This window comes from Nocardioides sp. NPDC101246 (assembly GCF_044767415.1).
In the GTDB taxonomy this organism is placed as follows: Bacteria; Actinomycetota; Actinomycetes; order Propionibacteriales; family Nocardioidaceae; genus Nocardioides.
This window is the reverse complement of the sequence record NZ_JBIWNX010000004.1, coordinates 1-56,693: the sequence shown is the minus strand read 5'-3', so window position 1 is coordinate 56,693 and position 56,693 is coordinate 1. Positions and strand designations below refer to the sequence as shown.

General features: G+C 70.9%; 49 protein-coding genes. 26 read left to right on the top strand and 23 right to left on the bottom strand.

What is annotated here, in order from left to right; genetic code table 11:
* Positions 1–16 precede the first annotated feature (16 nt).
* The 10 genes from ACIRON_RS08060 to ACIRON_RS08015 all read left to right on the top strand — a co-directional run bounded on the left by ACIRON_RS08060 (position 17) and on the right by ACIRON_RS08015 (position 11,438).
* Positions 17–1,192: a 4-hydroxybenzoate 3-monooxygenase gene (locus ACIRON_RS08060; protein ID WP_402991326.1), complete on the top strand. Its 1,176-nt coding sequence runs from the start codon at positions 17–19 to the stop codon at positions 1,190–1,192.
* Positions 1,193–2,371: an MFS transporter gene (locus ACIRON_RS08055; RefSeq protein WP_402991323.1), complete on the top strand. Its 1,179-nt coding sequence runs from the start codon at positions 1,193–1,195 to the stop codon at positions 2,369–2,371. It begins immediately after the preceding gene.
* 96 nt (positions 2,372–2,467) lie between these two features.
* The gene (locus ACIRON_RS08050) at positions 2,468–3,133 is read left to right on the top strand and encodes a DUF2470 domain-containing protein (RefSeq protein WP_402991321.1); all 666 of its coding nucleotides are present in this window, start codon (positions 2,468–2,470) and stop codon (positions 3,131–3,133) included.
* 85 nt (positions 3,134–3,218) lie between these two features.
* The gene (locus ACIRON_RS08045; RefSeq protein ID WP_402991318.1) at positions 3,219–4,259 is read left to right on the top strand and encodes a diiron oxygenase; all 1,041 of its coding nucleotides are present in this window, start codon (positions 3,219–3,221) and stop codon (positions 4,257–4,259) included.
* A gap of 52 nt (positions 4,260–4,311) precedes the next feature.
* Positions 4,312–5,769 carry an NADP-dependent phosphogluconate dehydrogenase gene (gndA, locus tag ACIRON_RS08040; protein ID WP_402991316.1) on the top strand — a complete coding sequence of 486 codons (1,458 nt, stop codon included), beginning with the start codon at positions 4,312–4,314 and terminating at the stop codon, positions 5,767–5,769.
* Positions 5,770–5,835: 66 nt separating this feature from the next.
* Positions 5,836–6,591, top strand: coding sequence for a class I SAM-dependent methyltransferase (locus ACIRON_RS08035; protein ID WP_402991313.1), 756 nt, complete (start codon positions 5,836–5,838; stop codon positions 6,589–6,591).
* Positions 6,592–6,672: 81 nt separating this feature from the next.
* Positions 6,673–7,116 carry a MarR family winged helix-turn-helix transcriptional regulator gene (locus ACIRON_RS08030; protein WP_091051413.1) on the top strand — a complete coding sequence of 148 codons (444 nt, stop codon included), beginning with the start codon at positions 6,673–6,675 and terminating at the stop codon, positions 7,114–7,116.
* Positions 7,117–7,216: 100 nt separating this feature from the next.
* Entirely contained in the window at positions 7,217–9,586 is a 2,370-nt protein-coding gene (locus ACIRON_RS08025; protein WP_402991310.1) for an MFS transporter, read from the top strand.
* A 6-nt stretch (positions 9,587–9,592) separates the two neighbouring features.
* On the top strand, positions 9,593–10,411 hold the full coding sequence (locus ACIRON_RS08020; RefSeq protein WP_402991308.1) for a YceI family protein: 819 nt from the start codon (positions 9,593–9,595) through the stop codon (positions 10,409–10,411).
* 139 nt (positions 10,412–10,550) lie between these two features.
* Entirely contained in the window at positions 10,551–11,438 is an 888-nt protein-coding gene (locus ACIRON_RS08015; RefSeq protein WP_402991306.1) for a LysR substrate-binding domain-containing protein, read from the top strand.
* A 136-nt stretch (positions 11,439–11,574) separates the two neighbouring features.
* On the opposite strand, the gene ACIRON_RS08010 is transcribed toward ACIRON_RS08015, so the two are convergent.
* On the bottom strand, positions 11,575–12,519 hold the full coding sequence (locus ACIRON_RS08010) for an AraC family transcriptional regulator (protein ID WP_402991303.1): 945 nt from the start codon (positions 12,517–12,519) through the stop codon (positions 11,575–11,577).
* A gap of 201 nt (positions 12,520–12,720) precedes the next feature.
* Between ACIRON_RS08010 and ACIRON_RS08005 the strand changes: the two genes are divergently transcribed.
* Positions 12,721–13,296, top strand: coding sequence for a flavin reductase family protein (locus ACIRON_RS08005; protein WP_091050980.1), 576 nt, complete (start codon positions 12,721–12,723; stop codon positions 13,294–13,296).
* A gap of 34 nt (positions 13,297–13,330) precedes the next feature.
* Positions 13,331–14,929 (top strand): 4-hydroxyphenylacetate 3-hydroxylase family protein, encoded by a 1,599-nt coding sequence (locus ACIRON_RS08000; protein ID WP_402991299.1) that lies wholly within the window; start codon positions 13,331–13,333, stop codon positions 14,927–14,929.
* A gap of 51 nt (positions 14,930–14,980) precedes the next feature.
* Here ACIRON_RS08000 and ACIRON_RS07995 read toward each other — a convergent pair whose 3' ends face one another.
* Positions 14,981–15,316, bottom strand: coding sequence for a hypothetical protein (locus ACIRON_RS07995; protein WP_091050985.1), 336 nt, complete (start codon positions 15,314–15,316; stop codon positions 14,981–14,983).
* A 57-nt stretch (positions 15,317–15,373) separates the two neighbouring features.
* On the opposite strand from ACIRON_RS07995, the gene ACIRON_RS07990 reads away from it, so the two are divergent.
* Positions 15,374–15,832, top strand: coding sequence for a MarR family winged helix-turn-helix transcriptional regulator (locus tag ACIRON_RS07990; protein ID WP_402991296.1), 459 nt, complete (start codon positions 15,374–15,376; stop codon positions 15,830–15,832).
* Positions 15,833–15,880: 48 nt separating this feature from the next.
* Here ACIRON_RS07990 and ACIRON_RS07985 read toward each other — a convergent pair whose 3' ends face one another.
* Both ACIRON_RS07985 and ACIRON_RS07980 read right to left on the bottom strand, forming a co-directional pair.
* A complete protein-coding gene (locus ACIRON_RS07985) occupies positions 15,881–16,990 on the bottom strand; it encodes an NAD(P)-dependent alcohol dehydrogenase (RefSeq protein ID WP_402991293.1) in 1,110 nt (369 codons plus the stop codon).
* A 16-nt stretch (positions 16,991–17,006) separates the two neighbouring features.
* Positions 17,007–18,452 carry an aldehyde dehydrogenase gene (locus ACIRON_RS07980; RefSeq protein ID WP_402991290.1) on the bottom strand — a complete coding sequence of 482 codons (1,446 nt, stop codon included), beginning with the start codon at positions 18,450–18,452 and terminating at the stop codon, positions 17,007–17,009.
* Positions 18,453–18,594: 142 nt separating this feature from the next.
* Here ACIRON_RS07980 and ACIRON_RS07975 point away from each other — a divergent pair, with 142 nt between their 5' ends.
* Both ACIRON_RS07975 and ACIRON_RS07970 read left to right on the top strand, forming a co-directional pair.
* Positions 18,595–19,488, top strand: coding sequence for a helix-turn-helix domain-containing protein (locus ACIRON_RS07975; RefSeq protein ID WP_402991288.1), 894 nt, complete (start codon positions 18,595–18,597; stop codon positions 19,486–19,488).
* A gap of 125 nt (positions 19,489–19,613) precedes the next feature.
* Positions 19,614–20,372 (top strand): SDR family NAD(P)-dependent oxidoreductase, encoded by a 759-nt coding sequence (locus ACIRON_RS07970; RefSeq protein WP_402991285.1) that lies wholly within the window; start codon positions 19,614–19,616, stop codon positions 20,370–20,372.
* Here ACIRON_RS07970 and ACIRON_RS07965 read toward each other — a convergent pair.
* Positions 20,357–20,716 (bottom strand): ArsR/SmtB family transcription factor, encoded by a 360-nt coding sequence (locus ACIRON_RS07965; protein ID WP_402991282.1) that lies wholly within the window; start codon positions 20,714–20,716, stop codon positions 20,357–20,359. The genes ACIRON_RS07970 and ACIRON_RS07965 overlap by 16 nt on opposite strands.
* Positions 20,717–20,805: 89 nt before the next feature.
* On the opposite strand from ACIRON_RS07965, the gene ACIRON_RS07960 reads away from it, so the two are divergent.
* Complete coding sequence (locus tag ACIRON_RS07960; RefSeq protein WP_402991280.1) at positions 20,806–22,152, top strand: NAD(P)-binding domain-containing protein; 1,347 nt, start codon at positions 20,806–20,808, stop codon at positions 22,150–22,152.
* On the opposite strand, the gene ACIRON_RS07955 is transcribed toward ACIRON_RS07960, so the two are convergent.
* On the bottom strand, positions 22,139–22,555 hold the full coding sequence (locus ACIRON_RS07955) for an arsenate reductase ArsC (RefSeq protein ID WP_402991277.1): 417 nt from the start codon (positions 22,553–22,555) through the stop codon (positions 22,139–22,141). The two genes, ACIRON_RS07960 and ACIRON_RS07955, sit on opposite strands and share 14 nt — an antisense overlap.
* A 32-nt stretch (positions 22,556–22,587) precedes the next feature.
* On the bottom strand, positions 22,588–23,259 hold the full coding sequence (locus ACIRON_RS07950) for an ArsR family transcriptional regulator (RefSeq protein ID WP_402991275.1): 672 nt from the start codon (positions 23,257–23,259) through the stop codon (positions 22,588–22,590).
* A 46-nt stretch (positions 23,260–23,305) separates the two neighbouring features.
* Between ACIRON_RS07950 and ACIRON_RS07945 the strand changes: the two genes are divergently transcribed.
* Complete coding sequence (locus tag ACIRON_RS07945; protein ID WP_402991272.1) at positions 23,306–23,998, top strand: MIP/aquaporin family protein; 693 nt, start codon at positions 23,306–23,308, stop codon at positions 23,996–23,998.
* Here ACIRON_RS07945 and ACIRON_RS07940 read toward each other — a convergent pair.
* The 7 genes from ACIRON_RS07940 to benA form a co-directional block, all read right to left on the bottom strand.
* Positions 23,985–24,713 carry an alpha/beta hydrolase family protein gene (locus ACIRON_RS07940; RefSeq protein WP_402991269.1) on the bottom strand — a complete coding sequence of 243 codons (729 nt, stop codon included), beginning with the start codon at positions 24,711–24,713 and terminating at the stop codon, positions 23,985–23,987. The two genes, ACIRON_RS07945 and ACIRON_RS07940, sit on opposite strands and share 14 nt — an antisense overlap.
* Positions 24,710–25,933 carry a benzoate/H(+) symporter BenE family transporter gene (locus tag ACIRON_RS07935; protein ID WP_402991266.1) on the bottom strand — a complete coding sequence of 408 codons (1,224 nt, stop codon included), beginning with the start codon at positions 25,931–25,933 and terminating at the stop codon, positions 24,710–24,712. Before ACIRON_RS07935 ends, ACIRON_RS07940 begins: the two co-directional genes overlap by 4 nt.
* Positions 25,930–28,593: a LuxR C-terminal-related transcriptional regulator gene (locus tag ACIRON_RS07930; RefSeq protein ID WP_402991263.1), complete on the bottom strand. Its 2,664-nt coding sequence runs from the start codon at positions 28,591–28,593 to the stop codon at positions 25,930–25,932. Before ACIRON_RS07930 ends, ACIRON_RS07935 begins: the two co-directional genes overlap by 4 nt.
* A 20-nt stretch (positions 28,594–28,613) precedes the next feature.
* Entirely contained in the window at positions 28,614–29,900 is a 1,287-nt protein-coding gene (locus tag ACIRON_RS07925) for an MFS transporter (protein ID WP_402991261.1), read from the bottom strand.
* Positions 29,901–29,969: 69 nt separating this feature from the next.
* Positions 29,970–32,702, bottom strand: coding sequence for a benzoate 1,2-dioxygenase electron transfer component BenC (benC, locus tag ACIRON_RS07920; protein WP_402991258.1), 2,733 nt, complete (start codon positions 32,700–32,702; stop codon positions 29,970–29,972).
* Between the two features lie 9 nt (positions 32,703–32,711).
* Entirely contained in the window at positions 32,712–33,254 is a 543-nt protein-coding gene (gene benB / locus ACIRON_RS07915; protein WP_402991255.1) for a benzoate 1,2-dioxygenase small subunit, read from the bottom strand.
* Between the two features lie 2 nt (positions 33,255–33,256).
* Complete coding sequence (benA, locus tag ACIRON_RS07910) at positions 33,257–34,624, bottom strand: benzoate 1,2-dioxygenase large subunit (protein WP_091051021.1); 1,368 nt, start codon at positions 34,622–34,624, stop codon at positions 33,257–33,259.
* 196 nt (positions 34,625–34,820) lie between these two features.
* Between benA and ACIRON_RS07905 the strand changes: the two genes are divergently transcribed.
* The 4 genes from ACIRON_RS07905 to catC are packed head-to-tail and all read left to right on the top strand — an operon-like array spanning position 34,821 to position 38,022.
* Positions 34,821–35,732 carry a LysR substrate-binding domain-containing protein gene (locus ACIRON_RS07905; RefSeq protein WP_402991250.1) on the top strand — a complete coding sequence of 304 codons (912 nt, stop codon included), beginning with the start codon at positions 34,821–34,823 and terminating at the stop codon, positions 35,730–35,732.
* A complete protein-coding gene (locus ACIRON_RS07900) occupies positions 35,729–36,832 on the top strand; it encodes a mandelate racemase/muconate lactonizing enzyme family protein (protein ID WP_091051026.1) in 1,104 nt (367 codons plus the stop codon). The genes ACIRON_RS07905 and ACIRON_RS07900 overlap by 4 nt, the downstream gene beginning before the upstream one ends.
* A gap of 36 nt (positions 36,833–36,868) precedes the next feature.
* Complete coding sequence (gene catA / locus ACIRON_RS07895) at positions 36,869–37,744, top strand: catechol 1,2-dioxygenase (protein WP_402991246.1); 876 nt, start codon at positions 36,869–36,871, stop codon at positions 37,742–37,744.
* Positions 37,744–38,022, top strand: coding sequence for a muconolactone Delta-isomerase (gene catC, locus ACIRON_RS07890; protein WP_008361945.1), 279 nt, complete (start codon positions 37,744–37,746; stop codon positions 38,020–38,022). Before catA ends, catC begins: the two co-directional genes overlap by 1 nt.
* On the opposite strand, the gene ACIRON_RS07885 is transcribed toward catC, so the two are convergent.
* Positions 38,019–41,237, bottom strand: a complete 3,219-nt coding sequence (locus ACIRON_RS07885; RefSeq protein WP_402991243.1) for a BTAD domain-containing putative transcriptional regulator — start codon at positions 41,235–41,237, stop codon at positions 38,019–38,021. The two genes, catC and ACIRON_RS07885, sit on opposite strands and share 4 nt — an antisense overlap.
* A gap of 308 nt (positions 41,238–41,545) precedes the next feature.
* Here ACIRON_RS07885 and ACIRON_RS07880 point away from each other — a divergent pair, with 308 nt between their 5' ends.
* The gene (locus tag ACIRON_RS07880) at positions 41,546–42,601 is read left to right on the top strand and encodes an isopenicillin N synthase family dioxygenase (RefSeq protein ID WP_402991240.1); all 1,056 of its coding nucleotides are present in this window, start codon (positions 41,546–41,548) and stop codon (positions 42,599–42,601) included.
* Here the strand turns inward: ACIRON_RS07880 and ACIRON_RS07875 are convergent.
* Genes ACIRON_RS07875 through ACIRON_RS07845 form a run of 7 tightly spaced genes read right to left on the bottom strand, consistent with a single transcriptional unit; the run spans position 42,585 to position 51,697 of the window.
* Positions 42,585–44,657: an MMPL family transporter gene (locus ACIRON_RS07875; RefSeq protein WP_402991237.1), complete on the bottom strand. Its 2,073-nt coding sequence runs from the start codon at positions 44,655–44,657 to the stop codon at positions 42,585–42,587. The two genes, ACIRON_RS07880 and ACIRON_RS07875, sit on opposite strands and share 17 nt — an antisense overlap.
* Positions 44,658–44,715: 58 nt before the next feature.
* Positions 44,716–45,714: an SDR family NAD(P)-dependent oxidoreductase gene (locus tag ACIRON_RS07870; protein ID WP_402991234.1), complete on the bottom strand. Its 999-nt coding sequence runs from the start codon at positions 45,712–45,714 to the stop codon at positions 44,716–44,718.
* Positions 45,711–47,057: a TIGR01777 family oxidoreductase gene (locus tag ACIRON_RS07865; RefSeq protein WP_402991231.1), complete on the bottom strand. Its 1,347-nt coding sequence runs from the start codon at positions 47,055–47,057 to the stop codon at positions 45,711–45,713. The genes ACIRON_RS07870 and ACIRON_RS07865 overlap by 4 nt, the downstream gene beginning before the upstream one ends.
* Positions 47,054–48,412: a cryptochrome/photolyase family protein gene (locus ACIRON_RS07860; protein ID WP_402991228.1), complete on the bottom strand. Its 1,359-nt coding sequence runs from the start codon at positions 48,410–48,412 to the stop codon at positions 47,054–47,056. The genes ACIRON_RS07865 and ACIRON_RS07860 overlap by 4 nt, the downstream gene beginning before the upstream one ends.
* Positions 48,409–49,677: a class I SAM-dependent methyltransferase gene (locus ACIRON_RS07855; RefSeq protein ID WP_402991225.1), complete on the bottom strand. Its 1,269-nt coding sequence runs from the start codon at positions 49,675–49,677 to the stop codon at positions 48,409–48,411. The genes ACIRON_RS07860 and ACIRON_RS07855 overlap by 4 nt, the downstream gene beginning before the upstream one ends.
* On the bottom strand, positions 49,674–50,429 hold the full coding sequence (locus tag ACIRON_RS07850) for a DUF1365 domain-containing protein (RefSeq protein WP_402991223.1): 756 nt from the start codon (positions 50,427–50,429) through the stop codon (positions 49,674–49,676). Before ACIRON_RS07850 ends, ACIRON_RS07855 begins: the two co-directional genes overlap by 4 nt.
* On the bottom strand, positions 50,426–51,697 hold the full coding sequence (locus ACIRON_RS07845; protein ID WP_402991220.1) for an NAD(P)/FAD-dependent oxidoreductase: 1,272 nt from the start codon (positions 51,695–51,697) through the stop codon (positions 50,426–50,428). Before ACIRON_RS07845 ends, ACIRON_RS07850 begins: the two co-directional genes overlap by 4 nt.
* A gap of 95 nt (positions 51,698–51,792) precedes the next feature.
* On the opposite strand from ACIRON_RS07845, the gene ACIRON_RS07840 reads away from it, so the two are divergent.
* Positions 51,793–52,230 carry an SRPBCC family protein gene (locus ACIRON_RS07840; RefSeq protein WP_402991217.1) on the top strand — a complete coding sequence of 146 codons (438 nt, stop codon included), beginning with the start codon at positions 51,793–51,795 and terminating at the stop codon, positions 52,228–52,230.
* 8 nt (positions 52,231–52,238) lie between these two features.
* A complete protein-coding gene (locus tag ACIRON_RS07835) occupies positions 52,239–53,144 on the top strand; it encodes a MerR family transcriptional regulator (RefSeq protein ID WP_402991214.1) in 906 nt (301 codons plus the stop codon).
* Here ACIRON_RS07835 and ACIRON_RS07830 read toward each other — a convergent pair.
* Positions 53,141–54,319, bottom strand: a complete 1,179-nt coding sequence (locus ACIRON_RS07830; protein WP_402991211.1) for a dipeptidase — start codon at positions 54,317–54,319, stop codon at positions 53,141–53,143. The genes ACIRON_RS07835 and ACIRON_RS07830 overlap by 4 nt on opposite strands.
* Before the next feature lie 135 nt (positions 54,320–54,454).
* Here ACIRON_RS07830 and ACIRON_RS07825 point away from each other — a divergent pair, with 135 nt between their 5' ends.
* The gene (locus ACIRON_RS07825; protein WP_402991208.1) at positions 54,455–55,513 is read left to right on the top strand and encodes an Lrp/AsnC family transcriptional regulator; all 1,059 of its coding nucleotides are present in this window, start codon (positions 54,455–54,457) and stop codon (positions 55,511–55,513) included.
* Between the two features lie 22 nt (positions 55,514–55,535).
* Positions 55,536–55,919 (top strand): DoxX family protein, encoded by a 384-nt coding sequence (locus ACIRON_RS07820; protein WP_402991206.1) that lies wholly within the window; start codon positions 55,536–55,538, stop codon positions 55,917–55,919.
* Positions 55,920–56,693: the final 774 nt, after the last annotated feature.

The following is a 56,693-nucleotide window of genomic DNA, read 5'->3' as shown; positions in this document are numbered from 1 at the left end:
GAGTTGACTCACCCCCATGGCAGAAGAACGTACGCAGGTTGTGATCGTCGGCGCCGGCCCCGCGGGGATGCTGCTGAGCCATCTCCTCGCCGCCGACGGGGTCGACTCGGTCGTGGTCGAGACCCGATCGGAGGAGTACGTCGCGGCTCGCATCCGCGCCGGGATCCTGGAGCAGTCGAGCGTCGATCTGCTCACCGAGGTCGGCCTCGGTGACCGGCTGGCCCGCGACGCCGACAAGCACCGCGGGATCTACCTGCAGTGGCCGCAGGAGCGCCATCACCTCGACTTCGTCGACCTGGTCGGCCGGGCGGTCTACGTCTACGGCCAGACCGAGGTGCAGAAGGACCTGATCGACGCCCGCAAGGCCGCCGGGCAGGTCGTCCACTACGAGATCAGCGACACCGCACTGCACGACCTCGAGTCCGACCGGCCCTCGGTCACCTTCACCGACGCCGCCGGAGTCCCGCAGCGGATCCGGGCGGACGTCGTCGTCGGCTGCGACGGCTCCTTCGGCCCCAGCCGCGCCGCGATCCCGGCACGGGAGAGCTGGGACCGCACCTATCCCTACAGCTGGTTCGGCATCCTCGCCGACGTCGCGCCCTCCACCGACGAGCTGATCTACGCCTGGCACCCTGACGGCTTCGCACTGCACTCGATGCGCTCGGAGAGCGTCTCGCGGTTCTACCTCCAGGTGCCCAACGGCACCGACCCTGCGACCTGGTCCGACGACCAGATCTGGGACGCGCTCGCCGCCCGGCTCGGCCACGGCCAGAACGGCTGGACGCTCCAGCCGGGAACGATCACCGACCGCAGCGTCCTCCCGATGCGCTCGCACGTCTCGACGCCGATGCGCCACGGCCGGCTCTTCCTGGCCGGCGACGCCGCCCACATCGTCCCGCCGACCGGCGCCAAGGGGCTCAACCTCGCGGTCGCGGACGTCGCGCTGCTGGCGCCCGCGCTCACCGCGCTGCTCAAGGGTGACTCGCGACTGGCCGACGGCTACTCCGAGACCGCGCTGCGCCGCGTCTGGCGCTGCACCCACTTCTCCTGGTGGATGACCACGATGCTGCACACCGCCGAGGACCCGTTCGACACCCAGCTCCAGCTCTCCCAGCTGCGCTGGGTGACCTCCAGCGAGCACGCCGCCGCCGGGCTCGCGGAGAACTACGCCGGTCTGCCGATCGGATTCTGAGTGGCCCGCGCCACCGGGTTCGGCTACGGCCTGCTCGCGGCGATCCTGCTCGTAGGTCTCAACCTGCGCGGCTCGATCGCCGCGGTCTCGCCGGTGCTCCCCGACATCCGCGCCGACCTGCACATGTCGTCGGCGACGGCCGGGCTGCTGACCAGCCTCCCGGTCCTCTGCTTCGCCCTCGGCGCGCCCGGCGCCGCGTGGCTGGGCCGCCGGCTGGGGATCTACCGGGCGCTGCTCGTGGGCTGCCTGGTCATCGCCCTGGCCACCGCCGTCCGCCCGTACGCCGGGGTCTGGCTGCTCCTGGCCGCGACCGTGGTCCTCGGGCTGGCGATGACGGTCGGCAACGTCTTGATGCCCGTCGCGGTCAAGCGTGACTTCGGGTCGGCCGCGGGCCGGATCACCGGGGTCTCGACCGCCTCGCTCTCGACCGGCGCGGCGCTCGCGGCGGCGCTGACCGCGCCGCTGGCGGGGTGGCTGGGCTGGCAGGACGCGCTGGCGGTGTGGGCGGTCATGGCCGTGGTCGCGGCAGCCGCGCTGGCCGGGCCCGCCGCCCGGGAGCACCGCTCACCGGTGTCCGTGGCGCCGCGCCGGCACGGAGAGGGCGCGAGGCTGCGTACGAGTCCGGTGGCGTGGGCGATCACCGCGTTCCTCGGTCTCCAGTCGGTGACCTACTACGCGGTGACCGCGTGGATGCCGACGCTGCTGCGCGACATCGCCGATCTGAGCCTGGCCGACGCCGGGGTGGCGATGTCGCTCTTCCAGGTGCTGGGCATCCCCGGCACGCTGCTGGTGCCGGCGCTGATCCACCGGGGCCGCGACCAGCGGGCACTGGGCGTGGTGATCGGCGCGGGCTGGCTGGTCGTGGTCCTCGGCCTCGCCCTGGCCCCCGGCCTCTGGCTGGTCTGGTGCATGGTCGGCGGGATCGTGCAGGGCATGGGCATCTCCTACGCCTTCACCATCCTGGTGCTGCGCAGCGCCGACGACCACGTCGCGGCCCGCCTCTCGGCGATGATGCAGCTGCTCGGCTACAGCGTCGGCGCCTCGGGGCCGTTCCTGGTCGGCCTGATCCAGGGCGCCACCGGCTCGTGGACCCTGGCGATGGTCCCGCTCTGGATTGCCGCGGCCGGACTGGTGGTCGCGGCGATGGTGGCGGGACGGGACCGCCTGGTCGGGGTGTGACCGGACAGCCCCGAGCGGCACCACGATGTGAGGCACGGCTCTTGCTCGATCGATCGGATTCGTGTTTAGGTAAGCCTTACCTAAACAGGAGGTGCCATGGATTCGACCGCCAGCATTGCCCGCAGCATCCTGTCATGCCCCCGTGGCGGCAGCGTGGTGATCGACGGGATCCCCTACTCGATGGAGGAGCTGGAGATGCAGGGCTTCGCCGACGACGGCGGCCGCCCGACCTTCCTGTGCCCACCCGAGCAGCGGATGGCGTACGCCGGGCGCCGAGGCAGCCATGTCGTGCTGGTCCTCCAGGGCGTGCTCGGCGACGGCGAGGCGGTCCGCCTGACCGGGGCCTTGCGGTGGCTGCGTACCGATGCCTGCACGTGCTGCGAGACGGAGTGGGAGGAGGTCGTCATGGACGTCTCCAACGTCATGCTGGTCCGCCGCAGCGGCGAGGCCGTCCCGATCCCTCTCGACGCCTTCACCGACGGCGACCTCGATCTGAACGAGGGCGTGCTCCACCGCAACCAGGACCACCTCAACAACCACCACGGCAACGAGCTGCGCGAGGCGGTCGCGACCCGCTCCTACATCCCGGTCGACACCATCCTCGCCGCCCAGATCACCGGGCTCTGCGCCGACGGCTTCGAGTTCCAGTGGGTCGACGAGGGCGGGGCGCACAGTGCGCGGACCACGTTCGACCAGCCGGCCCGGACGCCGGAGGACCTCGTCGCCGGTGTCCGGAAGGCCCTCGCCGCCGAGATCTGCTGAACGGGACACGCGCGCCGAACCTGTTTCCTGGTACACAAATCCCATGTACCTTGATGACGTATCAACGTCGTGCAAGGAGGCTCGGATGGTTGTGCAGACACTTCGCTCGATCGGTGGCTACGTGGGTGCGGTCGCCGGCACCCCCGTCCGGATGATCACGCCGACCAGGCCCCTGCCGCGCCGGGAGTACGACCAGACGCTGCGTACGTTGTCCGAGGCGTCGGTCGAGATGTACTTCAACGCCTTCAAGGACGTCGACTGGGACGCGCCCGAGATGGCCGTGCCCGAGGACGACGAGCGCTGGATCCTGCCTGCGCTCGACCTGCTCGGTGCCCACCCGTGGTACCAGTCGCTGCCCAAGGCACGGCAGATCGAGGTCGGGCGGCACCGCCTCACCGCGATGGTGAAGACCGGCTCCCAGTTCGAGCAGCTGCTCCTCCTCGGCGGCACCCAGTTCCTGATGGGCGTCGACAACGGCGACCCCGAGTTCCGCTACTTCATGCACGAGCTCACCGAGGAGACCCACCACATCCAGATGTTCCAGGAGTTCACCAACCGGGTCTGCCCCGACGTCGCGGGCGCACCGGGTTGGCTGATGCGCGCCATCCCGCTCGTGGGACACCTCGGCGGCCTCTACCCGGCCCTCTTCTTCGCCATCATCCTGGCCGGCGAGGAGCCGATCGACCACGTGCAGAAGGAGGCCATGCGCGCCGGCGGTACCCACCCGCTCCTGGACCAGATCATGGCCATCCACATCGCCGAGGAGGCCCGCCACATCGGCTTCGCGCACGCGTGGCTCGAGGAGCACGCTCCTTCGCTCAACCCGGTCTCGCGCCTGGCCCTCGGCATCCTCACCCCGCTCGCGATGCGCCTGGGCTCCGACGCGATCATCATCCCCTCGCGCGCCGACCGCGAGCTCATGGGGCTGCCCGACTCGGTCGTCCGCGAGGTCTGGGGCACCGGCGCCGAGGCCGCCGCGTTCCGCCGCCACCTCTTCGCCGACGTCCGGATGCTCTTCGACAACCTCGGGCTGCGTACGCCGCTGACGCGGTGGTCCTGGAAGGTGCTCGGCGTCGACGGACGACCCGCGCGCTTCCGCGCCGAGCCGCCCACCGCCGCTGCCTGAGCCGCTTGACGGACAGAGTTGAATGGCATCACCGACTCACACGAGGAGCACGATGCCGAACAACGACAATGGCCGCGCGAACATCGGCGTGGTGGGCCTGGCCGTGATGGGGTCCAACCTGGCCCGCAACCTCGCCTCCCGCGAGGGCAACGCGGTGGCGGTCTACAACCGCACCTACGCCCGCACCGATGAGCTCATCACGGAGCATCCCGAGGCCGGGTTCATCGCCTCCGAGACGATCGACGACTTCGTGGCGACGCTGGCCAAGCCGCGCACGGCGATCATCATGGTCCAGGCAGGCAAGGGCACCGATGCGGTGATCGAGCAGCTGGCCGAGCGGTTCGAGCCGGGCGACATCATCGTCGACGGCGGCAACGCCAACTTCAACGACACCATCCGCCGCGAGCGCGAGCTGCGTGAGCGCGGCCTGAACTTCGTCGGCACCGGCATCTCCGGCGGCGAGGAGGGCGCGCTCAACGGCCCCTCGATCATGCCCGGCGGCTCGGCCGAGGCCTGGAAGACGCTCGGCCCGATCCTGAAGAGCATCGCCGCGGTGGCCGAGGGCGAGCCGTGCGTGACCCATGTCGGCACCGACGGCGCCGGCCACTTCGTGAAGATGGTCCACAACGGCATCGAGTACGCCGACATGCAGCTGATCGCGGAGGCCTACGACCTCCTCCGGCGCGTGGGCGGGCTCTCGGTGGAGCAGCTCGTCGACGTCTTCAAGGACTGGAACACCGGCGACCTCGAGTCCTACCTGATCGAGATCTCCGCGGAGGTGCTCGCCCAGAAGGACGCCGAGACCGGCCAGCCGCTCGTGGACGTCATCCTCGACGAGGCCGGCTCGAAGGGCACCGGCGTGTGGACGGTGCAGAACGCGCTCGGCCTCGGCATCCCGGTCTCCGGCATCGGCGAGGCGGTCTTCGCCCGGGCGGTCTCCTCCAAGCCGACCCAGCGCGCCGCGATGCGGGCCTCGGTGACCGACCGCCCGAAGGCGTCCACGGTCCCCGACACGTTCGTGGATGACGTACGCGCGGCTCTGTACGCCTCGAAGGTGGTCGCCTACGCGCAGGGCTTCGACCTGATCGTGGCCGGGGCGAAGGAGTACGGCTGGGACATCGACCTCGGCGCACTCGCCAAGATCTGGCGAGCCGGCTGCATCATCCGGGCCCGCTTCCTCAACCGGATCGTCGACGCCTACGCCACCGCGCCCGACCTGGAGACGCTGCTGGTCGACCCCTACTTCGCCGACGCGGTCGCCTCCGGCGAGGAGGCGTGGCGACGCGTCGTCGGGATCGCGGTGGCCTCCGGCGTACCGGCACCGGGGTTCTCCTCGGCGCTGGCCTACTTCGACTCGCTCGCCGCCGACCGGCTCCCGGCCGCGCTCATCCAGGGCCAGCGGGACTTCTTCGGCGCGCACACCTACAGGCGCGTCGACAAGGACGGCACCTTCCACACGCTGTGGTCCGACGACCGCTCGGAGATCCCGACGACGCCCTCGACCCACTAGCCCGACCCAGGGGAGATACCGAACTTGGGGCTGTCGGCGTAGCGAACGGCGTACCTAACCTGAAGCATGGGATTCGACGTCGCAGCGGAGAGGTATGCCCGTTTCATGGGGCGCTACGCCGAACCCCTCGCACCGCACTTCGCCGACTTCGCCCGGGTCAGCATGGGCCAGCGGGTGCTCGACGTCGGCTGCGGACCGGGCACGCTCACCCGTCACCTCGTGACCCTCACCGAGGCCCACCTGGTGGCCGCGATCGACCCCTCGCCACCGTTCATGGAGTCGGTCGCGCGGCAGCTGGCCAGGGTCGATGTGCACACCGGGGTGGCCGAGGCCCTGCCCTTCGCCGACAACTGGTTCGACGTCTCGCTGGCCCAGCTGGTCGTGCACTTCATGACCGACCCGGAGGCGGGGATCAGGGAGATGGTCAGGGTGACCCGGCCGGGCGGCACCGTCGCTGCGTGCGTCTGGGACGCCGACACCGGCGCCGTCGCGCCGTTCTGGGCCTGCGTGCACGAGATCGACCCGGAGGCCGAGGACGAGGCCTTCCTGGCCGGCACCCACATGGGTGACCTCGAGCAGATGTTCAAGAAGGTCGGACTCCGCAACGTCGAGCCCAGCGGCCTGGTCATCCGCGTCACCCACCCGACCTTCGAGGAGTGGTGGAACCCCTACACCTTCGGGGTCGGGCCCGCCGGCGACTACGTGAGCTCGCTCGACGACGCCGGTCGTACCGCGCTCGAGGAGGTCGCCCGGCGCCGGCTCGGGAACGGCCCGATCACCGTGACCGCGACCGCATGGGCGGCCCGCGGAACCGTCGCCTAGCAACACGCCTGCGTCCGACGAGATTTGCATCGGACCCCTATCCTCCATATGGTTGTAAAAGTCAACCAACTTGGAGGGATGATGATCGGGCACGCGACGTACCAGGAGCTGATCCATCAGCTCAGCGAGGTCGGAGCCGTACGGAAGGGCCTCGTCCGCAGGCTTCCGCCCGAGCTGACAGCCGGCTCCGCGGGGGTCCTGACGATGCTGCGCCAGCACGGCGACATGACCATGAGCGAGCTCACCGAGTTGCTCGCCGTCGACATCTCGGTGACCAGCCGGCATGTGGCGTGCGTCGCCGACCAGGGCTGGATCGAGCGCTCCCCCAACCCGACCGACGGGCGCTCCCGCATCCTCTGCCTCACCGACGCCGGGCGCGACCTGCTCGACAGCGCCTCCCAACAGCTCGCCGACCTCATCGCAGACCGGCTCAGCGGCTGGGACGAGCGGGACGTGCATGAGCTCGTCCGGCTCGTCACCAAGCTCCGCGACAGCCTCGGCCACTGCAGCACCTCAAGCAACTAGACCACCAGAAAGGAAGTCCATGGCAACGACGACAGCCGAACGGACTCACGCCGGTCCACCGGGAAGCCCGTCCGAGGGCTCACCCACCTCGCACGGTGAGATGTCTCACCGCGAGATCATGGAGGCGCTCTCGGGACTGCTGCTCGGCATGTTCGTGGCGATGATCTCCTCCACCATCGTCTCCAACGCCCTGCCCGAGATCATCGCCGACATCGGCGGCGGGCAGTCGGCCTACACCTGGGTGGTCACCGCCTCCCTGCTCACCATGACGGCCACCACCCCGCTGTGGGGCAAGATGGCCGACCTGTTCAGCAAGAAGCTGCTCATGCAGGTCGCGCTGGTTCTCTTCGTGGTGGCCTCGGCCGTCGCCGGTCAGGCCCAGAACCCGGGCGAGCTCATCGCCGCGCGGGCCATCCAGGGCATCGGCATGGGCGGTCTGACCGCGCTCGCCCAGATCATCATGGCGGCGATGATCTCGCCGCGTGAGCGTGGCCGCTACTCGGGCTACCTCGGTGCCGTCTTCGCGGTCGCCACCGTCGGCGGCCCGCTGATCGGCGGCGTCATCACCGACGCCGACTCGCTCGGCTGGCGCTGGTGCTTCTACGTCGGCATCCCGTTCGCGGTCCTCGCCTTCATCGTGCTGCAGAAGACCCTGCACCTTCCTGTCGTCCGCCGGGACAACGTGAAGGTCGACTGGGCCGGTGCGTTCTTCATGGCGGCCGGCGTCTGCCTGCTGCTCGTCTGGGTCACCTTCGCCGGTGACAAGTACGACTGGGCGTCCTGGGAGACCGCGGCCATGGTCGGCGGCTCCGTGCTGCTCCTGCTGATCTTCGTCCTCGTCGAGTCGAAGGCCGCCGAGCCGATCATCCCGCTGCGGCTCTTCGCCAACCGCACGATCACGCTCTCCTCGCTCGCCTCGCTCTTCGTCGGTGTGGCGATGTTCGCCGGCACGATCTTCTTCAGCCAGTACTTCCAGCTGGCCCGCGGCGAGTCGCCGACGATGGCCGGTGTGATGACGATCCCGATGATCGCCGGACTGTTCCTCTCCTCGACCATCTCCGGCCAGATCATCACCCGCACCGGAAGGTGGAAGGCCTGGCTCGTCGTCGGCGCCGTCCTCATCGTCGGCGGGCTCGGGCTGCTCGGCACGATCCGCTACGACACCGAGTACTGGCACGTCGCCATCTTCATGGCGATCCTCGGCCTCGGCGTCGGCATGACCATGCAGAACCTGGTCCTCTCCACGCAGAACCAGGTCGCGCCCGCCGATCTCGGCGCGGCCAGCTCGATGGTCACCTTCTTCCGCAGCCTCGGTGGCGCGATGGGCGTCTCCGCGCTCGGCGCGCTGATGGCCCACCGGGTCGCCGACTACGTCCAGGACGGCCTGGCCGACCTCGGACCGCGCTACGCCGCGCTGGCCCAGGGCACCTCGGGCGAGATCCCGGACATCGACAAGATCCCCGAGCCGCTGCGGTCGGTGCTGGAGAGTGCGTACGGGCACGGCATCGCCGACATCTTCCTGATCGCCGCGGGGGCAGCCGTCATCGCGCTGGTGTTCGTGGTGTTCATCAAGGAGGTCCCGCTGAAGACCAAGGGCGGGCTCGCTCAGGCTGCCGCGGAGGCTGCCTCGGTCGATGGGCCGGCTGCGGTCGCCGAGGGCGTCGCCGGGGTGCCCGAGCAGCACGCCGACGCCCCCGCGCCCGTCACCAACGGGATCGCGCTGCACGGCTTCGTACGCGGCTCCGGGAACATCCCGATCCCGCACGCCGCGGTCACGCTGATCTCGCTCTCCGGGCGTCAGCTCGGCCGCTCGGTCGCCCACGCCGACGGCTCCTACGCGGTCGACGCGCCGGGGACGGGGACGTACGTCCTGATCGCCTCGGCCGACGGCTTCCAGCCGCAGGCCTCCACGGTGGTCGTGGGCGGTGAGCCGGTGGCGTACGACCTCCTGCTCAGCGGCACCACGGGCCTCAAGGGCATCGTGCGTGGCGGCGAGGACGGCGCGCCGATCAAGGACGCGATGGTAATCGTGACCGACGTACGCGGCGACCTGCTCTCCACCGGCACGACCCTCGCGGACGGCACCTTCTTCATCGACGAGCTGGTCCCGGGAACGGCGACGGTGGCGGTCAACGCCGAGGGCTACCGCCCACGCGCGGTGCCGATCGAGATCGGCGCCACCGGCCTGACCCGGATCGAGGTGGAGATGGTCACCGGCGCTCGCCTGACCGGTGTCGTCAAGGCGGCCTTCGGGCCCCTCGCCGACGCTCGGGTGACGCTGGTCGACGCGGCCGGCAACGTGGCCGGGACCGCGACGACGGGTGCTGACGGCGCCTACGCCTTCGCCGATCTGGACAGCGGTGACTACACGGTCCTGGCGACCAGCTACCCGCCGGCAGCCGGCGCCGTGAGCCTCACCGGCCACGGCGTGGACGGCCACGAGATCGTCCTCACCCACCCCGAGGACTGATCCGCGATGGCACTGACCGCACAGATCCGCACCCGCGACGGCTGGGCCGTGGCGCACGCGGTCGTCACCCTCACCGACACGGCCGGCGGTCAGGTGCTGCGCGCCGAGGCCGACGAGGACGGTGTCGTCACCGACGACACCGTCCTCGCCCCCGGGCCGTACGTCGCGATCGTCACCGCGATCGGCTGGTCCCCCACCGCGGCGACCGCGATCGTCACGGCCTCGGGGAAGGCCGCGCTCGGCACCGTCACCCTGACCCGTCAGGGAGACACCTCGCTCCCGGCCCCTGGCCCGTGGACGATCGACCCGGCCCACTCCACCATCGGCGCGGTCGCCCAGCACCTGGGCATCTCCAGCGTGCGCGGCCGGTTCACGGAGTTCTCCGGTCTCGTCGAGATCGCTCCCGACCATCTGGAGAAGTCGCGCGTCGAGGCGGTCATCCGGGCCGCCTCGATCGACACCGGCAACCGGATGCGCGACGACCACCTCCGCAGCGGTGACTTCCTCGATGTCGAGGCGTTCCCCGAGATCGTCTACCGCTCCACCGGCCTCACCCCGGCCGGATCGGACCGCTGGACCGTCCACGGGGAGCTCTCGATGCACGGGCAGACCCGCGCCATCGACCTCGACGTCGCCTACCTCGGCACCGGCCCGGACGCCTGGGGCGGCACCCGGGCCGCCTTCCGCGCCACCGCTCAGCTGCGCCGGGAGGACTTCGCGATGAACTACAACCAGGCCGTCTCCGCCGGTATCGCCGCCATCGGCACCACCCTCAAGGTGGAGCTGGACATCCAGGCCGTCCAGGGCGACTCGCTCCCAACCTGAGCCGAGACGTCAGCTGCGTCGGCCGAGATGGCACGGGAATGCCATCTCGGCCGACGTACGCGACGTTTCGGCCGACGGGGGTGACGCCTCGGTGGGCTTGATCACTGACGGCCTACTGAGACTCTGCGAGTATGAGTGCATGGAGCTGCGCCATCTTCGCTACTTCGTCGCGGTCGCCGAGGAACGCCACTTCGGCCGGGCGGCCGAACGGCTCCACATGGCGCAGCCGCCGCTGTCGCAGCAGATCCGCCAGCTCGAGGCCGAGCTCGGGCTGACCCTGCTCACCCGAACCACGCGACGGGTCGACCTGACTCCGGCCGGTGCTGCGTACCTGGAGCGGGCACGGGAGATCCTGAGCGCCGTGGAGGCAGCCGGCCACGAGGCCGCCAGCATCGCCTCGGGGCGGCGCGGACGGCTGCTGATCGGGTGTGTCGGGTCGGCGACGTACTCGCTGCTCCCGGAGCTCGCCCGCACCCTGCGCACCGAGCTGCCCGAGGTGGAGTTCGGGTTCCGGGGCGAGATGCTCTCGCCGGACCAGGCCGCGGCGCTCACCGACGGCACCCTCGACCTCGGCCTGCTCCGGCCCCTGCCCACGGGCAGCTCCGGCCTCTCGATCACCCACCTGCGCCAGGAGGACCTGCTGGTGGCGATGCCGAAGGACCACCGGTTCGCCGGCCGTCGCCGCGTACGCATTCCCGACCTCGACGGCGAAGGCCTGGTCATCCACGCCGGCAGCGGCCGCTCGGTGATGAACGCGATGATCCAGGAGCTCTTCGACTCCGCCGGGATCCGCAGCCACATCACCCACGAGGTCGCCGAGACCTCCACCCTGGTCACCTTCGTGGCCGCCGGCCTCGGGATCGCCATCGTCCCCGAACCCACCGCGGCCCTCGCCGTCCCGGGCGTCGTCTACGTGCCACTCTCGGGAACCCCCGGCGTCGAGCTCGTCGCCGCCACCCGTGCCGGCGACGAGAGCCCCCTGCTCACCCGCGCACTGGCCATCCTGCGGGGCCTCAGCGCCACCTAGCCGAGTCGGCGCGAACTGACAGAAGAAGACGTCGAGTCGGCGCGTCACAACGAGCCGACTCGGCACCGGATCAGGTCACAACGAGCCGACTCGGCCCGAATCTCGGTCAGGACGAGCCGACTCGGCACAACGGGGGTCAGCGGCAGCGCAGGGTCTGCGAGGGGGCTACACCGTAGGTCTGGCGGTAGGCGGCGGCGAAGCGGCCGAGGTGGGTGAAGCCCCATCGGTAGGCGACCTCGGCGACGGTGTCGCCGCGGCTGGCGATGAGGTCGGCGTGGACCCGTTCGAGGCGGATCTCCTGCAGCTTCTGGGTCGGCGTGCGGCCGAGGTAGCGCTGGAAGCCCTGCTGGAGGCGGCGGATGCCGACGTCGGCCTCGCGGGCGAGGTCGGAGACGGCCCACTCTCGCGCCGGGTCGGCCTCCATGGCCTCGACGACGCGGGAGACGATGCGGGGCTGGACGGAGCCGACGGCAGGCTCCTCGGGGAAGCAGGCGGCGACGAAGGCAGCGGTCAGGGTGCCGGCCAGCCGGACCCTGACCCGCTCGTCGCCGACCAGCGCGGGGTTGCGCATGGCCTCGGTGCCGAGCGAGCCGAGCAGGCCGATCCAGGCGCGGGCGCCGTCGGCACGGAGGTCGAGCTGGGCGGGCAGTCGGTCGGTGTGCAGGCCGACCAGGGCCGCGACCTCCTCGACCAGGTAGTCACGGTCGACCCGCATCCCGACGATGGAGCAGTCGGCCGACCAGCGGGTCATCTTGGTCGGCCGGTCGGGAGGGCACACCGTCGCCTGCCCGTCGAGCGAGAGCACATGGGCGCCACCGACGTTGGCCTCGAGCACACCGCTGCGCGGGACGTTGACCGCCCAGGCACCCGGATGGTCCGACTCCACCGACACCTCCGCGCCCCAGCCGATCCGGGTCAGCCGCACCGGCCCGAGGTCGACGGCACGCAGCTCGGCGGGGCGAGCGGGCCGACCCCGCATGGTCAGGGCATGCGGGAAGTAGGCCCGGGAGACCTCGTCGGAGAAGGTCTCCATGTCGCCGGACGACCCGGACGACGCGGTGAGAGTGCCGGTCACGCTCATCTGCCACCCCCTAGTGACGTCCTTCACAGTAACAGCGCATCCGCCCGCCGCCGAGAGCGTCCGGAAACGATCTGAAACCGGGTGCGCATTCCGGACAACCCCTTCGCCGAGCGGATCGCCGCCCGCGCGATCCGGATCTAGCGTCGTCCTCCAACGTGACCGCCGCCACACATCCGCGGCCCCCGACGAAGGAGGAGCTCCATGGACCCACGCACCCTGCGGTCGACCTTCGGCCGCTTCGCGACCGGCGTCACCGTGATCACCTGCCGCACCCCCGACGGGGCGCACCACGGTGCCACGGTCACCGCGTTCACCCCGATCTCGCTCGACCCTCCGCTGGTCCAGGTCGCCCTGACGCGTACGTCCAAGGCGGCCGCCTACCTCGAGGGCGCCGCCTTCGCGGTCAACATCCTGGCCACCGACCAGAGCGACGTCGCCATGCACTTCGCCGGCCGCCCCGGCAGCGACCCGCTCCCCTGGCGCGAGGGCGCGACGGCGCCGCGACTCGGCGGGACGGCGGCGACGCTGGTGTGCCGCCCGTGGCGTGCCGACGACGGCGGGGACCATCTGCTCTTCCTCGGCGAGGTGGTCGAGGTGATCACCACCGACCGCAAGCCGCTGCTCTTCCACGACAGCGCCTTCCACCAGATCGGCAATCCCTCCTCGGAGGTCGTCTGGCTCGGCTGCCAGGACGACCCGAACACCGGCTGGTTCGACGCCACCGCGTCGTTCACCGCCATCGAGGCGCCCGCGATCCCGCGATCCACCCACTACTGATGCCAGCCCACCACAACCAGTCCAAGGAGACACGATGAGCGACACCCTCGCCCCCGAGACCCAGTCCGAGAACGGGCTCCCCGACGGCCCGCCGACCGTCAACCCGGCCGCCGGCTCGCCCGCCAACAAGCAGGCCAACTTCGCCTCCCGGCCGATGACCGGCGAGGAGTACATCGACAGCCTCAAGGACGGCCGCGAGATCTATCTCAACGGCGACCGCGTCAAGGACGTCACCAGCCACCCGGCCTTCCGCAACCCGATCCGGATGACGGCGCGCCTCTACGACGCCCTCCACACCGGTGACCACGTGGACGAGCTGACGGTGCCGACCGACACCGGAAACGGCGGCGTCACGATGCCGTTCTTCAAGACCCCGACCTCCTCGGCGGACCTGCTCAAGGAGCGCGACGCGATCGCGCGCTGGGCGAAGATGACGTGGGGCTGGATGGGCCGCAGCCCCGACTACAAGGCGTCGTTCCTCGGAACCCTGCACGCCAACAAGGAGCTCTACGCCCCGTTCCAGGACAACGCCGAGCGCTGGTACCGCGAGTCCCAGGAGAAGGTCCTCTACTGGAACCACGCGATCATCAACCCGCCGGTCGACCGCCAGCTGCCGCCGGACGAGGTCGGCGACGTCTACATGAAGGTCGAGAAGGAGACCGACGCCGGCCTGATCGTCTCCGGCGCGAAGGTCGTCGCGACCGGTAGCGCCATCACCAACTACAACTTCATCGCCCACTACGGCCTCCCGATCCGCAAGAAGCAGTACGCACTGATCTGCACCGTCCCGATGGACGCGCCCGGCATCAAGCTGATCTGCCGCACGTCCTACACCCAGCAGGCGGCCCAGAACGGCACCCCGTTCGACTACCCGCTCTCGAGCCGGATGGACGAGAACGACACCATCTTCATCTTCGACAAGGTGCTGGTGCCGTGGGAGAACGTCTTCATGTACGGCGACGTCGACCGGATCAACGCCTTCTTCCCGCAGTCGGGCTTCCTGCCGCGGTTCACCTTCCAGGGATGCACCCGCCTCGCGGTCAAGCTCGACTTCATCGCCGGCCTGCTGATCAAGGCCCTCGAGACCACCGGTTCGGGTGACTTCCGCGGCGTCCAGACCCGCGTCGGCGAGGTCATCGGCTGGCGCAACCTGTTCTGGTCGCTGACCGAGTCGATGGCCCGTGACCCCGAGCCGTGGATCGGCGACGCGGTCATCCCGAAGCTGGAGTACGGCCTGACGTACCGGATGTTCATGATCCACGGCTATCCGCGGGTCAAGGAGATCATCGAGCAGGACGTCGCCTCCGGCCTGATCTACCTGCCCTCGGGCGCCGCCGACTTCAAGAGCCCCGAGGTCCGCCCGTACCTGGACAAGTACGTCCGTGGCTCGAACGGCATCACCGCCGTCGACCGGGTCAAGGTCATGAAGGCCCTGTGGGACTCGATCGGCACCGAGTTCGGTGGCCGCCACGAGCTCTACGAGCGCAACTACTCCGGGAACCACGAGAACGTGAAGGCCGAGCTGCTCTTTGCCGCGCAGAACCGCGGCGACGTCGCCAAGATGACCGGCTTCGCCGACCAGTTCCTCTCCGAGTACGACCTCGACGGCTGGACCGTGCCCGACCTGTTCTGAGCACGACCCCACTGATCGGACGGCGCCCCTCCTGCCCCGGGGGCGCCGTCCTCAGCTCAGCACGAACCAGAGACCCACGGCGGCGGGCAGGAGCCCGAGGATCAGCCACGGCGTGAACGGGCTGCGCCGGTGGATGAGGAAGCCGCCGGCCAGACCGAGCACCCCGAAGGCCCCTGCGATGACGCACAACCCGATCCGCGAGCTCTGGTAGACCGGGTCGATCGCCACCGCCCCGATGGCCATCCCGACCGCCAGGTGGGCGACGGTGAACACGACGAGCACGGACGCGACCCACTGCTTCACGTGAGTCAGCGACTTGTCGTTGACAGGCCGGATCGGGTTGTCCGGGTCCATCAGGTGGCGCGGTCGTCGCGGTTGCTCGTTCACGATCCAATTCTTACCAGCCGAACTGTTTGTGCACAAACTATTGGTACGCTAACTCACATGCCGACGAAGAAGGACCCGCTCTCGGAGATCGAGAACCCCCTCGCCCTCGATCAACAGGTCTGCTTCGGCCTCGCCGTCGCCGCCCGCAGCGTCATCGCCCTCTACCGGCCCCTGCTCGAGCCCATGGGCCTGACCCACCCGCAGTATCTGGTCATGCTGGCTCTGTGGGAGGAGGAGCCGCTCCGCGTCTCCGAGCTGAGCCAGAAGGTACAGCTCGACCCCGGCACCCTCTCCCCGCTGCTCAAGCGTCTCGAGGCCCAGGACTACATCCGGCGGGAACGCAACAAGTCCGACGAGCGCTCGCTCGCCGTCGTCCTGACCGAGCGCGGACGCGCGCTGCGCGACGACGCCGAGAAGATCCCGCCGGCCATCGTCGACCGCCTCGACATGAGCGTCGAGGAGCTCATGGAGCTCCACCGCCGGCTGCTGGAGGTCATCGCCGCGGCGACCAGATGAGTGGCGACCAGGCGAGCCCGGTCGACCTGGCCGCCACGTCGACCCGACTCAGTGGGCGCCGAAGGTGAGCACCGGCTTGAGCACTTCACCGGTCTCGGCGTCGTGCACGGCCTTCTCGATGTCGGCGAAGTCGTAGGTCCGCACCAACCGGTCGAACGGGAACCGACCCTGCTGGTAGAGGTCGATCAGCCGCGGGATGAACTCCTGCGGGACGCTGTCGCCCTCGACGATCCCGGTGACGCTGCGCCCGAAGAGCAGCGTGGACATGTCCAAGGAGGCCTCGGTGCCGAGGGCGGCCGCGCCGATCAGACCGCAGGTGCCGCCCTGGTTGAGGCAGTCCACGGCCTGTCGCAGCAACGCGGGCACGGCGGTGGTCTCGATGGTGTAGTCGACCCCGAGGCCGCCGGTGAGTTCCTGGATGGTCGCCACGGTGTCGCCGTCGGCCCCGTCGATGATGTCGGTGGCCCCCAGCTCCCGCGCCAGCTCCAGCCGCTGGGGCTTGATGTCCACCGCGATGATGCGGGAGCAGCCGGCGACGACGGCGGCCATCACCGCGCTGAGCCCGACGGCGCCGGCGCCGAAGACCGCGATCGTGCTTCCCTCCTCGGGCGAGAGGGAGTTCAGCACCCCGCCGGCGCCCGTCTGGATGCCGCAGCCGAGCGGCCCCAGCAGCTCCAGCGGAACCGACGGGTCGACCTTGACAACGTTGCGCTCGGTCGCCAGGGCGTACGTCGCGAAGGAGGACTGCCCGAAGAACATCCCGCTGACCTGGTCGTCCCCGCGGCTCAACGGGCTCGACCCGTCGCCGGGGCGTACCCCGGAGAAGTTGTGGGCGAAGAACTGGTCGCAGTAGGCCGGCCGTCCCGACGTACAGGTCCGGCAGCTTCCGCAGGAGTTGAAGCTGAGCACGACGTGGTCACCCGGGGCGAGGCTGGCCACACCTTCGCCGACGGCCTCCACGACGCCCGAGCCTTCGTGCCCGAGAACGGCGGGCAGCGGGACGGGATACCACTGGTCCCGGACGATCAGGTCGGTGTGGCAGACGCCGGATCCGACGAGCCGGACCCGGACCTCCCCGGCACGAGGCTCCTCGAGGTCCAGCTCGGCCAGGGTGAACGGGGCACCCTTTCCCTCGGTGAGGGCAGCGGTGATGCGCATGTGTCGATCCCTTCGATCAGCGGTAGATGGTCTGTAGCTGCTGGTAGGCGGCGAGGCCCTCGGGGCCGAGCTCGCGGCCGAGGCCGCTGCCCTTGACGCCCCCGAAGGGAGCGGCCGGGTCGGGGATGTACCGGTTGACGCCGATGGTCCCGGTCTGCACGCGGCGAGCGACCTCGGCACCGCGTCCGGGGTCGGAGGTCCAGACCGTGCCCCCGAGCCCGAAGTCGGAGTCGTTGGCGATGCGTACGGCGTCGTCCACCCCGTCATAGGAGATGACGGTCAGAACCGGGCCGAAGATCTCCTCCTGCGCCACGGTGGCGTTGTTGTCGAGACCGGCGAAGACCGTGGGCTGCACGAAGTAGCCGCGGTCGAGGTCGCCCGGCCGGCTGCCGCCAGTGGTGATCCTGCCGCCTTCGCTGCGACCCTTGGCGATGTAGGACTCCACCCGGTCGCGCTGGCGGGCGGTGGCCATCGGCCCGATCTGGGTCTCGGGCGAGGACGCCGCACCGACGGCGAGGCTGCCGGCGAAGGCGGTGAAGGCCTCGACCACCTCGTCGTACCGGTTGCGCGGCGCGAGGACCCGGGTGCCGAGGAAGCAGGTCTGGCCGTTGTTCAGCAGGGTCGAGGCGAACAGGCCCTGCCCGATCTCGGCCAGGTCCAGCTGCGCGTCGTCCAGCACGATCGCGGCCGACTTACCACCGAGCTCGAGCGTGACGGGGCGCAACAGCCGGCCGCACTGCTCGGCGATCGCCCTGCCGGCGGCCGTGGAGCCGGTGAAGGCGACCTTGTCGACGCCGTGATGGGCAACCAGGTACGCCCCGACCTCCCGGCCCGCCGGGACGATGTTGATCACCCCCGCGGGGATGCCCGCGGCCTCCACCGCCTCGGCCAGCAGGTACGCGTCGAGCACGGTCTCGGGGGACGGCTTGATCACCAGCGTGCAGCCTGCCGCCAACGCCGGGGCGAGCTTGAACATCGTCAGGGCCTGCGGGAAGTTCCACGGCACCACGGCCGCGACGACACCGACCGGATGGCGGCGTACCTCGATGTCGCCGCCGAACATGCCGGGCCGCACCTCGGTGAACTCGGACGTCGCGGCGAGCCCGGCGTAGTAGCGCAGCACGGCGCTCGGGTAGCCGACCTCGAGCTGACGGGCGACCGCGACCGGCATGCCGTTCTGGGAGCTGACCCGCTCCACGAACGCGTCCGCCCGAGCGTCCAGCTCCTCGGCAAGACGCTCCATCACCTGGGCCCGGCGCGCCGGCTCCCATCCCGACCACACGCTCGGGTCGTCGAAGGCGCGACGGGCCGCGTCCACCGCCGCGTCCACGTCTGCCTCCTGGGCCTCCGGCACCTGGCCCGCCACCTGCTCGGTGCTCGGGTTCACCGGGTTGATCACCTTGTCGCTGCTCGGGGCGACCCATTCACCGCCGATGAAGAGCGACTCGTACGTCAGGCTCATGTTGGTCTTCCTCTCCGTGGTCCTCGCCTGGTCGGCGTCGGTACGTCCGTTAGCCTTGTGTCTCGCGTCACAGCCGCGTTGACCGCGCGCGCCCCGGTGTTTGACGGTTCGCGCCAACGACGCCCGGAGAGGAGACGAGGCCATGACCGCGATCGCCGCCCCGCGCTGGCGCGAGCAGATGGACGCCACCTTCGGCCTCTCGCTGCCGGCACCGCCGATCGGAGCACGCGGGCTGGTGCGCCACCGGACGCTCGGACACATCGATGCGTTCCGGGTCGCCGGCACCCCGCAGCTGCTCCGGCGTACGCCGCATGCCATCCGGTCCGCCGAGAGCGCACCGTTGAAGGTGTGCGCCGTCCGTGCGGGCGAAGTGGTCCTCCGCCGTGACGACCTGCCGGACCTACGGCTTGGCCCCGGCGACATCGCGCTCTACGACACCGGGAGTCCCTACGAGCTGCGCCTGATGAATCGGTGGAACTGCACCGTCATGACGATCGCCCGCGATGACCTGGCGCTGCCGTCCCGCACGCTGGGCCACGCACTCGAGCACCAGCTCCCCGGCCAGGGACCCGGGGCGGTGCTCACCCAGCTGCTCGAGTCAGCCGTCGACGACGCCTTCGCCCGATCGGACACCGCGATCCTCCTCGGCCACGCCAGCGTCGACCTGCTCACCGGGCTGGCCTACGAGCTGGACGCGCCCACCGCCCCGGACCATGCCCTCCGGATCGCCGTCCTCGGCCACATCCGCGAGCACCTCGGCGACCCCGACCTCGGCGTGACCTCGATCGCCCGCGCCCACCGCATCTCCCCGCGTACGCTGCACCGGCTCTTCGCCGAGGAGGAGTGGACCGTCTCGGAGACGATCCGAAACCTACGCCTCGACGCGGTCCGGTCCGACCTCGTCAACCCGAACCTGGCCGGCCGCAGCATCATGGCCATCGCCGCCGCGCACGGCTTCTTCGACCAGTCTCACCTCACCCGCGCGTTCCGGACCCGGTTCGGCACCACCCCGGCCGCGGCCCGTCGCGAGGCGTGAGGTGACGGTCGCGGAGGCATAGATCACTCCCGCGACAGGAAGAGGACGGGCCCTCGCCAGCGTTATTTGAATGTTGGATCAAATGACGCCCGGACCCTGGCCCGGACAGACGCGAGGAGGAACACATGACGTTTGACAACAAGGTCGCCCTGGTGACCGGCGGTGGCAGCGGGCTCGGGGAGGCGATCGCGAAGGAGCTCGCCGGACTGGGCGCGAAGGTCGTGGTCACCGACATCAACCTCGAGGGTGCCACCAGGGTCGCCGAGGAGATCAAGGCGAAGGGCGGCGAAGCGACCGCTCTGCGGTCCGACACCTCGAAGGTCGAGGACGCGGAGAGCTCGGTGAAGTTCGCCGTCGAGACGTACGGAAAGCTCAACTACGCGGTCAACAACGCCGGGATCGGCGAGCCGCCGGCACCGGTGGGCGAGCTGGTCCCCAGCGACTGGGACCGCGTCATCGGCATCGACCTCTCCGGGGTCGCCTACGGCCTGCGCTACCAGATCCCCGAGTTGCTCAAGACCGGTGCCGCCGAGTCCGCGATCGTGAACATGGCCTCGATCCACGGTGAGGTCGCCGCGCTGGGCAACCCGGCCTACACCGCCGCGAAGCACGGGGTCATCGGGCTCACCAAGAACGCTGCCGCCGAGTACGGCCCGGCCGGACTGCGGATCAACGCCGTCGGCCCCGGCTACATCGAAACCCCTGCCGTCAAGGCCGTCTCCGCGATCGAGGGCGCTCACGAGGCCCTGGTCGCCAAGCACCCCCTGGGCCGCCTCGGCCGGCCCGAGGAGATCGCCACCGTCGTCCGCTTCCTGCTCTCCGAGGACGCCTCGTTCGTCACCGGTGCGTACTGGAAGATCGACGGCGGCTACACCACCGTCTGACGCGAGGACAGCGCACCGGCGAGCGAGTCGAGAGCAGCGGGGACGATGGAGAAATAGGCCCATCGTCCCCGCTGCTCGCGCGTGACGAGCCCGGCCTCGACCAGCAGCTTCATGTGGTGGGAGACCGTCGGCTGGGAGAGTCCGACCGGCTCGGTGAGGTCGCAGACGCAGGCCTCCTGGTCCTCGGCGGCCGCGATGATCGAGAGCAGCTTGACCCGGTTGGGGTCCCCGAGCGCCTTGAACATCCGGGCCAGCACGTCGGCCTGATCGTCGTCGAGAGCGCCACAGGTGAGCGGTGCGCAGCACGCGACGGCGGCGGACGGGAGCACGGCAGGAGCGGTCATGACGAGGAGTCTACCGAATCGTATTGACGAACGTCGATATGACACCTAGGGTCACTGTCATATCGACGTTCTTGAATCTGAGGAGCATCATGACCGACCTTCCCGTTGCCGTCATCGGCGCCGGCCCCCAGGGCCTCGCGGCCGCTGCCCATCTCCTCGAGCGCGGCCTCACCCCGCTCGTGCTCGAGCAAGGGAGCGAGCCGGCGGCAGCCGTCGCCGAATGGGGTCACGTACGCCTCTTCTCGGCGTGGCCCGAGCTCGTCGACAAGGCCGCCGGCCGGCTTCTGGAGCCGACCGGCTGGGCCGCGCCGACGACTGGTTATCCGACCGGGGCGCAGTGGCGCGAGCGCTACCTCGTCCCGCTGGCCGACGAGCTCGGTGACCACGTCCGCTACGAGGCGACGGTCACCGGCGTCTCCCGCAAGGGCCGTGACCGCCTGGTCGACGCCGACCGCGCCGGGCAGCCGTTCGTCCTGCACGTGACCGGCGCGGACGGCACCGAGGAGCGCATCGAGGCGCGGGCCGTCATCGACGCCTCCGGCACCTGGCGCCGGCCCAACCCGGCCGGTGCCGACGGGCTCCCGGCGCTCGGGGAGCGTGCCGCACACGCCGCGGGGGCGCTCGGCTACGCCGTCCCGGACCGCGCCCACCCCGAGGCGTACGCGGGTCGGCACACGGTCGTGATCGGCGCGGGCGACTCCGCGTTCAACGCCGTCAACGAGCTCACCGCCATCGGCAAGGACCACCCGGGAACGAGGATCACGTGGGCCATCCGCCGCGCGGTCTCGGCGAACACCTTCGGTGGGGGCGAGGCCGACGACCTCCCTGAGCGGGGCGCCCTCGGCGTACGCGCGAGGAAGGCGGTCCAGGACGGCTCGGTCGAGCTGGTGACCGGGTTCCGCACCGAGCGGGTCGACGGTGCCGGCGTCATCGCCGAGGACGGCCGCGTGATCGAGGCCGACCAGGTCGTCGTCCTCACCGGCTACCGCCCCGACCTCGGGTTCCTGAGCGAGATGCGCCTCGACCTCGACCCCACGCTGGAGGCGCCGCGCAACATCGCGGTCCAGATCGACCCCAACCTGCACTCCTGCGGATCGGTCAGCGCGACCGGCGCGAAGGACCTCGCCCAGCCCGAGACCGACCTCTACCTCGTCGGGATGAAGTCCTACGGTCGCGCACCGACCTTCCTGGCGATGACCGGCTACGAGCAGGTACGCAGCGTGGTGGCCGAGCTCGCCGGCGACCACGACGCAGCCGCCCGGGTGGAGCTGGAGCTCCCTGACACCGGGGTCTGCGGCGGGGCCGGGGTCATCTCGACAAGCTCGATACATCGCTTCGACGACCCGGAGAGCACCAAGAGCGGCGGCTGCTGCGGGACCCCCGCACCGAGCGAGGAGATCTTCACGATCAGCCGGGCGCCGATCACTCTCTCGTGATCGAGCGAGCGGGTGTCACGCCGAGCTCACCGAGCAGGGCGAGCACCCGCTGCTCGATCTCGTCGCGGATGCCGCGCACGTGCTCGATGTCTCCACCCTTCGGATCGGTGACCTTCCAGTCCTCGTAGCGCTTGCCCGGGTAGAACGGGCAGGCGTCGCCGCAGCCCATGGTGATGACGGCGTCGGCGCTGCGAACGACCTCGTCGGTCCAGGGTTTCGGGAACTCCCCGGAGATGTCGATCCCCAGCTCGGCCATGACCTCGACGGCGACCGGGTTGATCGCCGCTGCCGGCGCCGAGCCTCCCGACCAGCCGACCGCCTGGTCACCGGCGTAGTACTGAAAGAAGCCGAGCGCCATCTGGGATCGGCCGGCGTTCTCGACACAGAGAAACAGCACATTCATCGAAGGCTCTCCTTGCGTGGGGGACGTGGGGTTCAGGAGTCGAAGCGGGTCGCAAGCGCCTTGATGCGGTGCTCGAGCTGGGCATAGGCGGCGTCGAAGGCCTCGGGGCCTTTGTCCACGGGATCGGGGATCGACCAGTGCAGCTCGCCGGGGACCTTCGGCGTCTCGTGGGCACGGTCGCACACGGTGATCACCAGGTCGTCGGGATCGAGCACGTCATCCATCTGACGAGGCTTCACGATCGGAAGGTCGAGGTGGTGGCGGGCAGCGGCGTCGACCGTCCCCCGATTGATGCGGTCGGCCGGATGGGTGCCGGCCGAGGCGGCCGGGATCGCGCTGTTCTGACGCCACAGCGCCGCGGCCAGATGGGACCGCGCCGAGTTGCCCGTGCACACGAACAGGACACGCCTGGGCACCGCCACGGGGGACGCGGTGCCCAGGCTCTCGAGCGCGTCCTGCTCGAGGTGCAGGTACGTGCGTCTCCCGTCGCCCTCGGAATGATGACGGGACACGACGCCTGCGCTCACCAGCGCCTGGACGTGGTGGGCAAACAAGTTCGACGGGACATTGAGCATCCCGGCGAGCTCTGTGGGGGAGGCATCACTTGTCTGGAGGCTGTCGACGATGCGCAGCCGCACCGGATCGCCGAGCGCCGCATGAATCCTGGCCCGACGGTCCAACCCGGCCTGTCTTTCAACCTCCATTGACTCAATGTTGACTGAGTAATCACGCCACGTCAAGAATGCCGGAGTGAACTCATCCCTCCCCCGCCGCCTGCTCGCCGAGCTCCTCGGCACGGCACTGCTCGTCGCCGTGGTCGTCGGATCGGGCATCGCGGCGCAGCAGCTCTCTCCCGGCGAGACCGGCCTGCAGCTCCTGGAGAACTCCTTGGCGACGGTGTTCGGCCTGGCCGCGCTGATCCTGATGTTCGGCCCGGTCTCGGGGGCGCATTTCAACCCGGCGGTCTCGCTCGCCGACTGGTTTCTCGGCCGCCGCGCGGGCACGGGGCTCTCGCTCCCCGAGGTCGGGGCCTACTCGGTGGCGCAGATCCTCGGAGCGATCGGTGGCGCGGCGCTGGCCAACGTCATGTTCGACGTCGACCAGGCGATCTCGACCAAGGAGCGTGCCACCGGCGGCCATCTCGTGGCCGAGATCGTCGCCACGGCCGGCCTGGTGACGCTGATCTTCGCCCTCGTACGCAGCGACCGCGGCGCTCTGGTGGCGCCGGCCGTCGGTGGCTACATCGGCGCCGCCTACTGGTTCACCAGCTCCACCTCGTTCGCCAACCCGGCGGTCACGATCGGCCGGGTCTTCTCCGACACCTTCGCCGGGATCGCGCCCGGCTCGGTCGCGCCGTTCGTCCTCGCGCAGCTCGTCGGAGCCGCTCTCGGCGTACTCCTGATCCTGGCTCTCTACCCCGCTGCTGAGGTCAGACGGCGCTGACCGCGGTGAGCAGGTGCGGCCAGGCGGTCGAGGTCGGGTCGCCCCAGGCGGCATGGTCGGCGCCGTCGACCACGTCCAGACGTACGTCGGGGTGTGCTGCCGCGTAGCGCTCGGAGATCGCGAGCGGGACCACGGTGTCGGCGGCGCCGTGCAGGATCCGCACGGGGACCTGAGGGGCGAGGCCGAGCGGATCGGCGGCGGCGTACGCCTCGGGCGTCTCGGACGGGGTGCCGCCGAGAAACTCCTCGACCGCACCATCACCGAGGCCGTCCTGGCTCATCGCGGCCAGCGCCGCGGCCGGCGCCAACGCCACGACACCGGTGACCAGGGTGCCCGGGCGGGAGGCGGCCCACAGGGCGAGCTGGCCGCCGGAGGAGTGTCCGACGAGGGTGATCCGGCGGGGCGCGTCGTTGTGGATGGTCCACTCCCGGCCGCTGAGCTGGATCGACTCGATCGCGGTCTCGACGTCCTCGAAGGCCTGCCGCCACTGGCCGGGTCCGTGCCGGTACTCGACCGTCGCGGTCAGGTGGCCGGCCTCGGCCAGCGCCCGGCCGGCCGACCAGGTGCGGATCCGGTCGGAGTCGCGCCACATCCCGCCATGGAGCAGCAGGACGAGCGAGTCCGTCGCCTCGGCCGGCTCGAAGAGGTCGGCGACCTGACGAGCGGTGGCGCCGTAGCGCATCGTCGCGTCGGGGTAGGTGTCTGTCAGAGTCATGGGTTCTCCTCGCGGTTGCGGCTCTTTCGGCTGTCGTGGTCGAGCAGAACGCTGACCGCGAGACCGACCACCAGCCCCCAGAAGGCGGAGCCGATGTTGAAGACGGTGATGTCGGCGACGGTCACCAGGAAGGTGACCAGCGCGCCGGTGACGTGGGGACCGCTGAACGCGGTCTGGAAAGCACCCTGGAGCGGCTTGAGCATGGCCAGTCCGGCGAGCGCGGCGACGTAAGCCTCGGGCATCGTGGTGATGACCCGCACCATGCCGGGGGCGAGCAGGCCGAACCCGATCGCGAGTACGCCGCACCAGACCGCCGCGGCATAGTGCCGGCGACGCTCGCCCGAGGCGGTGACCAGCGCGTTGGTCGGTCCGGCCAGGCAGGTGGAGACCCCTCCGAAAGGTGCCGTGACCAGCGACATCACACCGCAGGCACCGGTGACCTGGTTCATCGGCGGCTGATGTCCGACGGCGCGGAGCACCGCCATCCCCTGGCCGTTCTGGACGACGAGCACGGTGACCACCAGCGGGATCACCAGCTCGACGAAGACGGCGGCGGAGAAGTCCGGCGTGGTCCACACCGGTTCGGCCAGCCAGCGACCGGACAGCGCGACCGCGGGCCGATCGCTCACGGCGACAGCGACCGCGCCGACCACCAGCGCGACGAGCACCGCAGGAAGCCAGCGGGCCAGCCTCGGCACCGCGCTGACGAGCACGAAGGCGAGCACCATCGGCCCGGCGATCGCCAGGTCGGAGTCGACGGCACGCACCAGATCGGTGCCGAACCCGAGGAAGACCCCGGCGACCATCGCCATCACGATCGGCATCGGGAGCAGGTGCATCACCTGGTCGACCCTGCGGGTGAACGCGAGCACGATCATCAGGGCACCGGCCATCAGAAACCCGCCGACGACCTCAGGCCAGGACGTACCGGTGGCCATCGCCTGGCCGACCACGACGGTGCCCGGGATCGTGTAGAAGAAGACCAGCGGCTGCCGGGTCCACAGCGCGGCCGCGATGGTGAGCACGCTGTTGAGCACGAACACCGCGCTCACCCAGGACGCGACGACGGCGGCGGAGAGGCCGGCGCTGTGGCCGACGGCCAGGATGATCGCGACCGGGCCGGTGGCCGAGAAGAGGAAGCCGACGAACCCGTTGACGAGCTCATGGCGGCCCAGGTCGCGCCTCAGGCCGGTGGGGGCGTCACGGACGATGGTGCTCACGGTTCCTCCGTCGGCTCGGCCGCCATCGCAGCGAGCTCCGTCCGGCTGCGGACGCCGAGCTTCGCGTAGATGCGGGTCAGGTGGTACTGCACGGTCTTGGGCGAGACGAACAGTTGCGCGGCGACCTCGCGGTTGGACAGCCCCGAGGCGACCATCTCCGCGACGGTCTCCTCCTGCGGGGTCAGATCCACCGGCCCGCGCTGGCCGCGCGGCGCCCGCACTCCCCCGGCGCGCAGCTCGCGCTGGGCGGCGTCGACATAGGTCTGCGCCCCCAGCCCGTCCCACAGGTCGCGGGCGGAGGAGAGCAGCGCCTCGGCGTCGCGCCGCTGCCCGGCACGCCGCAGCGCCTGCCCGTAGGCGAAGGTGACCCGGGCGCGCTCGTAGCGCAGCGGCAGCCCGTCGAGGAGCTCGAGCGCGCGGTCGAAGGTGTCGCGGACGCCGGCGAGGTCGCCGCGAGCGCCGTGCCAGCGGCCGCGGGCGGTGGCCAGCCTGGCCTGCGCGGAGCGGTGCTGCTCCTGGTGGGCGCGGGTCTCGTGCGGGCGGAGGAAGTCGTCGGCCTCGTCCAGCCTGCCCTCCGCGATCAGCGCGGCGGCGTACGTCTCGGCCCACGGCCAGATGGCCGGCTCGGCCAGCGCGCTGCCGGTCGGGGCCTGGGTGAGCGGCTCGAGGATGCGGAGGACGGCGCGGAAGTCGCTGCGGGCCTCGGCGAGGTGGGCGCGGGCGAGCAGCGCGGGCACGCGCATGATCTCGTAGCCCTGCGCCCCGATCTCGGCGGCGCGAGCGGTGCGGGCGGCCTCCTCCCAGCTGCCGCGCAGCAGGTGGGTCTCGGTGGCCGTCCACTCCAGCAGCGGGGTGACCAGGGCGATGCCGGACTCGGCGGCCAGCGCCCGACCGGCCGCGACCGTCTGCAGCGCCGCCTCGCCCTCACCGGTCAGGAACTGCACGCGCGCCAGCCAGGCCAGGGCCCACATCGAGATCCGGGTCGAGCCGCCGAGAACCCGTGGGTCGGTGACCCCCTCCAGGCGGCTGCGGGCCTCGTCGGGCTCGTCGGAGAGTACGCCGAGCCAGCCCCGGCCCATGGTGACCCGCTGGGTCTGGGCGCTGTGCCCGACGCGGCGGGCGGCCAGGGCGTACGCCTCGTGGGCGTCCCCGAACCGGCCAGCCATCGCCAGGCCGAGCCCGCGGATCGCCGCCGCCTCGACGCCCGCCGCGGAGTCCCGGCCGGCCAGCGAGATCGCCCGGTCGGCCCAGGTGACCAGCTCGTCGCCGCGGCACAGCGCCAGCGAGTGCAGTACGTGCCGGGTGGCGATGAGCGCCGCGGTCTCCGGCTCACGGTCGGCGTTGACGATGTCCCAGGCGCGCTTGAGCCGCACCTCGGCCTCGGTGGCGCGGCCGCGCAGGATCGCCAGATATGCGAGCACGGCATCACGCAGCGGCGTCTCGCGCAGGCTCTCGACGACGGGGACCAGCGCCGCGGCGCCCATGCCGTCGCCCGCCGCGACCAGAGCGTCGACGGAGCGGATCAGCCGGTCGTCGCGCCGCACGGGGTCCTCGGTGAGCCGGCTGGAGTCACGGTAGAGAGCCGCGGCCTCCGCCCAGGCACCCTCGTCACCCCGGCGCTGGGCCAGCCGGGCGACCTCCTCGGCGAGCTCGGCGTCGGGCAGCGGGGTGGCGGCGACGAGGTGCCGGGCCCGGCGGACCTCGTCGTCGACGATCGCGGCGGCGCGCTGGTGCGCGTCGGCGGCCCGGCGGGCACCCATCGTGGCCAGCACGGCGACGCCGACCAGTGGCGTACGCCATCGGGGGCGGTGGTCGCGGGTGGTCTCCACGAGCCCGGCCGCGACCAGGGCGTCGACCGCGGAGAGCGGGTCCTCGAGGCCCGCGAGCGCCGCGGCCTGACCCAGCGACGCGTCCTCTCCCAGGATCGCGAAGGCCTCGGCGAGGGCACGACCGTCGGCACCGCAGCCGGCGAGGGCGAGCTGCACCTCGTCGCGTACGTGGACCGGGGCCGGCAGCTGGGTGTCGGGCCGCGCCCAGCGGGTCGGCGGCAGCTCGTCGAGCAGAGCGACCGCGTCGCGCGGGCTGCCCGCCGTGTGGCGGGCGAGGACCTCGGCCATCGACGGGTGCAGGACCCGTCCTCGCAGCGAGGCGAGCTCGCCCACCGCGGCCGCGTCCAGCCCCTCGATGCGTACGGTCTCGGCTGCGATCTCGCCGAGGAACGCGGTGCTGCGGGTCGCCGCGAGCACCACCAGCACCGGTGCGTCGCGGTGCCTGCGCAGCGCGGAGGCGATCGCCTGCAGCGAGAACGTGTCGGCGAGGTCTGCGTCGTCGACCAGGACCAGTCCGGGCTCCTCATCCACCCCCACTGCTCGCGCGACCAGGGCATCGGCCGCGGCGACCGGGTCGGCCGGGGGGATCTCGCCGAGCAGCTGGCGCAGCACCGCCCCCGGTGAGTCCTGCTCCCACGCGCCGGCGCGGGCCTTCAGCGACGGCGTAGCGACCCGGTCGGCCAGGCCGCGCAGCAGCGCGGTCTTCCCCAGCCCCGGGTCTGCGAGGACCAGGACGGCGGCGGAGCCGGACGTGCGGGTGCGGGCCAGCCGCGAGGTGAGCTCGACGAGCTCGTCCTCGCGACCGACACACCCAGCTCTTTCGATGAGCACGGTCACACCCTAGGCCCCCTTCAGGCCGGTACGCCGTCGTCGAGCGTGACGCTCACGACGGTCTCCTGCGGGGACCGCGGCACCGCCACGGTCACGATGGCACCGAGCACCGCGACTCCGGCGAAGATCTGGAAGGCGGTGGTGCCGCCCACCCCGGCGGCGACCAGTGCCCCACCGATGATCGGTCCGACGATCCCGCCCAGCCGGCCGAAGCCGGCGCACCAGGCGACGCCCGCGCCGCGGGCCCGGGTCGGGTAGTAGTTGGCGACGAGCCCGTAGATGAGCACCTGCGTACCGATCGTGCCGACGCCGGCGATCGCGACGGCCGGGAACAGGACGGTGAGCGGCAGCCCGAGGGGCAGCAGCAACAGCATCAGACCGGCAAGCACGAAGGTCGTCGAGACCACCTTCTTGGCCCCGGTGCGGTCGGCGACGTACGAGGCGAGGAGGCCGCCGATGATGGCGCCGCCGTTGAGCACGAGCAGGAAGGTGAGCGCGTACGCCTTGCCGTAGCCGTTGTCCTCCATGATCTTCGGCAGCCAGGTGTTCAGGCCGTAGGTGAGCAGCAGACCGGAGAAGCTCATCAAGCCGAGCACCAGCGTCGGGAACGCGAGCGGGCGGCGCGCCAGGGCGCTGAAGCCGACCGCCTCCCGGGCGGTGTCGGTCGCCGCGACCCGGCCGCGGGAGTCGAGCCACAGCTGCGACTCGGGCAGCTTGGCGATCGCGAAGGGCAGCAGGAGCACCAGCGGAGCCGCGCCGATCGCCATCAGGATCCGCCAGTTGGAGCCGCTCGGATCGATGATGAGCGCCATCACGGAGGCGGTCACGCCGCCGGCGGGGATGCCGCTGTAGACGATCGCGTTGAGCCGGTTCTTCCGCTCCGGCGGCGCGAACTCGGCGACCAGGGCGCCGACGGTCGCCAGGATCGCGCCCAGCCCGATGCCGGTGAGGAAGCGCAGCATGCCGAAGACGGCGATCGACTGCGCGAACGCGGTCGCGGCCATCCCGAGCGAGAACCAGGTGATGCTGGCGAGCACCACCTTCCGGCGGCCGATCCGGTCGCTGACCGCGCCGGCGCTCAGCGCGCCCACGAGCACGCCGACCAGCGCATAGCTGCCCAACGTCCCGGCCTGGCCCGCGGAGAGCTGCCCGATCTGGGATGGGTCGGCCATCAGGGTCGGCAGCACCGTGCCGTAGACCACGAGGTCGTAGCCGTCGAACATCAGGGCCAGCGCGGAGAGCGCGACGACCCAGGCGAGCTGGCGCCCGGTCTTGGCCCGAGTGATTTCATCGGTGTTTTCGGACATGGTGATCTCCATGGGTGACGCGAGCGTGCTCGCGAAGGGAGGAACGGCCCCGAGAGAGGACCTGGTGGCTCAGCCGAGGTCACCGCCGGCGACGGGAAGGACCGTGCCGGTGATGTAGGAGGCTTCCTCGGAGGCGAGGAAGCAGATCGCGGCGGCCTGCTCGTCGAGCGTGCCGTAGCGGTGCATCAGTGAGGTCTCGAGGGTCTGGTCGATATGGGCCTGGAACCAGGCCTTCTCCGAGTCCGTGCGAGGCGTTGGTGTGCCCCGGGAGATCCGGCGCGGCGGAGCCTCCGTACCTCCCGGGGCCGTCGCGGTGACCCGGATCCCCGAACCGGCGTACTCCAGCGCGAGCGAGGCGGTGATCGCGTTGATCCCGCCCTTCGCCGCGGAGTACGGGATCCGGTGGATGCCGCGGGTCGCGGCCGAGGAGACGTTGACGATGACCCCGTGGCCGCGCTCGACCATGCCCGCCAGCGCGGCCCGGCAGGCGTAGAGAGTCGTCATCAGCGACCGGGTGATCTCGGCGTCGATCTGCTCAGACGTGAACTCGGTGAACGGCTTGAAGTTGATCGCGCCGCCGACGTTGTTGATGAGCACGTCGATCCGGCCGTACGCCTCCAGCGCCCGCTCGACCAGCGCAGCCGCGCCCTCGTAGTGCTCGAGGTCGCACTCGACCGCGAAGGCGTTCCCGCCCTGGCCGGTGAGCTCGTCGCTCACCTCGGCGACCAGCGGCGAGCGGTCGGCGAGGACCACCTTGCCGCCCTCGGCGGCCACCCGTCGGGCGACCTGCGCGCCGATGCCCTGGGCCGCGCCGGTGACCACCACGACCTGGCCGGCGAACCGGCCCGGGGTGATGAACCGCGGCCTGGTCGCGGCGGCCGACTCGGCCATCGCGCGCCGCATCGTCTCCTTGGACCGCTCGCTGTGGGCCTTGATCAGCTCGCGGGCGGCCGCCCGGTCGCCGCGCTCAAAGGCCTCGACGATGTCGAGGTGGTCCTGGGTGCACTGCGGGTGGCACCAGGTGGCGTTGCGCAGCACGTCCTCCATCCGGCCCTTGACCCCGAGCGCCTGGTAGGCCGCCAGCAGGTGGCTGTTGCCGGTGAGGGTGAACAGGTAGTCGTGGAACGCGGCGTTCGACTCGGTGTAGCCGTGGGCGTCGAGGAACCGGTCCCCGTCCACGTACGGCAGGGTGGACTCGGCGAGCAGCCGGTAGCCGGCCAGCTTCTGGGAGTCGAGCCGCCCGATGGTGAGGTCGAGCGCCCCCACCTCCAGCGCCGCCCGGGCCTCGAAGATCGCGTCGGAGGCCGAGATGTCCGGGTGCTCCTCGCCGATCGTGTACCCGTCCTCGGTCGTGTCCCCGCCGGTCGAGCCGACTTCTCCGCTGGTCGAGCCGCCGGAGCCGCTAGGCGGAGGCGTGTCGAGACCAACAGAGTCGTCTCGAGCGAACGCCTCCTGGCCGCCGATGCCCCGTGCCTCGGGGGACTCGATCAGGTCCTCGACCGTGTTGGTCTCGACACCGGCCACTTCGTGTCCGGGCTCGACCGACGCGAAAGGCGGCGCGACCAACTGGCCGGCGATCCGGCGTACGACGTCACCGTCGTCGCGAGCCACGGCAGCCGATCCGGCGGGCTCGAGATCGAGGGCCGGGAGCAGCTCCTGGCCGGCGACCGCGCGCGCCTCCGGATGGGTCTCCAGCTCGACGCGTACAGATGACGCTTCGCCCGACGTGGGCGACGTCTCGGCCGACGGGGCCGACGCCTCGGCAGCGGCCGGAACCGCGAGGGCGAACTTCTCGTAGTAGAACCCGGTGGGCTCGAGGCCGGCGCCGGAGACGTGGGTACGCACCGCCTCGACCATCGGCGGCGGGCCGCACAGGTAGATCGCGACGTCGCCCCCGTGCAGGTGGTCGTCGCCGATCAGGCTCGTCACGTAGCCCTTGTTGGCCGCGGTCGAGTCGGGGTCGGAGACGCAGTGGTCCCAGCTGAACCCGGGCAGCCGCGAGACCAGCGCCTCGACCTCGTCGAGCATGACCAGGTCGTCGTCGGTGCTGACGCCGTAGACCAGGCGCCCGCCGCGGTCGCAGCCGTCGACCTCCAGCTGGCGCAGCATCGAGAGCACCGGTGCGAGCCCGGTGCCACCGGCCAGCATCAGCACCGGTCGGCGTGCCTCGCGCAGGAAGAAGGACCCGTTCGGCCCGGTGAAGGTGACCTCGTCACCGACGGCGGCGCGCTCGGTCAGCCAGGTCGACATCGCACCGCCCGGGGTGAGCTTGACCAGGAAGACGAGCCGCTCCTCGTGCGGAGCGTTCGCGAAGGAGTACGAGCGGGTCACCTCGGTGCCGGGGACGGCGATGTTGACGTACTGGCCCGGCAGGAAGGCCAGCTCGCCCCGGTTGGGGATGTCGATGGAGAGCTCGACCGTGGTCGGGCTCAGCCGGTCCAGGCCGACCACGGCGCCGGTGTAGCTCGCGGCGCCGGTCTTGGCGACCTCGGAGGTGGTGGCGATCTGCAGCGCGAGGTCCGAGCGCGGCTTCATCGAGCACGGCAGGGCGTACCCCTCGGCGGCCTCCGCCTCGGAGAGCGCGTCCTCGATGTAGGTGCCGCCGTCATACTCCCCCGACTCGCACAGCGCCTTGCACGTCCCGCAGGCGCCGTCGCGGCAGTCCAGGGGGATGTTGATCCGCTGGCGGTAGGACGCGTCGGCGACGGTCTGGTCCTCACGGACGGTGATGAACCGGGTCACCCCGTCCTCGAAGGAGAGAGCGACCTGATGGGTCGCGACTTCGGTCTCAGTTGCAGTCATCGTGATGCCTCAGACGTGGTAGATGTCGACGACGTGGTGGATGTAGTCGTTCTTCAGCACCACGGTCTTGCGGCGGATCTGCGGCTGCTCGCCGGAGAAGTCGATCGTGTAGAACGACGTGCCGTAGTAGGGGTCGACGGTCTTGTAGCGGAAGTACATGGTGTGCCAGTTGAAGCGCACGTCGACCAGGTCGCCGCGGCGCTCGATCACCTCGACGTTGCTGATGTTGTGCGACGTACGCGGCTCCGGCAGCGAGGTGGCCGAGGACCGCTCCGTACGGATCCGGAAGACGCGGTCCTCCAGACCACCCTTGTTGGGGTAGTAGATGAGCGACATCTCGGTCTGCGGGTCCTCGGTGAGGAGGTCGGCGTCGTCCCAGCAGGGCATCCAGTAGACGACGTCGTCGGCGTAGCACTCGAGCCACTTCTCGAACTCGCGGTCGTCGAGGAAGCGCGCCTCGCGGTAGAGGAACTGCTCGATCGAACTGTGTGTGATGAGCTTGGGGGTGATCAGCTTCGCCCCGGCAGGAGCGGTGTTCTGCGTGAGCGTCATGGTCAGTTGCCCTTCTCGTTCGCGATGGCCGCGCGCATCTGCTCGGTCCACTGCGCGTGCATGACCGGGTAGAGACCCTCGTCCTCGTTCTTCGCGCCGGCCGAGATCACGCCCGGCATCTCCAGCGCCTCGGCGACCTCGTCGGGTCCGGTGTGCCAGTGCTCGGCGCCGCGGCTCATGTCGTTCCACGGCGCGGCGGAGGCCTGGTAGGTCAGGAAGCAGGACCGGAACTCCTCCAGGTCGTCGGGCGTGGCCATACCGGAGGCGTTGAAGAAGTCCTCGTACTGCCGGATCCGCCAGGCGCGGGACTCGGGGCTCTCGCCCTTGGGGGCGATGCAGTAGATGGTGACCTCGGTCTGGTCGACCGAGATCGGCCGGAAGTGCCTGATCTGGGTCGAGAACTGGTCCATCAGGTACACGTTCGGATAGAGCAGCAGATTGCGCGAGCCCTTGACCATGAACTCGCCCTTGGCCTCGCCGAACTTCTCCTTGAGCGTGTCCATCTGGTCCCACAGCGGCCGGTCGGCGGGGTTGGCCGCCCAGGTCCACAGGCACAGGTGGCCGTTCGGGTAGGACCAGTAGCCGCCACCCGCCTTGCCCCAGCTGCCGGCGTCGACGGTCTTGGTGGTGTTCTTCGACTCGCCGGTGTTGCGGCGCGAGGTGGTGGCGGCGTAGTTCCAGTGGGTGGCGGTGACGTGGTAGCCGTCGGCGCCGTTCTCCGCCTGGACCTTCCAGTTGCCGTCGTAGGTGTAGGTCGAGGACCCGCGCAGCACCTCGAGTCCGTCGGGCGACTGGTCGACGAGCATGTCGATCACCTTGACGGTGTCGCCGAGGTGCTCCTCGAGAGGAAGTACGTCCTCGTTGAGCGAGCCGAACAGGAAGCCGCGGTAGCTGTCGAAGCGGGCCACGTGGGTCAGGTTGTGCGACCCCTCGGTGTTGAAGCTCTCCGGGTAGCCCGCGTCGTCGGGGTCCTTGACCTTGAGCAGGGTGCCGTCGTTGCGGAACGTCCAACCGTGGAACGGACAGGTCAGCGTCATCCGGTTGTCGGTCTTGCGCCGGCACAGCATCGCGCCACGGTGGGCGCACGCATTGATCATGCAGTGCAGCTCGCCGTCCTTGTCACGGGTGATCATGACCGGCTGCCGCCCGATGTAGGTGGTGAAGTAGTCGCCGGGGTTGGGCACCTGGCTCTCGTGGGCGAGGTAGATCCAGTTGCCCTCGAAGATGTGCTTCATCTCCAGCTCGAAGACCTCCTCGTCGGTGAAGATCCGGCGGTTGGCGCGGTAGATACCGGCCTCGCGGTCCTCGACCACGGCGTCCGACAGGACGTTCTCGATGTGGCCCAGGCTCTCGGTGAGCGGTGCGGTCATGGTTATGCCTCCAACTGGTGACGGTCACCACACCTTCGCAAGGCGTGGCGACCGTCACACCAGGCGAATGCCCAGTTCCGACCTAGGCATCCATTGATCATTCGAATCAATCAATAGGCGTCAGTTTCGTCCTTGTTGTTTATCTATCGCAGGCCTAGTGTGGCGATCGTCACCACGTTTCCGAGGAGCGCTTTTCATGGAGCTACGCCACCTGCGGTACTTCGCAGCGGTCGCCGAGACCTGCCACTTCGGGCAGGCCGCGGCGCAGCTGCACATCGCCCAGCCGGCGCTCTCCCAGGCGATCCGCCAGCTCGAGTCCGAGCTCGACGTCACCCTCTTCACCCGGACGACGAGGCAGGTCTCCCTCACTCCGGCCGGCGAGTTCCTGCGCACCGAGGCCGCGCGGATCCTGGCCGCCGTCGACGACAGCGTCCGAGGCGTACGCCGCATCGGGGCCGGCCGCCACGGCCTGGTCCGCCTGGGCCTGACCGGCACCGCCTCGTTCTCGCACCTGCCCGGCATCGCCCGGGTGGTCAAGCGCGAGCTGCCCGAGGTGGCGCTCGAGATCCACGCCGACCTGCTCACCCCGGCCCAGTGCGAGCGACTGCAGAGCGGGGCCCTCGACCTCGGCGTACTGCGGCCGCCCGCGACCGGCGAGGGGCTGACCCTGCGCACCCTCGAGGTCGAGCCGCTCGCGCTCGCCATCCCCGTCGACCACCGGCTCGCCGTCGAGCCCGTCGTCGCCCTGGCCGACCTGCGCACCGAGCCGTTCATCGCCTACAGCGCCCGCGACTCGGCGGTCAACGAGGCGGTCCTGCGCAGCTGCCGCGAGGCCGGGTTCGTGCCGCGCCGCGAGCACGAGGCGCCCAGCACCGCGGTCCTGCTGGCGCTGGTCGCCGCGGGCCTCGGCGTGGCGGTCGTCCCGGCCTCGGTCCGGGCCCTCCCGCTGGAGGGCGTGGTCTTCCGCGACCTGCTCGACGCCGGCAGCGTCGAGCTCTCCCTCGCCTACCGCACCGATGACGACAACCCCGTCGTCGACGCCGTCATCGAGATCCTCGAGGCCGCCGACCTGTTCACCGCACCCCGTCTGGAAGTTCCCCGATCATGAAGATCACCAAGATCGAGGCGATCCCGTTCGCCATCCCCTACCGCAAGCCGCTGCGCTTCGCCTCCGGCGAGGTCCACACCGCCCAGCACGTGCTCGTCCGGGTGCACACCGACGACGGTGTCGTGGGTGTCGCCGAGGCGCCGCCGCGGCCGTTCACCTACGGCGAGACCCAGGCCGGGATCATCGCCGTCATCGACCAGCTCTTCGCTCCGCAGCTCGCCGGGCTCACCCTGCTCGAGCGCGAGACGGCCCGCGCCCTGATGGAGCGCACCGTCGGCAACCCGACCGCGAAGGCCGCCGTCGACATGGCGATGTGGGATGCGCTCGGCAAGACTCTGGACCTACGGGTCGTCGACCTGCTCGGTGCCTTCACCGACCGGATGCGGGTCTCCCACATGCTCGGCTTCGACACCCCCGAGGCGATGGTCGCCGAGGCGGAGCGGATGCGGGAGACGTACGGCATCTCGACGTTCAAGGTGAAGGTCGGGCGCTCCCCCATCGAGCTCGACACCGCCGTCGTCCGTGCGCTGCGCGAGCGGTTCGGTGCCGAGATCGAGCTGTACGTCGACGGCAACCGCGGCTGGACCGCGGCCGAGTCCGCCCGCGCGATGAAGCAGATGGCGGACCTGGACCTGCTCTTCGCCGAGGAGCTCAACCCGGCCGACGACGTCCTCGGGCGCCGCTGGCTGGTCAGCCAGGTCGACGTGCCGTTCATCGCCGACGAGTCGGTCCCGACGGCGGCCGATGTGACCCGCGAGGTGCTCGGCGGCTCCGCCACCGCGATCAGCATCAAGACCGCGCGCACCGGCTTCACCGGGTCGCAGCAGGTGCTCCATCTCGCCGAGGGCCTCGGGCTGGAGGTCGTGATGGGCAACCAGATCGACGGCCAGCTCGGCAGCGCCTGCTCGATCGCCTTCGGCGCGGCTCACCGGCTCACCTCCCGCCGCGCCGGTGAGCTCTCCAACTTCCTCGACATGGCCGATGACCTGCTCACCGAGCCGCTCGAGATCCGCGACGGCGAGCTCGCCGTACGTCCTGGTGCCGGCCTCGGGGTCGAGATCGATCCGGAGAAGCTCGATCGCTACCGCACCGACAACTGAACACCTGACCCCACCGCAACACGAGAGGACACACCCATGACCACCGACCAGACCCTCGAGTCCACCGAGGCAGCTTCCGCGGCCGCCTCCGGCGCCTCCGCCACCGAGCGGTTCGCTGCCGACAAGTCGCCCTTCGAGGCCGTCAAGGACACCCCGCCCGAGCGCGTCGACGCGCTCGCCAAGCGCGTGCTCGGCGCGATCTACGACACGATCCGCGAGGAGAAGGTCAGCTACGACGAGTACAACGCGCTCAAGGCGTGGCTGATCCAGGTCGGCAAGGACGGCGAGTGGCCGCTCTTCCTCGACGTCTGGGTCGAGCACGAGATCGAGAAGGTCGCCACCGAGCACCGCGAGGGCAACAAGGGCACCATCGAGGGCCCCTACTACGTCCCCGCGGCCCCGGAGCAGGGCGCGAACGGCACCATCCCGATGCGCGACGGCGAGTCCGGCACCCCGCTGACCTGGACCGGCACGATCACCTCCACCGACGGCACCCCGCTCGACGGCGCCAAGGTCGAGCTGTGGCACGCCGACGCCGACGGCTTCTACTCGCAGTTCGCCCCCGGCATCCCGGAGTGGAACCTGCGCGGCAGCTTCACCGTCGGGTCCGACGGCGCCTTCGAGATCCACACGATCCAGCCGGCTCCCTACCAGATCCCGACCGACGGCTCCTGCGGCAAGCTCATCGCCGCCGCCGGCTGGCACGCCTGGCGTCCGGCGCACCTGCACGTCAAGGTGTCGGCCCCGGGTCACGAGCTGCTCACCGCCCAGCTCTACTTCCCCGGTGACGAGCACAACGACGACGACATCGCCTCGGCCGTCAAGCCCGAGCTCGTGCTCGCGCCCGTCGCCGGCGACGACGGCTCGGTGAGCGTCGACTACGGCTTCGTGCTCGACCCGGTTCGCGGCTGATGCTCTACCACGTACGCATGGACGTCCGGATCCCGCACGACCTGGATCCGGACGTCCGCGACGACACGATCGCCCGCGAGAAGGCCTACGCCCAGGAGCTCCAGCGCGCCGGGAAGTGGCCGCACCTGTGGCGGATCGCCGGGGAGTACGCCAACTTCTCGGTCTTCGACGTCGAGTCCCACGACGAGCTCCACCAGATCCTCTCCGGGCTACCGCTGTTCCCCTACATGGACGTCCAGGTCACCCCGTTGGCCAAGCACCCGTCCAAGGTGGACTAGAGCCGTTCGAGTATCCGGTCGGCTTCGCCCCGCAGCGGGGCGAAGCCGTGCTCGGCGGCCAGCTGACGGCCCCGGTGGGCGTGGACCCGGGCGGCGTCGTCGTCCCCCTCGGCGTGGAGCGTCCTCGCCAACCCGATCCGGGCACGGGTCTCGGTGAACGAGGCCACGTGCGCGTGGCTGAGCCGGACCGCGTACTCATAGGTCTCGGCGGCGTCGCGGTGGCTCCCGGTCGCGTAGAGGGCGGCGGCATAGCTGCACGCCGTCGAAGCCACGAAACGTACGTCACCATGGGCTCGCGCGGTCAGGTGAGCCCGGTCGGCGAGCTCGAGCGCGGCGGTGTGGTCGCCCCGGACGAGGGCGAGCAGGCTGAGCTCCTCGAGCACGTTGGCCTCGGCGAACGGGCTCCGGTTGTGCGTCGCCTGCGCCAGCGCCGACTCCAGCCGTGAGCCCGCCGAGTCGAGCATGCCCAGGGCGCGCTCGGCCGCCGCCAGGGTGGCGAGCTCGAGAGGGGTCGGCGTGCCCTGAGCCTCGCTCAGCTCGACCGCCTTGAGCTGGTTGGCGCGCGCCTCCTCGAAGCGGCCCTGCTCGGTGCAGGTGATGCCGAGAGCCTGGTGCGCCCAGGAACGCAGCCCCTCGGTGCCCTTCTCCTCGCCGAGGATCTCGAGCGCCCGCACGTAGGAGGCCTCGGCCTCGCGCCCGGAGTCGGCGACGCGGTAGCGGTGGCCCTCGACGATGGCCGCGAAGGCCCTCCCCTGCGTCCAGTCGCTCGAGTCGAGGAGACGTCGAGCACTGTCCGCCTCCGCCCAGGACTCGTCCATCCGACCGAGGACCTCGAGGACGTCGGAGCGCAGCGTACGCAGGAACGCCTCGGCACGGACCTCGTCCTCGTGCATCGCGGCCTCGGCACCGACCGTGACGAGGTCGAGGTAGGTGGTCACGTCCAGGCGGGTTCGGTAGTGGATCCGGGACTGGTCGACGAGCTTCCAGGCGTAGTGGCGCCGGTGCGGGTCGGGTCCGGCCTGTCCCACGAACGCGATCAGCAGCTGCGCCTCGCGGTCGAGCCAGGTGCGGGCCTCGTCGGCCGACTCGAAACGGATCTGCGGCGAAGGCTCGATCTCCAGGGCTCGCAGGCGGCCCGGATAGATGGTGTCGGCGGCGCTGACCGTGGTGTCGAGCAGCCAGTCGGCGAGGCGCCCCTGAGCCTGCGGCCGCTCGTCGTCGGCGGCGGCCAGATCGCCGGCATGGAGCCGGAGCAGGTCGTGGTAGTGGTAGCGGCCGACACCGTCGTCGGCTCTGTCGTCGGGACTGACCGTCTGCAGCATGTTGGCGTCGACCAGGTCCTCGAGCAGCTGGAGGGTCGAGTCCGGGTCGCGGTCGAGGACGGCGCACGCCGGGGCGGGGTCGAAGTCGTAGGCCGAGATCAGCGAGCACAGCCGGAAGGCGCGCTGCGCCTCGGTCGGCATCGCGGCATAGGAGATCTCGAGGCTGGCCGCGACGCTCACCTCGCCGACGGCCAGCTCGGCGAGGCGGTGCGAGCTAGCGGTGAGTCGGTCGGCGTAGGTCTCGATCGACCATTCCGGGCGGCTCAGCAACCGGGCCGCGGCGATCCTGAGCGCGAGCGGGAGGCGGCCGCAGGCCAACGCCAGCGACTCGCTCGCCCGAGGTGCGGCGGCGACGCGCTCCTGGCCGACGATCGCGCCGATGAGGTCGACGGAGGCGTCGGTGCCGAGCTCGCCGAGGTGGATCTGTCGCGAGAGGTCGATCATGCCCGCGAGGGCCGGCAGCCGGTGGCGGCTGGTGATGATCGTCCGGGTGGCCCCGATACCGGGCAGCAACGGGATGACCTGGCCGGGGTTGTCGACGCTGTCCAGCACGATCAGCATCCGCCGGTCGGAGAGCTCGCTGCGGAACAGCGCCGCGGCGTCGGCGTCGTCGGTCGGGATCTGCTGGCCGGAGAGGCCGAGCGAGCGCAGGAACCGCCTCAGCACCGAGCCGGGTTCCACGGCCTCGCCCGAGACGCCGTGGAGGTCGGCGTAGAGCTGGCCGCCGGGGAAGTCGCCGCTCAGCCGGGCCGCCGCGCTCAGCGCCAGCGCACTCTTGCCGGAGCCCGCCGGACCGGTGACCAGCACCGCCGCACCGCCCCCGTCGCCGTCGCGCTCGCCGAGCCCAGCCTCCAGGGTCGCCAGCTCGGCATCGCGTCCGATCAGCACCCGCGCCGCCGGCATCTCGCGAGGTACGTTCCGCCGGCGCGCGCCCTCGACCAGCGTCGGTCGTCTGGCGTGCCAGCGTCCTTCCAGCGTGCCTTGGTGCACGTCCTCGAGCACCGGACTCGGGTCCAGCCCGAGCTCCTCGGCCAGAGCCTTCCGAGCGGTGTCGTAGGCCGCGAGCGCCTCGGCCTGGCGCCCGGCCGTCGCCAGCGCCTTCACGTACGCCGCCCACAGCGGCTCGTCCAGCGGCCGCAGCCGGGCGAGCTCGCCCACGACCGGGAGTGCCTCGATGACCTGGCCCTCCTCCGCGGCCCGGCTCGCCCAGCTGAGCACGACCGCGACGTACTCGTCCTCGACCGCGCCCGAGAGCCACGGCGCCTGCTCGAACCCCTCGGGACGCCCACGCCACAGGCGCACGGCCTCGGTCAGCGCGTCCAGGTCGTCGCTCTCGACCAGCTCCCGGAACCGGACCAGGTCGAGCTCGTCGGCGGAGGCTTCCAGGCGCAGGGTGCTGCCTTCCTGGGTGACCGCGATCGGCGCGACGAGGGCACGCAGGCGCCGGAGCAGCTGGGCCATCCGCCGGCCCGCGGCCTCGGAGGTCAGCTCCGGCCACAGCAGGTCGAGCAGCTCGTCGCGAGCGACCCTCTCCCCCGGCTCCAGAGCCAGCCGCCTCAGCAGCAGCCCGACCTGGTCGGGCACGTCGAGCTGCGCCCCGTCACGGACGACGACGGTCGGGCCGAGGACGGCGATGCTCGCCTCGGCGCTCTCGGCCGCCTCGCGACCCGGCGTGGGGTCCTCGGCGAACCGGGCCGTCTCCTCCTCGGTGAGGTCCAGCGCGTCGGCGAGCGCACGCAGCGAGGACGTCCGCGGACGCCTCGTCCGCCCCTGCTCGAGATCCCGGATCGAGGCGACGCTGAGACCCGAGGCGCGGGCCAGCGCACCCTGGGTCAGCGAGCGCGCCTCGCGCATCTGCCGGAGCCAGGGACCGAACGAGCCTTCACGGCGCACCCTGGCCTCCGTCGAGGCCCCGAGCCTGGTGAGTCACCACGAAATCCTATCGAGTCGGCCCTCATCCGGCCTGCGCACTCCTCGGACCGGCAAAGATGTCGACCCGAGGTGATGAGCGGTCGATGACGGACTATACGGCGCTCGCCGCGCGCGACGCCTGGTCTGGTCGGCTCGGCCCGAAATAGTGCGGAAACCTCGGCGTTCTACTGTGGTGGTGCCCGAGTTCAACGGACAGCAAGGCCTCCTGGCCGGGAAAGCGGACACCTCCGGGCACGACCACCCGTCTGCTTCGAGCAAGGAGAACATCCGTGAGCGCCTTCCACGTCCCCGCCTTCCACGTCCCCGCCGTCGACATCGCTGCGTACGTCCGCGGCGGAACGCCCCAGGAGAAGGCGGCCGTCGCGGCCGCCATCGACACCGCCTGCCGTGAGGTCGGCTTCATCCAGATCCTCGGCCACGACGTCGCTCCGTCGGCAGCCGAAGGCCTGGCCGCGGCCATGGACGACCTCTTCGCCCTGCCGCTCGTGGAGAAGACCCGGTGGCGCCGTCCGGCCGCCGAGAACCGCGGCTACACCCCGCCGAAGTCGGAGACGCTCGCGCTCAGCGCCGGCGTGCAGTCCGAGACCCGGATGAAGGACTTCTTCGAGGCCTTCAACGTCGGCTCGTCGGTCTCCGACCACCCCGACGCCGACCTGGTCGCCGCGCACTACGCAGAGAACACCTGGCCCGCCCTGGACGGGTTCCGCGGGCGTGTCGACGCCTGGCGCACCGAGGCCGCCCGGGTCGCACGCACCATGGTCACGATCTTCGAGGACGCGCTCGACCTGGAACGCGGCACGATCGCGAGCCTCGCGGCCCACCCGATCGAGGTCCTGCGGATGAACAACTACGCCCTCCCCGAAGGCACCCGGGTCGAGCTCGACGAGGACATGATCGGGATGGGCGAGCACACCGACTACGGCATCGTCACGATCCTGTGGGCCGACCGGGTCAAGGGCCTCCAGGTCCTGCACGGTGGCGAGTGGCACGACGTCAGCCCGGCCGAGGGCGCGCTCCTGATCAACCTCGGCGACCTCACGACCCGGCTGACGAACGAGCAGTGGCTCTCGACGCTGCACCGGGTCAAGCCGCCGATCGTCGACGGCACCATCCAGCGACGCCGGTCGGCCGCGTACTTCTTCGACGGTGATGCCGCGGCGGAGATCGGCCCGCTGCCGGGGTTCGTCGACGACGAGCACCCCCGCCTCTACCGCGACGTCACCGTCGACGAGCACATCGCCGCCAAGCTCGCGGGCTCCCGCGCCGGCGTCGTCAACGCTGCCGCCGGCCGGGAGGCAGCCCGCGTGCTCAGCGCGGGTCGCTGACCATCGGTTCCTCGGTGTGCCGGCGGGCGATCGCGGCGGGCCACCAGATCTTGTCGCCGACCAGGGCGAAGACCGCCGGCACGACCACGGTGCGGACGAGGAAGGTGTCCAGCAGGATTCCCAGACCCACGATCAGGCCCACCTGGGTCAGCGTGATCAGGGGCAGCACGCCCAGCACCGCGAACACCGAGGCCAGCACGATGCCGGCGCTGGTGATGACACCACCGGTCAGCCCGACCGCCATGACGATCGCATCGACCGTGTCGTGCTCGGCGGTCTCCTCCCTCGCGCGGAGGACGAGGAACACCGTGTAGTCGACGCCGAGCGCCACCAGGAACAGGAAGGCGTAGATCGGTGTGCTGACGTCGAGCGCGGGGAACCCGAAGACATGAGTGCTCACCCAGGCGCCCAGGCCGAGGGCCGAGAAGGTGGCGATCACGCTGATGGTGACGAGCACCAGCGGGGTCACGATCGACCGCAGCACCGCGAAGAGCACCAGCAGCACCACCAGCAGGATCAGCGGCACGACGACCTTGAGGTCACGCTCGGCACCGTTGCGGCTGTCCAGGTCCTTGGCCACGCTGCCGCCGACCAGAGCGCCGGTCCCGGCCAGCTCGCTGCGCATCGTCTCGATCGTCTCGATGCTCTCCGGGGTCGCAGGTGCGTCCTCCAGCGTCGCGGTGATCTTCACCAGGTCGCCGCTCTCGCTCGACGGGCGCGCGCTGTCGACCCCGTCCAGCTGGTTGACCTGCGCGAGAACCGCGTCGGCCTTGTCGGCTCCGACCACGATCGTCACCGGATCGGAGGCACCCGGCGGGAAGTGCTTCGAGAGGGTGTCCAGACCGTCGACGGACTCGGCTTCGACACGGAACTGGTCGGTCTGCGAGAGCCCGACCTTCACGCCCAGGAGTCCGGAGGCGAGTACGCCGAGGATCACCGCGGCCACGGCGAGCACTGCCGCCGGGCGGCTCACCACGGTGCGGGCGATCCGGAACCAGACACCGTCGCGGGACTTCTCGTCCTCGCCGTCGCGCGGCACGAACGGCCAGAAGAGGCCGCGCCCGAACAGCGACAGCGCTGCGGGCAGGGCGAAGAGCGCGAAGAGGAGGGCCACCAGCAGACCGATCGCAGCCGAGACCCCCAGGGACCGGGTGTTGGGAGCGACGCTGAAGACCAGCGCCAGCAGCGCGAGCACGACCGTGAGGTTGCTGGCCACGATCGCCTCGCCGGAACCGCGCACCGCGGCGGCCAGGGCATCGCGGTGGTGCGCGTGCCGCCGGAGCTCCTCGCGGTAGCGCGAGACCAGCAGGAGCGCGTAGTTCGTGCCGGCACCGAAGACCAGCACGCTGGTGATCCCCGACGTCGAGCCGTCGAGCCCGTTGCCGGCCCAGTCCGCGACGATCTGGGTCACCACCGAGGCGGTGCGGTCGGCGACCGCGACCACGATCAGGGGCACGAGCCACAGCACCGGCGAGCGGTACGTCAGGATCAGCAGGATCGCGACGACCGCGGCGGTGACGAGAAGCAGCCGCACGTCGGCGCCTTCGAACGCCGAGGAGATGTCCGCGGCGAAGGCGGCACCTCCGGTGAGCTGGACGGTGAGGCCGTCGGGCCGGTCCTCGTCGACCGTGTCCCGCAGCTCTGCGACGAGCTCGGTGAGATCGAGTCCGGTCACGTCGGCATCGACGTCGATCGCGACGATCAGGGCGTCGCCGTCCGTCGCCGGGATCGGCGGCGAGACCTCGCCCCCGGTGATCTCGGCCCAGCGCTTCGACGCCTCGGCGACCCACGCCCGGTCCTCCGCGGTCAGACCGCCCGTACGCTCGACCACCGCGACGGCGGGCAGCACGTCCCCGCCCGGAAAGCTCTGCTGGAGCTCGGCGACCCGGGCCGACTCGGCATCCGCCGGCAGCGGGTCAGGCGCCGAGCTGGCCGAGCTCAGGGACGATCCGACGAACATCACCGCACCCGCCAGGAGAGCCGTGATCACCAGGACCAGCCATGCCGTGGCCTTCCTCGTGGTGAGTCGGGCAAGAGCTGCTAGCGCGGAGCGCATGGTCGGGCCTTTCGAGTTGTTTCGAGTTGTGGCGGGAATGCGTCGGGTGACATCGGGACTAAGGCCTGTCCAGGCCGGCGGCGGCCGCCGCCCAGCTCCACAGCGCCTCGGCCTCTCCGCGACCCGGGCGGGTCGCCGACCGATAGCTCGTGGGACGTTGGCGGCGGTCGTGCCAGAAGGTGCCGGACGGCGGGGCGGGCTCGGTGGCCGCGAGCCACACCGCCGTGTCCGCGCCCTCCTCGGCCGGGCGCAGCAGCGGTCGGCTCAACGTACGGAAGGCGGGGAGCGATCGGGCGAGGCCCGGTGTGTCCGCCCAGCCGGGGTGCATGACGAAGGTGGAGATCCGGTCAGGCGACCACCGCCGGTCCAGGATCGGTGCCAGCTCCACCTGCATGCGCTTGGACCTCGCATAGGCCACGGCGCCCTGGTAGGTGCCCTGCTCGAACTCGGGGTCGTCGACGGGAAGCGGCTGGGTGTACATCCCGCCCGAGGCGACGAAGACCTGCCTGGCGCCGTGCTCCGAGCGGCGCAGGGCGGGCAGCAGCTGCTCGGTCAGCCGGATCGGCCCGAGCACATGGGTGGCGACGGACAGCTCGTGCCCCTCGACCGACTCGGTCCGCTCGGGCGGCATGACCCCCGCGTTGTGCACGAGCACGTCGAGAGCGGTGCGGCCGTCGTCGCGCGCGCAGAAGTCTTCGGCGAACGCGTCGATCATGGCCGGATCGGAGACGTCGCAGCGCTCGGTCCGGAGCTCGGCGGTCCGCCCCTCGACGCGCAGCACCCGCTCGATCCGGGCGACCGCGGGGGCGGCGCGTTCGGGTGAGCGTACGAGGATGTGAACCCGTGCACCGAGGCGGGCCAGGCCCAGCACGGTGGCCTCGCCGAGACCGCTCCCGCCGCCGGTGACCACGGCGGTCCGCCCTGCCAGGGCTCCGGGACGTGGGTCGTTCTCGGCCCAACGACGGCGACGGATCGCGTAGCCGAGGCGGGAGTAGCCCAGCAGGACCGTGCGGTCGAGCACGCGGTCGAGACCCTGGTCAGGCGCTGTCCGGCTCATGCGCGCACGCTCCCGAGGACATGTCGCAGCGCCTGCTCGGCCTCGACGAACCGGAAGCGGTGCTCGAGCCCGAGCAGCCGTTGCGGGACCACCCGCTGGTTGGCGAAGGCCACCTCCTGCGCTCCTTCACCGCCCAGGAGCAGGCGGGGGCCGAACGAAGGTGTCGGCAGGATCGCCGGGCGGTGCAGTGCTCGCCCCAGGGCAGCGGCGTAGGCACGCTGCCGCAGCGGGGTGGGCGCGACGGCGTTCACCGGACCAGAGAGGCCGGGATCCACCAGAGCGCGGTGGTAGATGTCGACGAGGTCGTCGATCGCGATCCATGACTGCCACTGCTCCCCCGACCCCATCGGGCCGCCGAGGCCGGTGGCGAACAGGGGCCGCTGCAGGCGTAGTGCCCCGCCTCGCGGGCTCTGCACGATCCCGGTGCGCACCAGGACGACCCGCATGTCCGCGTCGACCGCGGCCAGAGCCGCCTCCTCCCAGTCGCGGACGACGTGGGCGAGGAAGTCGTCCCCGGTCGTGGAGTCCTCGGTGAGGACCTCCTCGCCGCGGTCGGCGCCGTAGATCCCGATCGCGGAAGCGCAGACGAAGACGCCCACGCCGGCCTCCGCAGCGGCCCGGGCGAGCAGACGGGTCGGCCCGATGCGGGAGCCGCGGATCAGCTCCTTGTGCCTGTCGGTGAAGCGGCCGGCGATGCTGTGCCCGGCCAGGTGGACGACGGCGTCCACCCCGGCCAGCGAGGCCGGGTCGGGGTGGTCGGGGTCCCAGGCGCGCTCGTCGGGCGCGCTCGGGCGGTGGCGCACCAGGCGGACGACGGTGTGTCCGCCGGTGGTGAGGAAGGCCGAGACCGCGCTGCCCACCAGGCCGGATGCGCCGGTGACCGCCACGGTGAGCCGAGGTGTGCCGGCCGCCGAGCGGTGAGCCGCCAGGTCGTCGGCGAGCTGACGCTGCCGGTAGGCGAACATCGGCTCGAGCAGTCTCCTCGGCAGTGTCGTCGTGACCCTGTCGATCACGGCGGTGCCGTCACCGGCGCTCTCGAAGTCGTGTCGGTGGTGCCACGACACCGGCACCAGGAACGGGCGCGAGACCAGGCGGTCGGCGAAGCTGTGCTCGGCGACGTACTCCTCGGGCAGGTGCTGGGCCACCCATCGCCGGCCGGCCGGGAAGGCGAGCACCGCGGTGCCGCCGGCGAGGTCCTGGGCCTCCTCGGCGATCCGGACGGGCTGCCACGGGGGCACCAGCCGCTGGAACGCGCCGGGTCGGCCGTGCCAGTCGAAGACGACGTCGGCCGCGTCCGGCACCGTGTGCCGGAACTCGTGGGTCGTCGTACGCAACAAAGTCATAAGGTCGAGTCCTTCAGCTCTGTCAGCCGGGCCAGCGCCTCACGCCGCTCCTCGGCATGGTCGACGACGCGTTCAGGGTAGCCCTCGGCAAACCCCTCGGGGTGGCGCCACGGCTCGTGGGCCGCCGTGCCCGGAAGGTGACGAAGCTCGGGTACCCAGCGTCGGACGTAGTCACCCTGCGGGTCGAACCGAAGCCCCTGGGTGACCGGGTTGAAGACTCGGAAGTAGGGCGCGGCGTCGGTCCCGGTCCCCGCCGCCCACTGCCAGCCGTGGGAGTTGGAGGCCAGGTCGCCGTCGAGGAGATGGTCGAGGAAGTGTCGCGCGCCGGCCGGCCACCAGATGTGCAGATCCTTGACCAGGAAGCTCGCCACGACCATCCGCACCCGGTTGTGCATCCAGCCCTCGGCGAGCAGCTGGCGCATGCCGGCGTCGACGAACGGGAAGCCGGTCGTGCCCGACTTCCACGTCTCCAACAGCTCGGGGGCATCGTCGTACTGCATGCCTCGCAGGCTGTCCCGCAGGTCACGCCAGGCCGACCCGGGGTCGTGCCAGAGCACGTCGGCGTAGAACTCGCGCCAGGCCAGCTCGGCGACGAAGCGCTCGACATCCTCCGCGGAGGCACCGCTGCCGTGCTGCCCCAGATCGGCGAGCAGCGTACGCGGGTGGATCTCGCCGAACTTCAGGGCAGTCGAGAGGCGGCTCGTCCGGTCGAGGTCGGGCCGGTCGCGGGCCGTCGCATAGCCGGCCAGTTCCTCGGCGCAGAAGTCCTCCCACCGGTGGAGCGCCGCACGCTCGCCGGCCTCCTGGTCGAGATGGTCGGGATCGTCGGGATGGTCCGGCAGCGGGTCCGAATCGAGCTTGGTCATCCACTCGACCCGAGCCTCGACGGCCGGCGCCCTCCACCCGTGCTCCCGCCAGGCCCGCAGGAACGGCGTGAAGACGCGGTAGGGCGCCCCGGTCGCGTTCCGGACCCTGCCCGGGGTCACGGCGTAGGGGCTGCCGGTGCCGACCAGGCCGATGCCGGCGTCCGCCAGCCGTTGCTCCACGGCCTCGTCGCGCCGCCGGCCGTAGGGGGTCGTCTCGGTCGAGATGTGCACCCGGCTCGCTCCGGCCTCGGCGGCGACCTGGGCCACCACCTCGGCCGGGTCGCCCTCACGGATCACCAGCGCACCGCCGGTCTCCTCGCGCAGTGCTGCGAGCGAGGCCAGCAGCCGCCCCCACCTCCGCCCGGAGCCGGCCAGGCGCGGGTCGAGCACGAACAGCGGCACCACGTGCCCGTCGGCGGCCGCGGCCTGCAGGGCGGGATGGTCCCCCAGCCGCAGGTCCCGCCGGAACCACATCACCGACGTCGTCATGAGTGGTCCCGTCCGCCTGCCTCCAGGCGGATCTGGGCGACGTCGATGGCCTCGGCCCGGAAGCCCGCCTCGCAGTAGGCCAGGTAGTACTCCCAGGTGCGGCGGAACTCCTCGTCGAACTCCTCGGACCGGATCGCCGGCCACGCGGCCAGGAAGGCCGAGCGCCAGCGACGGAGCGTCTCGGCGTAGTCGGCGCCGAACCTGTCGGTGCGCGTCACGGTCAGGCCGACCCGGCCGGCCTGCTCGGAGATCGCGGTGGTCGACGGGATCAGTCCGCCCGGGAAGATGTGCTTCTGGATCCACCCGTAGGAGTTCCGGGTCGCCAGGTAGCGCTGGTGCGGCATGAGGATCGCCTGCAGCGCGATGGCGCCGCCGGGGCGGACCAGGCGGGACAGGGCCGCGAAGTAGTCGGGCCAGTAGCGCTCGCCGACCGCCTCGATCATCTCGATGCTGACCACGGCGTCGAAGGTGCCGGTGGCGTGTCGGTAGTCCTGCACCACCACCTCGACCCTGTCGGTGTAACCAGCGTCCTCGATCCGCTGCCTGGCCAGCGCCGCCTGCTCGACAGACAGCGTGATGGTGGTGACCCGGGCGCCGCGACGCGCCGCCTCGATCGCGAGGGTCCCCCACCCCGTACCGATCTCCAGCACGTCGTCACCGGCGCCGACGCCCGCCAGGTCGAGGGCGGCGTTGACCTTGCGCAGCTGCGCTTCCTGCAGGTCCTGGTCGGCGACCGGACGGGTGCGGTCGAAGAGGGCCGAGCTGTAGCTGAGGCTGGGGTCGAGGAACGCGGCGAACATGTCGTTGCCCAGGTCGTAGTGGGCCGAGATGTTCTCCCGGGTGTGCTCCACGGCGCCGCGCTGGTCGGCGGGGATCGGCAGGTCGACGAGGCGGCGAAGCCGCAGCATCCAGCCGGGAAGCAGCCCGGAGAGGCGTTCGGCGTACGGCGCCAGCGCGTCCGCGAGGTCGGTGCCCTCGGCCGCATGCCAGTCTCCGGCCGTGTAGGCCTCACCGATGCCGATCTTCGGGTTCTCCGCGAGCCGTCGGTAGAGCGACTCCGGGCGCTGCACGACGATGCCCGGCCGCCCCTCCGTACGCGACCCGCCCCGCTGGTCGAGCAGGCCGCCGTCCGGGAGCACGACGTCGACCGGGATCCGCCGGGTCACCAGACGCAGAACCTGCTTGGCGACACCGGCTCGTACGCCCGCGGTGGCCGCGGGCTCCCTCTGTACCGGCAGCTCGAGCGACACCGGCTCTGCACTCATGATGTGACTTCCTTCGGTGGGGCGGGACGAGGGACGACGGGCAACCTGCGCAGCCACAGCCGGATCCCGTGGAACCGGATGAGCGCGCTGACCCGATGGGGCATCAGCAGGTGGGTGAGGCTGACCCGCAGCAGCGCACGACGCGTCGCGGGCTCCGGGGTCCCACGGGTGGTCGCGGTGAGCACGCGTGCGCCGTCGCGGTCGAGCCCGACGGTCACGGAGACCTGTCCCGGGTCGACCTGTAGCCGGATGTCATAGGTCCCGGCCACGTCGTTGAACGGCGAGACGTAGAAGGCCTTGTCGGTGCTGGCGTGCCCGCGTCGATCGATGTCGAGCAGGTAGGCGTGGCGGCCGCCGTAGGTGTTGTGGACCTCGAAGACGACCGCGCGCAGCACACCGTCGTCCGACTGCACCCAGAAGACGGTGAGGGGGTCGAAGACATGGCCCAGAACGCGGGCGTTCGCCAGCATCAGCACCCGGTCGGTCGGCGCGAGGTCGACGCCGTGACCGGCGAGGAACGCGCCGAGATCACCCCGTACGCCCTGTCCCGACGCACCCCCGTCGAGATGGTCCTCGGCCCGGAACCCGGCCAGTGGACGCAGCCAGAGCGGGAGCCGAGGCAGGTCGTCGACGTCGATGAGCCACTGGTAGCTGCGGTGGCGGAACGCGTGCCGCACCGGCACCTGCCTGGCGTGGCTGACCTGGCCGACGACCAGCGCGGGCACCTCGGGAAAGACCGGTGACGGGATCACCACGTCACCCCGAACGCCTCCGCCGCCTCGACCCCGGAGCGACAGCCGTCCTCGTGGAAGCCCCAACCGAGGTGGGCACCGGCGAAGGCCAGGCGAGGTCCGCCGGCCGTACGCAGCCGGGCCGCTGCCGCGACCGCCTCGGTGGTGAAGACCGGGTGCTCGTAGCTCATCCGTGCGGTGACCTTGGCCGGGTCGACGTGCTCGGTGGCGTTGAGCGTCACCACGTGCTCATCGTGGTCCTCGAGACCCTGGAGCCGGTTCATCCGGTAGCTGACGACCACCTTGTCGGCGCCACCGCCGCACGAGGCGAGGCGATAGTTCCAGGACGCCCGGGCACGGGGCGAGGCCGGCAGCAGGGCGGCGTCGCGGTGCAACCAGGTCTCGTTCCGCGAGTAGCCGATCGCGGCCAGGTCGGCCTTCTCCTCGGGGGTGGCGTCGGCCAAGAGCCTCAGGGCCTGGTCGGCGTGGGTCGCCACCACCACGCGGTCGAAGCGCCTGGACCCGGCCTCCGTGCGAACCTCGACCGCGTCGGCGTGCCGCACCACGGCGGTCACCGGCTCGCCGACACGGACCTCGCCCACCCGCTCGGCGATCTTGTCCACATAGGCACGGGAGCCGCCCACGACCGTGCGCCAGGTGGGCGACCCGGTGACCTGGAGCATCCCGTGGTGGTCGAGGAAGGCGAACAGGTGCCGCGCCGGATAGGCGGCAGCGTCCTCGTCACCGCACGACCAGACGCAGGAGACGAGCGGCACCGCGAAGTGCTGGACGAAGTAGTCGCTGAACCCGCCCTCGTCGAGGAACTCCCCCCAGGTCAGATCACTGTCGGTCTCGAGGAGGCGGCGGGCGCGGCGGTGGAACCGCGGCACCTGCGCCAGCATGCGTACGAAGCGCGGGTCGCCGATGCGACGGGGGTCGGCCAAGATGCCGCCCAGGCCCTTGCCGCCGGCGTAGGACAGGCCGCAGTCCTCGCAGACGATGCTCATGCTCATCTCGGTCGGCCGGGTCTCGACACCGAGCTCCCCGAACAGGCGGATCAGGTTCGGATAGGTGCGCTCGTTCATCACGATGAAGCCGCTGTCCACGCGGAGAACGGCATCGGACGCGGTCGAGACGTCGTGGGTGTGCGCATGGCCACCGAGCCGCTGATCGGCCTCGAAGAGCGTGACGTCGTGGGTGCGGCCGAGAACGTAGGCCGCGGTCAGTCCTGACACCCCGCCGCCGATCACGGCGACGGTCGGCCGCTGGGGGTGGGCCGCTCGGCTCATGGGGCTTCCTCTTCACGTAGGTCCTGGCTTGCAACTGCCATCGAATGTACAATCCTTGTTCAAGGTTTGTCAAAGGTTTGAATAGGAGCACGATGATGAAGATCGATCGCACTGTGGAGACCTCCGCGCCGGCGTCCGACGTTTTCGATTTCTTGGCCGATTTCACGAACACCGAGCACTGGGACCCGGGCACGGTGCGCACCGATCTCGTCTCCGGGGACGGCGGAGTCGGGACCACGTACGCGAACACCTCTCGCTTCCTCGGGCGCAACACCGATCTCACCTACGTGGTGGAGGTCTACGAACCCGGCACACGCGTCGTGCTACGCGGCGAGAACAAGACGGTCGTGGCACATGACACGATGACCTTCGTCCCGACAGCCGCGGGCGGCACATCTGTGCGTTACGTGGCCGAGTTCGAACTGAAAGGCATGGCCAGGATGGTCGCCCCACTGCTGACCCCCGCGTTCGCCCGGCTGGGTGACTCCGCGTCCGAGCAGATGCGCACGACCCTGGACCGACTGGGTCGGTAGCCGAGCCGATGTACACCATCAAGCACGCGGCACAGCGGGTCGGCATCACCACCGCGACGCTTCGTGCCTGGGAGCGTCGGTACGGAGTCATCGCCCCAGACAGGTCGGAGAGCGGCTACCGCCTCTACAGCGAGCACGACGTCGCCGTGCTGTGCTCGATGAAGCATCTGGTGGACCAGGGCTGGGCGGTCGGCCTCGCCGCGACCGAGGCGATCCGGCTCGACCGCGCGCAGCCCGCCGACGACACGAGCGCGGGTGCGTGGGCGCCCGGGAGCCGCAGCCACCCCTCCCCCGATCTCTCCGGGAGAATGACCACCGCTGCGGCGGCACTCGACACCACCGACCTGGCGACGACCCTGGACCAGGTGTTCGCTCTCAGCAGCTTCGAGGCGGCGATGACCGAGCTCGTCTTTCCCGCGCTGGTGAGGCTCGGCGACGCGTGGGCGGACGGCGAGGTCAGCGTCGCCGGGGAGCACCTGGCCTCGAACGCGGTGATGCGGCGCCTCGCCATCGCCTACGAGGCAGCGGCCGCCTATGGCCGCGGACCGCGTATCGCCCTCGGAATGGCATCGGGCAGCCGGCACGAGATCGGCCTCCTCGCCTTCGCCGTCGCCGCCCGCCGGCACGGCATGGACACCGACTACCTGGGGGCCGACCTGCCGATCGAGGACTGGCTCGGTGTCGTCGACGATCCCGCTCTCGCCGCCGTGGTGGTGGCGATCCCCACCACCGCCGACGTCCCCGCCGCCACCGCGGTGATCACCGCCTTAGGTGAGCACCGCCCCGATCTCATCGTGGCTGTCGGCGGAGGACAGCAGAGCCAAGCGCCCGAACCCGCCGCCCGCCTGGGTCACGACATCGTGACCGGCGCGAGGACCCTCGCGGCCCTGATCTCCGCGAGGACCTCTCCCTAGTCGGGCAGCGTCGCGCGAAGCACGCGCACGGTGTTACCGCCCATGATCGCGGCCACCTCGGTCTCGTCATAGCCTCGGTCGACGAGCTCCTGGGTGATGGTGGCGAGATCGCTGGTGTCCCAGCCGACGGTGGTGGACCCGTCGTAGTCGCTGCCGAGGGCTGCCGTCTCGATGCCACCGACCTCGACGACATGGTCGATGGCGTCGACGACGGCCTCGACGGTCAGGTCGCAGACCGCGGCGTCCCAGTATCCGACGCCGACGACGCCGCCGGTCGCGGCGACCCCGCGTACCTCCTCGTCGGTCAGGTTGCGGTTGACGTCGCAGGTCGCCTGTACGCCGCCGTGGCTGAGCACGACCGGCTTGGTCGCCATCGCGAGCATCTCGGCGACCGCGGCGTGGCTGGCATGCGCGATGTCGATGATGATGCCGCGACGCTCCATCTCGGCGAACACCTGGCGCCCGAGGTCGGTGAGGCCGCCCTTCTCGACACCGTGCATGGAGCCGGCCACCTCGTTGTCGAAGAAGTGCGTGAACCCCGCCATCCGCATGCCGGCGTCGTAGAGCGTGTCCAGGTTGTCGAAGTCACCCTCGAGGTTCTGGAGACCCTCGACCGAGAAGAGCGCACCGGTGACCTGCTTCCCGGCCTCACGGTCGGCGATCAGGGCATCGAGGTCGGCACGGGTGCGGATCAGCCGCAGCTTGCCCTCGGAGTCCGCTGCCGCCTTGTCGAGCTTCTGGGCGTGGTAGAGCGAGCGGTCGAGCAGCGACGTCCAGGTGCGGGGCGGCTGGAGCTGGGCGAAGGTCAGCAGCGTGATGTTGTCGGTGTCGCCGGTGTTGCTGTCGTAGTTCTGCCCCTTGGGCGACTTCGACACCGACGAGAACACCTGCAGCGCGACGTTGCCGTCCTCCATCCGGTGCAGGTCCATGTGACCGCGGTCCGAGTGCTCGAGAAGGTCGCGGTCCCACATCAGGGTGTCACTGTGCATGTCGATGACCTGCAGCGAGTCGTGCAACCTTCGCGTCTCGGGAGTCACCTCCGGCAGGCTGGCCGGACGGATCTTGTTCTGGCCGTTCTCCACGATCCCGGGCGCCAGCGTGAAGAAGCCGCCGCCACCGATCACGAGAATGGTGAGTACGGCCAGGAGCAGGCGCTTCGTCCAGCGTCGGGTCATGTTTCTCGGGGTCCTCTCGGGCAGGCTCGGAACGGCCGAGCTCACGGCGGGGACGAGTATCGCGGCGGGTGCGTCGGCGGCCGGCGAATTGGACCGAATCGCTCGTCCGGCAGGGCCATCGGACAGGATGTGACCATGGCGACACTGGATGAGGACGACTTTTCGCTCATCCACGCGCTCCAGATCAGACCGCGCGCGTCCTGGACCGACCTCGCAGCCGCGCTCGGCACCTCCCCGGCGACCCTGAGCCGCCGCTGGGACAGGCTGCGCGCCGACGGCAGCGCCTGGGTCATGGGCCACCCGAGGGTCCGGGGGCACGACGGAGCGAGCCTTGCCATCGCCGAGATCTCGTGCGTCGGCGGACGGGCCGGCACCCTCGCCCAGGAGCTGGCCGCGTGGCCGATGATCATCACCATCGAGGAGGCCGCCCGCGACTTCGGCCTGATCGTCACGGCCGTCGGTCTCGGCCCCGGCGACATGCCCAAGCTGCTCCTCGACGACCTGTCCGCCCTCCCCGGCGTTCTCGGCGTACGCGCCCACCACGTCGCCCGGCTCCACGTCGACGCGAGCAGCTGGCGGGTCGGCGGGCTCGATCCCGAGCGCGCCCGTGCCGTGGCCCGGATCCCGGACCACACCGGCGCCACGTCCACCCCGGTCAACCCGTGGGCCGAGCCGTACGCAGCCCTCACCCAGGCACTGATCCGCAACGGCCGCAGCAGCGCGGCCGACATCGCCCGCCAGACCGGCCGGCCGCTGTCGACGACCCGCCGCCAGCTCGGCCACCTGCTCGCCTCCGACGCCCTCACCTTCCGCTGCGAGGTCGCCCAGGGCCTGACCCCGCTGCCCATCGTCGTGCAGACCTGGTGCCGGGTGCCGGTCGGCTCTGTCGCCGAGTGCGTCGCCCGCCTCCGGGCCACCCCCGGCGTACGCCAGGTCGTCGGCCTACCCGGGCCGACGAACCTGCTGATCAGCACCTGGACCCGCTCGGTCGAGAGCGCGATGCTCCTCCACGAGCACCTCCAGCGCGACCTCGCGCCCCTCGAGGTGGTCGAGTCCGCGATCATCCTGCGCCAGATCAAGCGCCTCGGCTGGAGGCTCGACGATCTCGGCCGCTCCACCGGGACGCTGGTCCCCTACCCGCCGAGCACCGACCGCACGTCACACGACGAGGAGCCGTCTCGTCTCCAGGGGTGAACCCACAGACCAGGAGAGAGACATGCACATCGCCCTTTGGATCACCGCCGGACTGCTGGCCCTCGTCGCCCTGACCGGTGGCATCACCAAGACCTTCGTACCGTTGGACAAGCTGTCCCAGCACGACGCCGCCGCCTGGACCCGCGGCGCCAGCCCGGCCTTCGTCCGGACCCTCGGAGTGCTCGAGATCCTGGCCGCCATCGGGCTCGTCCTTCCCGCCGTGCTCGACATCGCGCCCGTCATGGTGCCCGTCACCGCCGCCTGCGGGGTCGCGCTCATGATCGGCGCGATGATCACCCACGGCCGCCTCGGCCAGGCCAAGCTGGTGATGGTCAACGTCGCCTACCTCGCCCTGGCCGTCTTCATCGTCGTCGGCCGCTTCGGCACCACTCCCTTCACCGCCTGACTGTCTCGTCGACTCGGCGCATCTGTCTCGTCGTGGGGTGTCGACTCGACGCATCTGTCTCGTCGTGGGGTGTCGACTCGACGCATCTGTCCCGTCGAGGGGTGTCGACTCGACGCATCTGTCCCGTCGAGGGGTGCCGACTCGACGCATCTGTCCCGTCGAGGGGTGCCGACTCGACGCATCTGTCCCGCCCACGGGTGCTGACTCGACGCACCTGTCCGCCGACGCGTGCCGACTCGGCGCATCTGTCTTCTCGACGAGACCGCCTCCGCCGCTGGTCGAGCCGCGAGCGCCAGCGAGCGTGTCGAGACCAACACGGTCGCTTCCGGGTCTGATTCCGGAGGTGCGTGTCGAGGCCTTCTGTTCGTGGACAGTGGTTGGGGGCCGGTTTTCTTGGGACCGTGGGCCGCCGCCCCGTTCTCGATCTGGGCCGGCGTCAAGGATGCCCTTTGCCGAGTCGGCGCATCTGTCTCCTCGACGAGACGGCCTCCGCCGCTGGTCGAGCCGCGAGCGCCAGCGAGCGTGTCGAGACCAACACGGTCGCTTCCGGGTCTGGTCGTGGTGTTTTCGACTTGTTGAGTTCGTTCTGGCGGTTGTCGGGGACTGTTTCTTCGGGGGACCGGGGGCCGCCGACCCTTGCTTGGAGGGTGTTCTCGATCCGGACCGGCGTCAAGGACGGGCCTTCGGCCCGCCGGCTTCGCCGGCCGCCTTCGGCGGTCCTGGACTCCGGACCAGATCGAGAAAAGATTTGGCTGGCTATCGGGGCGGCGGCCC

Excerpts from the sequence above, each read along its gene's own strand:
- ACIRON_RS08060 (WP_402991326.1), top strand. The coding sequence starts at position 17 with ATGGCAGAAGAACGTACGCAGGTTGTGATCGTCGGCGCCGGCCCCGCG.
- ACIRON_RS08050 (WP_402991321.1), top strand. The coding sequence starts at position 2,468 with ATGGATTCGACCGCCAGCATTGCCCGCAGCATCCTGTCATGCCCCCGT.
- ACIRON_RS08045 (WP_402991318.1), top strand. The coding sequence starts at position 3,219 with ATGGTTGTGCAGACACTTCGCTCGATCGGTGGCTACGTGGGTGCGGTC.
- gndA (WP_402991316.1), top strand. The coding sequence starts at position 4,312 with ATGCCGAACAACGACAATGGCCGCGCGAACATCGGCGTGGTGGGCCTG.
- ACIRON_RS08035 (WP_402991313.1), top strand. The coding sequence starts at position 5,836 with ATGGGATTCGACGTCGCAGCGGAGAGGTATGCCCGTTTCATGGGGCGC.
- ACIRON_RS08030 (WP_091051413.1), top strand. The coding sequence starts at position 6,673 with ATGATCGGGCACGCGACGTACCAGGAGCTGATCCATCAGCTCAGCGAG.
- ACIRON_RS08025 (WP_402991310.1), top strand. The coding sequence starts at position 7,217 with ATGTCTCACCGCGAGATCATGGAGGCGCTCTCGGGACTGCTGCTCGGC.
- ACIRON_RS08020 (WP_402991308.1), top strand. The coding sequence starts at position 9,593 with ATGGCACTGACCGCACAGATCCGCACCCGCGACGGCTGGGCCGTGGCG.
- ACIRON_RS08015 (WP_402991306.1), top strand. The coding sequence starts at position 10,551 with ATGGAGCTGCGCCATCTTCGCTACTTCGTCGCGGTCGCCGAGGAACGC.
- ACIRON_RS08010 (WP_402991303.1), bottom strand. The coding sequence starts at position 12,519 with ATGAGCGTGACCGGCACTCTCACCGCGTCGTCCGGGTCGTCCGGCGAC.
- ACIRON_RS08005 (WP_091050980.1), top strand. The coding sequence starts at position 12,721 with ATGGACCCACGCACCCTGCGGTCGACCTTCGGCCGCTTCGCGACCGGC.
- ACIRON_RS08000 (WP_402991299.1), top strand. The coding sequence starts at position 13,331 with ATGAGCGACACCCTCGCCCCCGAGACCCAGTCCGAGAACGGGCTCCCC.
- ACIRON_RS07990 (WP_402991296.1), top strand. The coding sequence starts at position 15,374 with ATGCCGACGAAGAAGGACCCGCTCTCGGAGATCGAGAACCCCCTCGCC.
- ACIRON_RS07985 (WP_402991293.1), bottom strand. The coding sequence starts at position 16,990 with ATGCGCATCACCGCTGCCCTCACCGAGGGAAAGGGTGCCCCGTTCACC.
- ACIRON_RS07980 (WP_402991290.1), bottom strand. The coding sequence starts at position 18,452 with ATGAGCCTGACGTACGAGTCGCTCTTCATCGGCGGTGAATGGGTCGCC.
- ACIRON_RS07975 (WP_402991288.1), top strand. The coding sequence starts at position 18,595 with ATGACCGCGATCGCCGCCCCGCGCTGGCGCGAGCAGATGGACGCCACC.
- ACIRON_RS07970 (WP_402991285.1), top strand. The coding sequence starts at position 19,614 with ATGACGTTTGACAACAAGGTCGCCCTGGTGACCGGCGGTGGCAGCGGG.
- ACIRON_RS07965 (WP_402991282.1), bottom strand. The coding sequence starts at position 20,716 with ATGACCGCTCCTGCCGTGCTCCCGTCCGCCGCCGTCGCGTGCTGCGCA.
- ACIRON_RS07960 (WP_402991280.1), top strand. The coding sequence starts at position 20,806 with ATGACCGACCTTCCCGTTGCCGTCATCGGCGCCGGCCCCCAGGGCCTC.
- ACIRON_RS07955 (WP_402991277.1), bottom strand. The coding sequence starts at position 22,555 with ATGAATGTGCTGTTTCTCTGTGTCGAGAACGCCGGCCGATCCCAGATG.
- ACIRON_RS07950 (WP_402991275.1), bottom strand. The coding sequence starts at position 23,259 with ATGGAGGTTGAAAGACAGGCCGGGTTGGACCGTCGGGCCAGGATTCAT.
- ACIRON_RS07940 (WP_402991269.1), bottom strand. The coding sequence starts at position 24,713 with ATGACTCTGACAGACACCTACCCCGACGCGACGATGCGCTACGGCGCC.
- ACIRON_RS07925 (WP_402991261.1), bottom strand. The coding sequence starts at position 29,900 with ATGTCCGAAAACACCGATGAAATCACTCGGGCCAAGACCGGGCGCCAG.
- benC (WP_402991258.1), bottom strand. The coding sequence starts at position 32,702 with ATGACTGCAACTGAGACCGAAGTCGCGACCCATCAGGTCGCTCTCTCC.
- benB (WP_402991255.1), bottom strand. The coding sequence starts at position 33,254 with ATGACGCTCACGCAGAACACCGCTCCTGCCGGGGCGAAGCTGATCACC.
- benA (WP_091051021.1), bottom strand. The coding sequence starts at position 34,624 with ATGACCGCACCGCTCACCGAGAGCCTGGGCCACATCGAGAACGTCCTG.
- ACIRON_RS07905 (WP_402991250.1), top strand. The coding sequence starts at position 34,821 with ATGGAGCTACGCCACCTGCGGTACTTCGCAGCGGTCGCCGAGACCTGC.
- ACIRON_RS07900 (WP_091051026.1), top strand. The coding sequence starts at position 35,729 with ATGAAGATCACCAAGATCGAGGCGATCCCGTTCGCCATCCCCTACCGC.
- catA (WP_402991246.1), top strand. The coding sequence starts at position 36,869 with ATGACCACCGACCAGACCCTCGAGTCCACCGAGGCAGCTTCCGCGGCC.
- catC (WP_008361945.1), top strand. The coding sequence starts at position 37,744 with ATGCTCTACCACGTACGCATGGACGTCCGGATCCCGCACGACCTGGAT.
- ACIRON_RS07875 (WP_402991237.1), bottom strand. The coding sequence starts at position 44,657 with ATGCGCTCCGCGCTAGCAGCTCTTGCCCGACTCACCACGAGGAAGGCC.
- ACIRON_RS07870 (WP_402991234.1), bottom strand. The coding sequence starts at position 45,714 with ATGAGCCGGACAGCGCCTGACCAGGGTCTCGACCGCGTGCTCGACCGC.
- ACIRON_RS07865 (WP_402991231.1), bottom strand. The coding sequence starts at position 47,057 with ATGACTTTGTTGCGTACGACGACCCACGAGTTCCGGCACACGGTGCCG.
- ACIRON_RS07860 (WP_402991228.1), bottom strand. The coding sequence starts at position 48,412 with ATGACGACGTCGGTGATGTGGTTCCGGCGGGACCTGCGGCTGGGGGAC.
- ACIRON_RS07855 (WP_402991225.1), bottom strand. The coding sequence starts at position 49,677 with ATGAGTGCAGAGCCGGTGTCGCTCGAGCTGCCGGTACAGAGGGAGCCC.
- ACIRON_RS07845 (WP_402991220.1), bottom strand. The coding sequence starts at position 51,697 with ATGAGCCGAGCGGCCCACCCCCAGCGGCCGACCGTCGCCGTGATCGGC.
- ACIRON_RS07840 (WP_402991217.1), top strand. The coding sequence starts at position 51,793 with ATGAAGATCGATCGCACTGTGGAGACCTCCGCGCCGGCGTCCGACGTT.
- ACIRON_RS07835 (WP_402991214.1), top strand. The coding sequence starts at position 52,239 with ATGTACACCATCAAGCACGCGGCACAGCGGGTCGGCATCACCACCGCG.
- ACIRON_RS07830 (WP_402991211.1), bottom strand. The coding sequence starts at position 54,319 with ATGACCCGACGCTGGACGAAGCGCCTGCTCCTGGCCGTACTCACCATT.
- ACIRON_RS07825 (WP_402991208.1), top strand. The coding sequence starts at position 54,455 with ATGGCGACACTGGATGAGGACGACTTTTCGCTCATCCACGCGCTCCAG.
- ACIRON_RS07820 (WP_402991206.1), top strand. The coding sequence starts at position 55,536 with ATGCACATCGCCCTTTGGATCACCGCCGGACTGCTGGCCCTCGTCGCC.